Here is a 57671-nt window from a genome sequence, read left to right as displayed (position 1 = left end):
CCGAACTTATTGGAAACTTCTTTAAGATAAACTTCCCTTTTCAAAGCATTCTGAACAAATGATACCGATTTTACGATATCGCGAATCGCTTCAGCTTTTTTGATAGGATCATTTCCGACTTCTTTCAGGAGAATTTCTGCCTTAAAGTCGATAAAATCCATTGCCTGATTTTCAATGAATTTTTCTACATATTCCTGCGGATGCTTTTTGGCAAATGAATCGGGGTCATCACCATCCGGAAACAGCAATACCCGGATGTTCATTCCTTCGGTCAGTAACATATCAATACTCCTGAAGCTTGCTTTGATTCCGGCATTATCGCCATCGAAAAGAATAGTAACGTTTTCCGTAAGTCTTTTGATCAGCTTGATCTGCTCGGTAGTAAGTGAAGTTCCGGAACTTGCGACAACATTCTCGATTCCCGACATGTGAAGCGAGATCACGTCCATATACCCTTCCACCAAAAGACAGACATTTTTTCTTGAAATCGCCTGCTTACCTTGGTTTAATCCATAAAGGACATTGGATTTATGATAAATTTCAGTTTCGGGAGAATTGAGGTACTTAGCCGTTTTTACATTATTCTTAAGAATTCTGGCTCCAAAACCTAACACTCTTCCGGAAAAGCTGTGAATCGGGAAAATCACCCTTTCACGAAAACGGTCAACCCCGGAAGGTGTATTTTCCGGGAAAATGGAAAGTCCTGACTTTTCGAGAATTTCCTTTGCATAACCTTTTTCCAATGCATATTCTGTGAATGCATTTTTCTTTTCAGGAGAATATCCGAGCTGAAATTTTTTAATGATATCATCCCTCAGTTCCCGTTCTTTAAAATAGGAAAGACCGATGGATCTGCCTTCATCCGAATCCCAGAGTATTTCCTGGAAATAATTATTGGCCACTTCATGGATCTTGTAAAGGATATCTCTTTCGGTGTTTGCCTGTTTGGCTTCTTCTGAAAACTCGCGCTGATCTTCCTCAATCTCGATTCCGTATTTTTTTGCGGCATGGCGAAGCGCTTCGGGATACGTGAAATTTTCAATTTCCATGAGAAAGGAAATCGCAGTCCCTCCTTTTCCTGTCGAAAAATCTTTCCAGATCTGCTTACTTGCAGACACCACAAAACTCGGTGTTTTCTCGTCATGAAACGGACTGAGTCCTTTATAATTAGACCCTGCCCTTTTCAGCTGCACATATTCTCCCACGATCTCTTCTACCCTGATCGTGGAAAATATCTTGTCTATGGTCTGTTTGGAAATCATGATGTAAAAATAGGTATTTTAAGAAGAATTTCGACACCTATCATGAAACGTATTAGAAAGAATATTGCTAAAATTTTGATTACTAAATCACTTACATTATCTATTTTTGCATTAAAATAAAGGTATGCAGTTTACAATAAAAGATATCGACGACTGGCAGGAGATTGTTGACAAGATCGCTCCCGAACTCAAATATAATATTCTACTTTTAAAAGGTAATCTCGGGGCAGGAAAAACGACTTTCACTCAGTTTCTTATGAAAAAGCTGGGAAGCGGAGACGAAGTCAACTCGCCTACCTATTCTATTGTTAACGAATACAGTACCCCCAACGGAAAAGTGTATCATTTTGATCTTTACCGTTTAAAAAACATCGATGAAGTGTATGATATAGGCATTGAAGAATACCTTGATAACGCTTTTTTATGTATTATCGAATGGCCGGAAGTGTACGAAGATGAACTTTATGGACTTAAATTCCACGAAATGAGCATCATAAATACCGGTGAAGATAGAGAAATCTCATTCGACTAAATATTATGTATCTTTGTTTCTGAAATTGAATGTAAATAACAGTCTGTAAGAATTTAATTATTTAAGGATGAGTACTACAAATATTTTTACTCCTTTTACCGAAGAGGAACTGATGCCGAAAGAAGAAAAGCTTGAAGTCATCAAAAAAGGAAAACAGTTCAGCATAGGAATCCCCAAGGAAACTTCTCTGAACGAAAGAAGAGCTTGTATTACACCGGATGCTGTACAGGTTCTGGTAGAAAGTGGTCATGAAATCATTATAGAATCCGGAGCTGGTGAAGGCTCTTTTTTTTACAGATCTGCAATACTCTGAGTCGGGAGCAAAGATTACCAATGATCCGAAAGAAGCATTTTCACAAGATCTTATTCTGAAAGTTAATCCGCCTACGGACGAGGAAATCGACTATATGCGTCCCAATACGTATCTTGTATCCGCGCTTCAGATCAATCTGAGAGATAAAGATTACTTCCTTAAACTGGCCGAGAAAAAAGTAAATGCCATTGCTTTTGAATTTATCGTCGATGAATATAAGCAGTTGGCTTTAGTAAGGCTGGTGGGCGAAATTGCGGGAACAGTTTCCATTCTTTATGCTTCGGAACTCTTAGCTTTATCAAACGGACTGATGCTTGGGGGAATCACTGGAGTAAGACCTGCCGAGGTCGTTATTCTGGGAGCGGGAATCGTAGGAGAATTTGCTACTAAAGCAGCCATTGGCCTTGGTGCAAGTGTAAGGGTTTTCGACAATTCATTATCCAAGCTGAGGAGGCTTCACACTTTAGTAGACAGCCGAGTCCCTACTTCCATTATTGATCCTAAAGAGCTTAAGAAAGCATTAAGAAGAGCCGATGTAGTAATCGGAGCTTTGCCGAGACTCAATATGACACCGATCGTGACCGAAGATATGGTCATGAAAATGAAAAAAGGCAGTGTAATCATCGATATCACCATCGATAACGGAAAAGTGATCGAAACTTCTGAGCTTACCACGATGGAAGATCCTTACATTATTAAACATGGCGTGATCCATTGCGGACTTCCGAACTTAACCTCAAGAATGCCGAGAACAACTACAAAAGCCATTTCAAACTTCTTTCTTTCCTATATTTTGCACTATGACGAAGAAGGCGGTTTTGAAAACATGCTGGTCCGCAAAAATGAAATGAAACAAAGTCTTTACATGTACAAAGGCCGACACACAAAGAAAATCATCTGCGATCGTTTCGGGCTAACGTATCACGATATCAATCTTTTAATCTTCTAATGAAAAAACTGAAATTCTATATGATAGGTCTTATTCCGGGACTTATTATCGTATTTTTTATCTTAAACAAAAAAAGGCGCTAGCTGCAGCGGATATCTTCCCAACAGCCGTGTCATCGCAGAAACATTATCTAAAGACTTTACCTATTCTGACCAGTTTAAAGCTGAAATGTCCGCATTGAATGTTAATGAAAAATTTCTGAAAGACAGCATTATCACCAAAGGAACCATCGATTTCGACAGAAGTCACGCTCAGAAAAAGCCTTGTCCTGATTATCTTCTAACCTATCCGGAAAAAAATCCCGCTTATGAAATTACATTTGAGAAATGTGAAGAAAAGGCAACAATGATATCCTTGAAGAAGATGAAATAATACTTCTAACGCCCAGCATGACTTTTTGCTGATACTAAACGATTGAAAGAAAATACGTTCTGAAACTATGGAAGGCAATTACTACATGATTCATGATTATCTGATATTCATCGGGGTTTTTGCCATTTTCTTTTTTCTGACGGTAAGTATCTATTTGTTTAGTCAGAACCAAAATTTTAAACTCAGAAATGCCAGACTTTCGGAAGCTAATAAAATGATCGAGCAACGGCTGAATGAAGTTCAGCTGGAGCATATCGGCACAAAGCTTAATCCGCATCTTTTTAAAAATATTTTAAATTCTGTTCAGTCGCATGCCTATCAGACGTATATGTCACTCGATAAGCTGGCGAATGTTTTAGACTATATTTTATACGAAAGCAACAACAAATTTGTAAGTCCAAAAGAAGAACTGAATTTTGCCTTAAGTCTTATAGAAATCAACAAAATAAAGGTCAATCCACTTTTTGATTTCAGAATTAAATCTAAAATTGATAAGTCTGATATTCTTTTTGAAGAGAAAGTTTTCGCACCGCTCATTTCTGTTGATCTGATTGAGAATGCTTTTAAACACACAGACTTTCTCGCTGAAGATTCGTTTATTTCCATTCAGCTGGAACTGCAGCAGGGTATTTTTTCAATGAAAGTAAGTAATAAAGCTTCGCTTAAAAATGTTCTTGAGAAAGAAAAAAGCGGATTCGGAAGTCAGTCTCTGGATCAACGGCTGAAAATGATCTATAATAATTACTATTCCCTTCACAAAAGTTCAAAAAACGGTATTTTTACAGCAGAACTAACCATTAATCTCGGAGATTTTTATGATAAAATGCGTTATTCTTGACGATGAATTACTGGCCATCAGTTATCTGAAACTTCTTTGTGAACAAATAGAAGGTGTAGAAGTAATAAAGGCATTCAATGATCCTAAGGTCTTCTTAAAAGAAATCGGAAATATCGACTGTAATGTCTGCATTCTTGATATTGAAATGCCGGGAATGAATGGTCTTCAGGTTGCCGAACTGATTTCAGATACTAAGAAAATCATCTTTACAACGGCTTACAAAGAATATGCTGCCGAAGCATTCGACCTCAATGTAGCAGATTATGTGAGAAAGCCAATTAAAAAGGAAAGACTGATTCAGGCATTTGAAAAAGCTAAAGAACTCGTTCAGCATACACCCAAAAAAGATTTTATCGAATGGAATACTAACATTGGTAAAACAGTAATATTTACAGACCAGATCGCTTATATCAAAACTTCCGAAATAGATAGCCGTGATAAAGATATTATCCTGAAAGACGGCAGCAATCTTGTTTTAAAAAATCTCAATTTTAAAAGCTTATTGGAGATGCTCCCTGCAAAGAATTTTGCGCAGATAAATAAAAAAGAGATTATTGCATTATCTGCTGTTAAAGTATTTTCGGTTAACGAAATTATCACAACAATTTCCATAGAACACGACGGCTTTCTGAAGCTTCAGATCGGAGAAACTTATAGAAAAGTACTTTCGGATCTATTAAGCAGATAGGTTTCGCTGCATAATTTATTGCTTTCATTACATTTGAGGAAGAATAGTATTTATCATAACTATATTCTTATCAATTTTGCATAAAATACCGGAATTTATGAACTTGGGCAAATACAGAAATATTATTTTCTACATCGCTACCATTGCTGCGTTTTCTTTTTTGATATACATTTTCATCATCGAAGGGCAAACGCTGGAAGCCGGAGAGAATATTATCATCAAAACAAATAACAGCTCTACGTGGGATAATTTTTTAGAATCTTTCAAAACAAATTTACATCATCCCCTAGCATTGCTGCTGGCTCAGATTGTGACGATTATTCTTGTCGCAAGACTCTTTGGATGGATCTGTATAAAAATAAAACAACCTTCGGTAATCGGTGAAATGATTGCGGGGATTGTATTGGGTCCTTCTTTATTAGGAATGTATTTTCCGGAATTCTCAGCTTTTCTTTTTCCGAAAGAATCATTAGGAAATTTACAGTTTCTGAGCCAGATCGGTCTTATTCTTTTCATGTATATCGTAGGAATGGAGCTGGATTTAAGCGTATTGAGAAAAAAGGCACATGACGCTGTGGTCATCAGCCACGCCAGTATTATCATTCCTTTTGCGTTGGGAATAGGTTTATCGTACTTCATTTACAAGGAATTTGCTCCGGACGGAATTCAGTTTACCTCGTTTGCCTTATTCATTGCGATTGCGATGAGTATTACTGCATTTCCTGTACTGGCAAGAATCGTTCAGGAAAGGAATCTTCAGAAAACGAAACTCGGCACTGTCGTTATCACCTGTGCTGCAGCCGATGATATTACAGCATGGTGTATTCTGGCAGCGGTAATCGCTATTGTAAAAGCAGGATCTTTTGCCAGTTCGATTTATGTGATTATAATGGCAATAGGCTATGTATTTTTAATGATAAAGATCGTAAGGCCTTTCTTAAAAAGAATCGGAGATCTTCAGGCGGGAAAAAACACGATCAACAAACCGATGGTCGCTATCTTTTTTTTAACATTAATACTTTCAGCGTACACTACAGAGGTTATCGGTATTCATGCGCTTTTCGGAGCTTTTATGGCCGGAGCTATCATGCCGGAAAATGCAAAATTCCGGACTATGTTTATTGATAAAGTAGAAGACGTTGCGTTGGTGCTTTTACTTCCTTTATTCTTCGTATTTACCGGGCTTCGTACACAGATAGGGCTGTTGAATGACGAACACCTCTGGATCACGGCAGGATTTATTATCCTTACCGCTGTAGTGGGAAAGTTTGCAGGAAGTGCATTAACCGCTAAATTTTTAGGCATCAACTGGAAAGAAAGCCTTACCATCGGAGCATTGATGAATACAAGAGGTTTAATGGAATTAATCGTTTTAAATATTGGCTATGATCTGGGAGTTTTAAGCCCGGAAATCTTTGCAATGATGGTTATTATGGCGCTATTTACAACGTTTATGACAGGGCCGGCACTCGATTTCATCAACTTTATTTTTAAATCTAAAAAAGCGGAGGAAGAGAATAAAGACCACAACGACGCTAAATACAGGGTTTTACTTTCTTTTGATAATCCCGAATCCGGAAGTACACTGCTGAAGCTTGCTCATGACTTCACCAAAAAAATGAATGCCAATAAAAGCATCACCGCAATGAATATTGCCCCGGTAAACGAAATGCATGCGTATGATATCAATGAATATGAAAACGAACAGTTCAGAAATGTAATCGATACTTCTCAGGAACTGCAATTGAAAATCACGACTCTTTTTAAAGCATCAACAGATATCGAAAGTGATCTTACGAATATTTCAAACAAAGGAAACTATGATCTTCTGCTCATCATGCTCGGAAAATCAATGTACGAAGGAAGTTTACTCGGAAGACTTTTAGGTTTCACCACCAAAATAATCAATCCTGAAAAACTTCTGAATACCGTAAAAGGAAAAGGAAATATATTTAACAACTCTCCTTTTGACGATTTTACCCTGCAGATTTTAGATAAAACTAATATTCCGGTCGGTATTATGGTGGATAAGAGCTTTACTTCCGCCGACAAAGTATTCGTTCCGATTTTTAATCTGAGTGATTTTTATCTTCTTGAATATGCCAAAAGGCTGATCAACAACAACAATTCTCAAATCATTATTCTTGATGTGGCCGGACAGATCAGGAGCAATATTGAAGTGAAAGAACTCATCAGAAGCATCGAACAGGTAGCACCCAATCACATCACTTTATACAACGAGAAGAAAATTGAGAAAGATTTTTTGACTTCTCAGGACCTTATGCTCATCAGCAGTAAAAGCTGGAAAAATCTGATCGACACCAAAAGTCTTTGGCTTTCGGATATTCCTTCAACGCTGATCATCAGTAATCCGTAATAATGTGAGTGGTGAATTTTGCTTCGCAAGTCAATGGTCAATCCTTACATTCACATGAAATTATTGACAGCAAAGCTAATTGACAACGAAGTTAATTGACTTTTAAATTCACCATTCACTTTTTAAACCAATTAAAAAAAATTCTCTATCTTCGCTCTGTGATTACAAACATCGGAACATATTATTACGGAATTTTTAGCTCAGACATGGGATAAGGATTTCGTTGTACAGATACACATAACCTCGTCCTTGGGCGGGGTTTTTTATTTTAAAATTTAAAAGATGAAAATAAGTATTATAGGCGTAGGCTTAATCGGCGGATCAATTGCGTTAAAACTGAAGCAGAAAGGAATTGCCGATTTTATTTACGGAATAGACAACAGCACGGAACATCTGAACGAAGCTTTAGAGCTCAAGATCATTGATGCTAAAGCAGACCTTGAATATGGGATCAGCAATTCCGACTTAATTATTCTTGCGATTCCGGTGGATGCAGCTAGAAAAATCTTGCCCAAAGTGTTGGATCTCATCTCGGAAAACCAGACCGTAATGGATACCGGATCTACCAAAGCAGGAATCGTAAACACCGTAAAAGATCATCCTAAAAGATCACGGTTTGTAGCGTTTCACCCCATGTGGGGAACGGAAAACAGCGGTCCGAAGTCTGCCGTTTCAGAGAGTTTTTCAGGAAAAGCGGGCGTGATCTGTAACCGCGAAGAATCTTCTGAGGATGCCCTGAAATCAGTTGAGAAAATTGCAGAAAGCCTGGATATGCACCTCATCTACATGAATGCGGAAGATCATGATGTACACACCGCATATATTTCCCATATTTCACACATTACCTCGTATGCACTGGCGAATACCGTTTTAGAAAAAGAACGTGAGGAAGAAACGATTTTCCAGCTGGCAAGTTCGGGGTTTTCAAGTACGGTGCGTCTCGCGAAATCGCATCCCGAAATGTGGGTGCCTATTTTTAAACAAAACAAAGAAAATGTTCTCGATGTTTTGAATGAGCATATTTCACAGTTAAGAAAGTTCAAATCAGCCTTAGAAAAAGAAAATTATGATTATCTGGAAGAGCTGATCTCCAATGCCAATAAGATCAGAGGAATCCTGGATAAATAAATATAAACAACCAAAGTACAACAAAACCCGAAAGCAGTAGAGCAATACCCGAGGGAAGTAAGACTTTACCCAAGGTAAGTACGATTATACTCAAGATAAGTAGACTTTTACCCGAGCGCAGTAAGACTTTACCCTAGGTAAGTACGATTATACCCAAGGTAAGTAGGCTTATACCCTAGAGTAGTAAGACTTTACCCGAGGTAAGTACGATTATACTCAAGGTAAGTAGGCTTTTACCCGAGCGCAGTAAGACTTTACCCGAGGTAAGTACGATTATACCCAAGGTAAGTGGACTTATACCCTAGAGTAGTAAGACTTTACCCGAGGTAAGTACGATTATACTCAAGGTAAGTAGGCTTTTACCCGAGCGCAGTAAGCTTCTACTCAAGGTTAGTGAAGCAAACCCCAAGGGAAGTAAAGCAATACCCGGCCGAAGTAGAATAAACGTAAGCAAATGAATCTGTAATACAGGGAAACACTACAGAACATAGCATAAGTACTAAAAAAAAATTATCTTTACTTCAAATTTTAGGAGCATATACTACTCTATTCCCCCATTTTAAATTTATATACTAACTATGAAAACTAAATTTTTACTCTTTTTAAGCTTCCTTATAGCTATTTCACAGTCTCTTTTTTTCTCAGAATATTGCCGGATCATGGAAAGGAGATCTTGATATTCAGGGGAGCAAGCTTCCTCTTATTTTTAACATCAATCGGGAGAAAGACGTTTACACAGTCACAATGGATAGTCCGCTACAAGGCGCTGAAGGCATTCCTGTAGATAAAGTAGTTTTTACCAATAACGATTTGTCTTTGGATATATCCAGCATAGGTGCCACCTATAAAGGCAAGTTTGAAAACGGAAAATTCTCAGGAAATTTTGTTCAGATGGGAAAAACGTATTCATTGATTCTTGAAGCGTATGATAAAAAAAACAGCAAGGATTTACTGCCTGAAGGCCTGAAACTATCCGAAAATATAAACGAAAGCTTACAAAAGATCGACAGCTTTCTTTCTTATCTTGAAAATAATAATGCAGAAGCAGGCGAAATCTCAATTTTTAAAGACGGAAAAGAAATTTACAAAAGAAATTTCGGCGAAACCAAGCTTCCTCAATCTCAGAAAGGAAAAGAAACTTTCCAGATCGGCTCTATTACTAAATCAATGACGGCCATGATGATCTTTAAACTGATCGAAAAAAACAAACTTGACCTTAATGATAAGCTGTCAAAATTTTATCCTAAAATCCCGAACGCAGAAAAAATAACCATCTCCCAAATGCTGAGCCATACCTCAGGACTTGACGATTACATTACCGGCAAAGATACGATGAAATGGCTTACGGAGAAGGTTTCAGAAGAACAGATCATGAATCATATTATTGAGCAGGGCTCTTTATTTGAACCCGGAACGAAAACACAATATTCCAATTCCGGCTATTATCTTCTGGCTAAAATTTTAGAAAAAATAAGCAAAAAGTCGTATGCGGAAAACCTGAAGGAAAACATTGTTGCGCCATTACAACTTAAAAATTTTTATACGGTCAGCCAGAAACCTACCAATGTTTTTCTTCCATACAACTATGCCAACCGATGGGAAGCGGTAAAAGATTTTGACTTTAATAATGTTGTTGGTGTGGGTGATATCGCAACAACACCGACCAATCTGAATATCATCATCAATGCATTATTCGAAGGCAAACTTGTTTCCAAAGAAAGCCTTTCTGCAATGATGCCAAGAGATGATAAATTCGGAAGAGGACTTGCTATTGTACCGTTTAACACCAAAATTTTTGTGGGTCACAGCGGCGGAACGTACGGAACCAATTCGCTGATGATCTACAACGGTGAAGATGATTTGTCAATTTCCTATTCATTGAATGCAGATCGTGTAGGAGCCAATACTTTCGTTGTTGATATTCTGAGTATTTTATATAATCAACCATTTGAAATGCCAACTTTCGGTCCGGAAATCAGCGCCGCAGATTTGCAGAAATATGTTGGTGAATACACCTCGAAAGCACATCCTCTGGGACTTAAAATTTTTATAAAAAACGACGGATTATTTGCTCAGGCAACCGGCCAACCCGAATTCCCCCTCGAATATGCAGGAGATCATCAGTTTAAATTCGATAACTACGGCGTGAAAATCAGGTTTTATCCCGAAAAGCAGCAGATGGAACTGCAACAAAATGGCGAGAAGTTTTTTGTTTGATAAAAAGAAATAACATAATAAATCCTTAGAGTAATAATTCTAAGGATTTATTATTATGATAGTTATAGATTAATCTTAACATTCCGCGACGTTCACCGCTATGGCGAGCCCTCCTTCAGATGTCTCCTTGAACCGGTCATTCATGGAAAGAGCGGTTTCCCACATGGTCTGAATGACCTGATCCAAGCTTACTTTTGCTTTGGCGGGATCACTTTCCAAGGCGATATTTGCGGCGGTAATTGCTTTTATAGCGCCCATCGTATTTCTTTCAATACATGGAATTTGCACCAATCCTTTGATTGGATCGCACGTCATTCCTAAATGATGCTCCATTGCAATTTCTGCTGCCATAAGCACCTGCCCCACGCTTCCCCCAAGAATTTCCGTAAGTCCAGCCGCTGCCATTGCCGATGAAACCCCAACTTCTGCCTGACAGCCGCCCATCGCTGCAGAAATGGTAGCATTTTTTTTGAATAAAGTTCCGATCTCTCCGGCGACCAGCAAGAAACGGATTATATCATCATCGCTAGTGAAAGGGGTAAATGCCTGCGCATACATCAGCACTGCCGGAATGACACCACTCGCCCCATTAGTTGGCGCTGTAATGATTCTCCCAAAGCTTGCATTCTCCTCATTCACAGCCAATGCAAAACAGGAAATCCATTTATTGATATTGGTAAAGTTTTCTTCTGCATCAACAACCTGCTGAAACCATTCATTTTTATTTTTATAAATCTTATCACCGAGCAGTTTTCTGTTGATTCCGGCCGCACGGCGGGAAACATTGAGCCCCCCAGGAAGCACCCCTTCTTTATTGACGCCTTTATAGATACATTCTTTGATCTGTTGCCAGATGTAAAGCGCTTCCTGCTTCGTTTCTTCCTGAGATCTCCAGCTTTCTTCATTCATTAAAATAAGATCTGAAATTTTTTCAAGTCCCAGCTTTTCGCAGTATTTTACAATGTCAGAAGATTTATGACAAGGATATAATGTACGGATGCAGTGTTTTTCAATAGATTTTTTCTCTTGGCTCATGATGAAACCACCTCCCACAGAATAAAAATCCTGTACAAGTTCGGTTCCGTCTTCAAAAATTGCCTTGAAAATCATTCCGTTGGGATGATACTCAAGAGATTTCTGCATATTTAAAACCAGATGATGTCCGTAGATAAAAGGAATTTCTTTTTCGCCCCCGAGATTGATCGTCTGAGAGCTTTTTATGTTCTCGATTTTCTCGTCAATCTTTGTTGTATCAATGGTTTTAAAATCTTCACCATTTAATCCAAGCATTCCTGCAATATCGGTTCCATGTCCGATTCCTGTTTTGGCAAGAGAACCAAAAAATTCAAGGAAGACTTCTTTCACCTCAGCAATTGACCTTTCCCTTTTTTATAATCCTGATAAATGCTGAAGCCGCATTCCAAGGGCCCATTGTATGCGAACTGGACGGGCCAATTCCTACTTTTATAATTTCAAAAACCGATATTGATTCCATATAGAAATTCTTCCTTTTTTTCCTTAACACAAAGATACACGATAAATCCAAACACAAAAGCCGGAGTTGAAAAATCAGCTCCGGCTTTCTAATTAAAACTATATGAACACTTGTAGATTTTTTATATCAATGGTGAATGGTCAGTTCGCTTTGCTTGTCAATTTAAATTATGGCTTAATAAAAATTCACTATTGACCATTGACGATTCACTTGGCATTTTGGCTTGATAAAATTGACAATTCACTCAGTATTTATATCAATGGCGAATGGTCAATTTACTTCGTTGTCAATTTTAAATTTGGGTTAAAAAAACTCACTATTTACGATTAACCTTACTTCAATATTGTTTAATGTTGAACTGTCCATTCGTTCTACTGTCAATTTAAATTATGGCTTAATAAAAATTCACTATTGACCATTGACAATTCACCATTCCCTTCTCAGCACAGTCTTTCTTCGTGTTGGGAAATGTCTAACCCAAGCTCTTCTGATTCTTCAGAAACTCTTAAGGTGATGATCTTATCTGTGATTTTATATAACAATAACGATCCGAAAAAAGTAAAAACAGATACAAGAAGCAATGCAGCCATGTGATGCGCAAAAACTTCCAGTCCGCCATGAAGAAGGCTTGCATTTTCACCGTGTGCAAAAATAGCCGTGAGAATCATTCCCATAATTCCACCAACACCGTGACAGGCAAAAACATCCAGGGTGTCGTCAATCTTCTTCAATGCTTTCCAGTTGACCATCAGATTTGATACAATAGCGGAAATAAATCCGATGAACAGGCTTTCCGAAATGGAAACAAAGCCGCAAGCGGGAGTAATCGCCACCAAACCCACAACAGCACCGATGCATGCTCCCATAGCAGATACTTTTCTTCTGTTGATTCTGTCAAAGAATATCCAGGTCATCATCGCTGAAGCAGAGGCGATGGTCGTCGTTCCAAAAGCTGTAGCAGCTGTAGCATTGGCACTGAGTGCCGAGCCGGCATTAAAACCGAACCATCCGAACCACAGCATTCCGGTTCCCAATAGCACGTAAGAAATATTGGACGGATCATGATGAGGCTTTTTTCTGTTTCCCACTACCATAGCACCTGCCAATGCAGCAAAACCTGCACTCATGTGGACAACTGTTCCACCCGCAAAGTCTTTTACCCCGAAATATTTATTTAAAAGACCATCCGGATGCCACACCATATGACAAAGCGGTGTATAGATAAAGATGCTGAAAAGTACCATAAATAAGAGGTACGAAATAAAACGTACACGTTCTGCAAATGATCCGGTGATCAAGGCAGGTGTGATCACGGCAAATTTCATCTGAAATAAAGCAAAAAGGACAAACGGAATGGTAGATGCCATGTATTTATGTGGTAATACTCCTACCCGATTAAAGAACGGATAGCTCAGGGGATTTCCGATAATCCCGTAATGTACGCCATTCATGGTAAAGCCAATGGAGTCGCCAAATGATAAGGAAAAACCAACCACCACCCATAACATAGAAATAACTCCTAGAGCAATAAAACTCTGAAGCATGGTGGAAATTACATTTTTCTTTCCTACCATTCCTCCGTAGAAAAAAGAAAGCCCGGGAGTCATCAACAATACCAGACCTGCAGCAGCGAGGATCCAGGCAACATCTGCACCTACAATTTTATCTTCGCTCAAAAATTCTCCTGTATTTGGAAAATCTGCCATAGGACTCCAGAATAATCCGCCAACGGCAACAAGCGTAATGATACTGAAGGAAACGATCCATTTTAAACCGACTGTCATAAAAATTTATATATTACCCCCACAAAAGTAAGTATAAATTTTATAAAAATCAATAAATTTAATTTTAACCCTATTAAATTTAATACTAAAATAAAATTTAATATAAATTTTATTCAAACACCCCCTTTAAAATACCGGATACTTCTTTAAATTTTGTTGCCGGAAATAAATGAGTCCCTCCTTTTATAATATAATCCGGTCGGGAATTTTTGATAGGAAAAACGATATCTTTATCTCCAAGGATCTGTACGACCTCCGGATTTTCATCAAATTTCCAATCTGATATTTTTTCGATCGCCCATTTCAGGTAATAAGGATCTTTCACCTGAAAATATTGCAGAACTCTGGGGTTTTTAGGATCAAAAAACTTCCTAAACATGGAGTAAATATTGGTTGTCTTTTCATTGAAGAACCTCACCGGCAAAACTTTGGGAATTCTTGTGATCTGCCCCGTTTTTATTAATCTTGATTTTTCTCTGTCTGATTTTATGCTGCCCATGATTACGACTTTCTTTGCAGGTTTGAGTTTATGTATTTCCTGAACGATTATTCCCCCGAAAGAATATCCCAGCAGATAAAAAGGCTCTGTATCATCAATTTTTTCAGCCATTCTCTGTACGTAATGCAGAAAGTCTTCGTTTTGCTCAGGGATCAGCCAGTCAATAAAAACAACTTCATGATGCTCCGGAAATTTAATCTTTTCCAGCACTTTAAAATCTGCGCCAAGTCCGCTTACAACATATATTTTCATACTACTAAAATAAAAAAATCAGACAAAAAAATGAGCGGCTTCAAAAGAAATCGCTCATTTGTTTATTGAAAGACCCAGGTCTTATTTTTTCTTTTTAACAGGTGTTCTGTTTTCGTTATCCAATTTCTCAGTAGAAAGCTTAAACTGGATATCCATTTCGTTTTTGATGAAATAATCTTTTAGAGAAGACTGGTAGAACACTTTGAAATCTCTTCTGTTCAGTGAGAATTTAGCAGATTCTATGACTACCGTAAATTGAGTGATATAAACGTTTGCAGGGAAAGTGATTGTTTTTCTCACCCCTTTGATCGTAATATCTCCATAAACTGTAGAGTTGTAATCGCTGTTTGCCAGAGGAATAATCTTCGTTAAATGGAATTTTGCCAACGGAAACTTTTTTAACTTCAAAGAAATTTGTACTTTTCAGATCGTTGGTCAATTTTACCATATCTTCATCCTGGCTTGACACATCACCTGCCATGATGGACTTCATATCAACCACGAATTCTCCGTCTACTAAAACCGTTTTATCAAAAGTAAACTTTCCGCTTTTCAGTTTTACTGTTCCGGAGTGTGTTGTAGGAACTGTTTTCACTACTTTATATCCCCACCATCTGATCTCAGACGATGTTACTTTTACCACTTTATCTCCTTTCTTCTGACCGAAAACAAATGACATGCTTACACACATCATAGCAAACAATAGTAATCTTTTCATTCTTTTTTATTTACAATTCAACAAAAATAAAAAAAAGTGTAGAACTTCTACACTTTTAACAATCTTTTTTTGATTAAATTATTTTGCTGTTACTTTTACCTGCAAATCCATGTCATCTTTCACAAGAACATCCTGCATCGTAGATTTGTAAGCAACATCAAATTTTTGTCTGTCGATAGAGAATTTGTTTGACATTAAGCTTACTGTTCCGTTAGCATACGTAATTTTTGCAGGGAAAGAAATTGCGTTGGTTTTTCCTTTTACCGTTAAGTTACCTGTCACTAAAGAATTGTACACTTTGTCGTTGTTTTTCTTCACCCCTGTAATTTTGAAAGTTGCCGTAGGATATTTTTCAACCTCGAAGAAATCTCCGTTTTTAAGGTGTCCGTTAAGCTTTTGCTGATACTCCCCGGAAAGGTCTGTAGCGTTGATAGAAGTCATATCCAAAACGAAACTACCACCAACCAACTGGTTTCCTTTCATAATCATATCACCTGATTTCACCTTTACCGTTCCGTTGTGAGAACTTGCTTCAGATTTTGCGATCTTATACCCCCACCACTGAACATCTGAGCTTACTACTTTTTTTGCCTGTCCGAATGCTAAACCACTAGCTAAAACTGCTAATAAGAATATTTTTTTCATTTGAATAAAAATTATTTTCTTGTTTATTATTTACTGATGCAAATGTAGTCAAGAGAAATGATAGATTCCATTGATGTATATCAATTAATGCAATAATTTTTATAAATAAAAAAACTCCGGATTTCCGGAGCTTCAGTTAGTCTTGATAATAAGCAGTATAAAGGGCTGCGCCATTCAGAGCTGTGTTTTCATTTTTATTCAGATAAATAGGAATGTTTCTGAGCATTTCCTCCATTTTATCACTGATCTTAAATTTCTCGTAGAATTTATCTTTATCAATATATTCTCTGATCACCTGAGGAATATCTCCTGAAATCAGTAAGCCTCCGGTTGCCTTTAACTTTAAAGTAAGGTTATTGGCTTCTCTCGCCAGGAATTCAAGGAAAGTGTCTAAAGCTATTTTGCAGATTAAGACATCGTCTTCCACAGCTGCTTTAAATAATTCCTGAACAAAATTTTCTTCTGTCAGTCTTTCTGCAAGCCCTTCAGGTTCCGGATGCCTTTTTACGTCTCTTAAGAAACGGTAGATATTGAAAAGGCCTCCTTTAGATAAAACATTTTCCCAGCTTACAATTCCGTAGATATTATTTAAGAACTGATAAAATTCTACTTCTACGTTCGTTCGTGGAGAAAATTCTGAGTGACCACCTTCTGTTGCAAAAGGTCTTAAATATTTCCCGTCAAAAAAATATCCGGCTTCCCCAAGACCATTTCCCGGTGCCAGAATAGCTACATTTCCTTTTTCAAGATGTCCGCTGGTGTAGATTGCGTCAAGATCACTGTCTTCCAGAATGGCCATTCCGTAGGCTGATGCCTCCTGATCATTCAGCATATCTACTCTTTCAAAATCAAAATCTCTTTTAAAATCTTCAACATCAAGATTCCATCCAAGTCTTGCAGGATTACTTTTCCCGTTGATGACAGGTCCCGGAACAGCTATCCCGAGTCTTTTCACGTTCTCCAACTGATTATCCTGAATAAACTTTCTTAAAATATCTGCAAAAGAAGCATAATCTTTGGTTGGATAATTATGTTGGATTTTAACTTCTACGCCTTCGTTTTCAGAAACGAAATAGCCTAAAGTTGTCATATCTTCACGAAGGTTGGCGCCAATGATAGAAACATTATCATTACCCGCGTTTTTTACTCCTGGTAAATAAAGTGGAAATTTCGGATTCAAAATCATAACCTCAAATTTTATCAAATATAATAATAGTTTTCGTAAATTTTCGTTAGAAATAAAAAACCTTCTCAAAAATTCGAAAAGGTTTGGCTAATAATTGCTTATATTTAAATCTAACTACTTTCCTAATGGAATATTGTAAGAAAATCCTACTCCAATGTTACCCACATTGTAGTCCTGATTTGGCAAATCTCCTTTGCTTCCTACAAATACTTTCTGATACTGCACAAAGAAATTCCAGTCCTGGTTGTGATAACCGATCTCCGGCTTGATATAAAAACCGCCATCCGGTCTGTCAAGAGAAGCATTAGATGCTACTTTGTTATCACCCACTAAGAAACCGTATCCTAAGTCAGTCCCGAAATAAAAACCTGTTTGTTTCGGGTAAATTCTGATCAATGCACCTACAGGTACAACGCCTACATCATTATTATTATATCCGTTATTATCTTTTCCAAAATAATGTGTATATCCCGTTGCAATACCTAATCCGAACCCCGGAGTGATCAAATTCTGATAAGCTACATCCACACCAACTGCCATAGAAGTATTATCAGAAGGAACTGCTAAACCTACATTTGCTCCCACTTTGATCATATTATTCATTTGTGCATTTTGTGCACTCAAAGCTCCAGCAGTAAAAATTCCGGCAAATAAAATTGCATGTTTTAACATTTTCATAACTCTGATTTTAAATTTACTAAGCAGAAAACTGTAAAAACCGTGCCAACTAAGGACATTTTATTATAATTAATCTCTTCTACAATTATAAAACAATGATTTTCAATACATTAATTTAAGCTAAAATTAAATGAGCGTTTAAGATTTCAACATGATTGGTAGATTTCGGTGTAATATTAACAATTCTTAACCGTTATCAAGTTTAACCTTATCATGACAACCCTATCCAAACTACAAAATACGCCTATGACAACGCCGTCATTACTTAATAACAAACATCTTCTCTGGCGAGCCGGCTTCGGCGCGGGAATCAACCAGCTTGATGACCTTAAAAATATAAATAGTAAAACTTTATTAAATGATTTGCTTAAAGAAGAGGTTTTCACCTACATCGATTATCAGACGCCTGATACAGATTCGATCGACTATATGAACGACAAATCTCCGGCCGAGAAGAAAAAGGAAATACAGAAGATCAACCGTCAGCAAAATGAAGAACTTAATCTTAATTTCCTGCACAAAATGGTGACCAGCAATAAGCAGCTGAGAGAAAAAATGGCATTTTTCTGGCACGGACATTTTGCTTCTAGAGTGCAGAACCCGAAATTCAACAGACAAATCCTGAATGTGATTAGAAAAAATGCTCTGGGAAACTTCCGGGAATTGCTGTTTGAAGTCAGTAAAGCGCCGGCTATGCTGGGTTTTCTAAACAATCAGCAGAATAAAAAAGACCATCCTAACGAAAATTTTGCACGGGAAGTGATGGAACTTTTTACGATGGGCAGAGGAAATTATACCGAAAAAGATATCAGGGAAGGCGCGAGAGCTTTTACAGGATGGGGATACGATAAAGAAGGAAATTTTCTGGAAAGAAAAAAACTTCATGATGAAGGAAGTAAAACCTTTCTTGGTAAAACAGGAAATTTTACTGGTAATGATGTTTTAGAGATAATTCTCGAACAAAAAGCAACCTCCAAATTTATTACCACAAAAATTTATAAGTTTTTTGTAAATGAAAATATAAATGAAGCTATTATCGATCAGCTTTCTGATAATTTCTACCAATCCGGGTATGATATCAAAAAACTGATGAAAGATATCTTCTCCAGCTCATGGTTTTATGATAAAAAAAATATCGGGAATAGGATAAAATCACCGATCGAACTGATGGCCGGAATAATGCGTACACTGCCTATGAACATTCAAAATCCGGAAAATCTTATTGTTTATCAGAAATTGCTTGGACAAATGCTTCTTTACCCACCGAATGTTGCCGGCTGGCCCAACGGAAAATCCTGGATTGACAGTTCGACGTTGATGCTACGACTTCAGATTCCACAGATCTGGTCGGGATTGCGGCCGCTTGATTATCGCCCAAAAGCCGATGATGATCTTGATATGGGATTGAAAAACAGCACTAACACTTTGACAAAAAGTTTCAAGAATCCCAACATTATAATTGACTGGGCAAAGGTAGAAAAGATCTTTAACGGAAAAAACATTGAAGAATACCTGATACAAAACACAGAATCGCTAGATATGAACTCTGTGAAAAGCTTTTCGGATAATAGTGTAAAAATGAACGTCATTAATTTAATGTCTACCCCCGAATATCAGTTAATGTAGTTTTTAAAATCCATCATCTGCAATCTTTAACCCAATACCTAATCATATGTTAATCAAAAGAAGAGAATTCCTCAAAATAAGTTCACTGGCAACCGCTTCATTATTGATGCCTAACTTTCTCAAGGCCATGACATTTGACGAAGCGCTGAATCCCGATCAGAAGATTTTAATTGTTCTGCAGTTTACAGGCGGAAATGATGGACTGAATACAATAATTCCTATACGAAATGATATTTATTATAAAGAAAGAAACAATATCGCAATTAAAGATTCTTTGCAACTGAATGATGAAGCCGGCATCAATCCCGCTTTATCCTACTTTAAGGAGCTTTATGACAGTGGCGAACTTTCCGTAATGAACAATGTAGGATATCCCAATCCCGATAAGTCCCATTTCCGAAGTATGGATATCTGGCATTCCGCGAGCAAAAGCGATGAATATCTGGAAACAGGCTGGCTGGGGAGATTTCTGGATGAAGAATGTTACCGTTGCGAACACCCGACACAGGCACTGGAAGTTGACGATATGCTGAGTTTAGCCTTAAAAGGTGAGAAAAATAAAGCTTTTGCTTTCAAAGATCCGAAAAGACTGTATCAGACGAGCCAGGAGAAATATTTCAAATCTTTATATGACCATCATCACGATGATGAAACGGTTTCGTATTTATATCAGACATTAGGTTCCACGATCAACAATGCCGATTATATCTTTGAAAAAAGTAAAGCAAAAAAAAGTACGGAATCCTACCCTAATTCTCAATTGGGAAAGGATTTTAAAACGGTTGCTTCTTTAATTAAGTCTGATATCAACACAAGGGTTTATTACCTTTCCATCGGAAGTTTTGATACCCATGTCAATCAAAATGAAAGACAGCAAAAGCTTTTCAATGACATTAATGAAGCGGTAAAGTCATTTGTAGCAGACATGAAAAGCAATGATCTTTTCGACAATATTCTTCTGATGACATTTTCTGAATTTGGGCGTCGTGTAGCCCAAAATGCCAGCAACGGAACCGATCATGGAACCGCCAATCAAATGTTTTTTATCAGTGGAGGACTGAAGAAAAAAGGAATCTTAAACACGCTTCCCGATCTTACAAAATTGGACGACGGAGATCTTATTTATACCGAAGATTTCAGAAAAATCTATGCAACAGTTTTAAAAAACTGGCTGAAAGCGGATTCATCCAAAGTATTGGGATGGAAAAATGGAATTTATGATTTTGTATAAATAAAAAGAGGAATTTTGCTTAACAATTCCTCTTTTTTTCATAAAATTAAATCTAACTGCTTCTAGTTTTGTACAGGAAGCTGTTTTTTATCTTCCGCCGGTTTTTCATCAAACTTTTCAGCGATTTTTTTAATAATAAATTCTATCACCAACGGTGCTACCACTGCTACCACAGCTTTTAGTATTCTTGATTTCATAATAGTATTTTTGTATTTCGGGTAATACAATTTCCAAGCCATAAAGACACTCATACTTCTAAACTTCGCCTTCTATATTCAGATTCTGATAGTTTTTGAAACCCAATCTGAATTTCTCTTCCAGCCTCAGTCTCAGTTTTCTAGGCTGATAAACAATCAAACAATCGCCAAACCCTAGTAACAAACGCTCAAGCTCATAGTTGATCTGCACACAGATTTTAAATACAGTTCCTTCTTCCGTTTCGCTGATAATTTCCTGACTTTTGTGAAATGGTTTTGTTTTTACATAAGGTGCATTGGAAGAATCTACAAAGAAAACAACATTTCTGGGCTTCGTTTCCGAAACCGTTACACCGACAATATCTTTAAAATATTCATCTCCGTCCAGATGCTTATCGATATATTGTATTTTGTCCTCATGTTCTATCCGTTCCATACGATCCAACGCCAGATTATACATTTTACCTTTATAAAGGCAGATCAAAAACCAGCGGTTGTTGTATTCTTTTAGAAGTTGAGGATGAACTGCAAAGCTGCTTGATTCACGTGCTGTAAAACTTTTGTAAAGAATACGGATTACTTTTTTTACTGATAATACTTTCATAAAGGAAATCAATATGCTCAAGACCTTTCAATTGCTCATTCTTATCAAGATGGATGATTGATTTCTGATGCGTAGCCTGTATGGAATCTTCCAGCTTCTGAATCACACCATTCATCTCTTTAAACATCGAAAAATCCTTGAACTGCTTTAAAATCTGAATGGCATTATTCATCGCTTTCAGATCACTTTCATTCACGGAAATATTATGGATGCTGTAATCGGGATCGCTGTAACGGTAATATTTCCGCTCATACACTTCAATCGGCGCTTCATATCCGAATTTTTCGCTCCGCATGTTCTGCAGATCGAGCTGAACGGTTCGTTTGCTTACGAATGATTCTTTGCCTTCAAATTCAAACAATGCTTCCGAACATTCATTGATCAGATCTTCCAGTGTATATTTCCGGTATTTGTTTTTAAGGCATTTATCCAGGGTTTTATAGCGGATCAGGGCGTTTTTGTTGGATGACATGATTTATATTTTTATTTAGGCGTGTCCCTCTGCCTTCGCTAATTCTTTTCATCGGGCCGGGCTGCTGCAGGCTTCACTTCGTTTCGGTTTCGGCTCGGGGCTTCGCCCCGAGCCGAAACTCCTCCTTTCAGTCGGACCCTCCGTATCCCTCACGCGAAAGAAGGAAACACTTACATTTACTTTCGACAGCAAAAAAGAGATTCTTCATTGCACTTCGCTTCATTCAGAATGACAATTTCAGACATCATTGACAGTCTCGAGATTCCTTCATCACTATGTTTCTCACAATGGCTTAAACATTACTTTCGACTCAAAGCCTTCCCTTCAAAAGAAATTCCTTCCCCACCAAACTCCATAAAGTTTCTGATATTCTGATGATCCGTTCCTTCAGGGTTTTTCAGCACATCTCTGTAAAATTCCCCAAAAAGATGGAGCGTTTCCTGTTTCGATAGACCATTCAATGAAGCAAAACTGAAAACTTTACACGATCCGTTATTCTGGTTCGCTTCATTAACTGTATTTCCATTGGTAAATTTTGTCGGGGTAAAATCATAATGTTCATCGATGAATGCAATGACATCTTTAAACTGAATTTCCTCCGACGATTTCTCTAACTGCTCAAATAACATAGTGTCTAAATTTTTTCAAAAATAATCAAAATAATTTCATCTGCGCAAAAACATTGCACACTTGCATTCTTACTTTGCATCAACAAAAAGAATAAAGACATGGAATTTAACGGAAACAATTTAATCGAATTAGGATACCGTCCAGCAAAATGGTTTAAGGAAGCCATCGAATTCATTAATGAAAATAACTTAGACGAAAATCAAATCAAAATATATCTGGAGCAATTTAAGCAACCGGAGATCATTTCGCTTCATGAAACGGCAAAAGATTTTATAATCAATATCAGAGCAGAACATGAAAGCGAAAATGACAATGTGGAAAAAGTAATCAACACCATGAAAGTTTTGATGAAAACGCCTACGCTAATTGACGGAGCGATCATGCCAGATGCCTGTCCTACAGGTCCTGCAGGCCATATTCCTGTTGGCGGGGTGGTAGTAGCAAAGAATGCCATTCATCCCGGATTTCATTCTGCAGATATCTGCTGTTCGGTAATGCTGACAGATTTTGGAAAAGTTGATCCTAAAGAAGTGTTGGACACAGCTCATTCTATCACGCATTTCGGATACGGAGGAAGACCCAGAGGTGAGCAGATGCCGATGTCACAGGAACTGATGGATGCTTTCAGGGAAAATGATTTCCTGAATGATGAAAAACTTATCAGCATTGCCCGTTCGCATATGGGAACACAGGGAGACGGAAATCACTTCCTGTTCGTAGGAATTTCCAAAAACACAGGAAATACGATGCTCGTAACGCATCACGGATCAAGGGCTCCGGGAGCTGCTCTTTACGATAAAGGAATGAAGGTTGCCAACAGGTTCAGAATGGAAATCTCACCGGAAACATTAAAAGAAAATGCGTGGATTCCCTACGATACCGAAGAAGGAAAATCCTACTGGGAAGCTCTTCAGCTTATCAGAAAATGGACAAAAGAAAATCATGTTTCCATTCACGATGCTATTTTAAATAAACTGGAAATTGAGATGGAAGACAGATATTGGAATGAACATAATTTTGTTTTCAGAGACGGAGATCTGTTCTACCATGCAAAAGGAGCAACGCCACTGGATGATAAATTCTTACCCGATATTACAGGACCAAGACTAATTCCGCTGAATATGGCAGAACCTGTTTTGATCGTAAAAGGAACAACCAATGAAAGAAACCTTGGTTTTGCACCTCACGGAGCGGGAAGAAACTTCAGCAGGACACAGCATAAAAAGTCACTGGCTCATAAAACGATTGAAGAAGTATTTGCGGAGGAAACCAAAGGACTTGATATTCGTTTCTTCACCAATGAAATTGATATTTCTGAACTTCCAACCGCTTATAAAAGTGCTAAAAATGTCCGTGCACAGATTGAAGAATACGGATTATGTGAAGTGATGGATGAAGTGATGCCTTACGGTTGCATTATGGCCGGTGATGTTCAGAAGAATGCGCCTTGGAAGAAAAAGAAGAAGTTTAGAAAATTGTAGTATTTTACTTAATCAGCATTATTAAGGAAGAATTACAACATTAAAATCAGATTTCATTTTTTTTATTGTACTGTAAACAATTTTATTCTAGTGAAATTGATTTTATTCATGAAAAATAGGTTTTATCCTATTGAAGTAAGCCTTTATCCTAGTGTAAAACACTTTTACACTAGTGAAAATCGATTTTATTCTTGAAAAATCGATTTCATTCTGGTGAAGTAAGCTTTTAACCTAGCATAAAACCATTTTATCGACATTATTCAATTTCATATTCCTCTTATTAAAAAATCCCCCAAGGCATTTACCATTGGGGGGATTTTATTTGAATTAAATTTATTGTATTACTGATTGAGGCTATTCTCTGTTTTTAAGCATAATCCAACCAGACTGGCTCATATTTGTTTTTGACTTCGGATACTGGAAGTTAAACTTATACCAATAGGTAGCCGTTGGTAATCTCTTACCTCCTACTGTTCCGTCCCAGATCAGGTTTTGTTTTGAGAACCTGAACATTTCAGAACCGTATCGGTCATAGATTGATCCTGTAAAGTTGTTGAATCCGCCAAGAGCAGTAAGATCCAAAGTATCATTAATACCATCCTGATTCGGAGTGATAATATTGGCCACATGGAATGTAAAGAATTCTAAAGCGCCCACACAATGTGTACCCACTGTTCTTACCTGAATCTGATAAGCTGCATTATTCTGAAGTCCGGTAAATACATTAGACTGCTGCCATGTAATCCCTCCATCTACAGAATATTCAGCCGTTTGCGGAATATTATTAATCATTGGAACCTCTGCCGTAATAGTTAACGTATTATTACTGTAATCAATACTTGAAACAAATGGAGAAGCAGCTCCCAATACCTGTGCAGTAAAGGTTTTTTTACAATATCCGTTATCGATCGTCACAGTATAAATTCCCCACTGATCTACATTAATAGTCTGGCTTACTGCACCTGTACTCCAAAGATAAGTATAGTTGGGCCCGGCACCTGCATCAAGAGTTATTCTGTCACCCTGACACATTTCCACATCTGCAAGAGGAGATGTAATTTCCGGTACTACTTCTACGGTAACTTTAGCAGGCAATAATGATTTACAGCCTTTTGCTCCTAAAGCATATACCTGGAAGGTTGTCGTATTGTAAACCGTTGCTGTTTGTGTACCCCCTGTTCCGGAGAAATTTGCCCATTCATAAGTAACTCCTCCTGTTGCCGTAAGATCAACCGTTGTTCCAGGACAAACTTTAAGCTTGGATGCAACCAAAGTTGCCGTAGGAGTTGCTTCTTTTGATAAGGTTAATTTAACCATCTTACTACAGAAACCTCCATTCGAAACGACAACATACAAAATCTGTCCGTCGTTACCATTAAAATGCAGAACATCCTGAATATAGTTGTTATTCTGAGCTATAGCATCCGCTTGATTTACATAAAAATGGAATACTGCACCAGTCGTTGTACTGATTGACGGCATTGCATTGGTAAGATCAAACCACGTAACATCAGGGGTTGTACAAAGCAATAATGACGCATCAACCGCGGAAGGTGTTGTTCCGCCGTTAATTTTAATATTGGCTTTTCCCGGACAAGGATTACCAGGGAATGTTACCTGAATTTCATAATTACCCGGCTGAGTAGCCGTAATGGTAGGTGTTGTAGCTCCCTGAACAGCTACTCCGTTGTAGAACCACTGATAAGTCATATTCGGATCACTTACCGAAGCTGTGATTACCTGGGGAACGTTATCACAAACATTGATCTCTTCAGGCAAAGTACCACCGGAAGGGTCTAATAATTCAACCCCGATATTGAAGGATCCACCTTCCAGGAATACCGCAGAGTCAAAACTTGTATCCAGCGCATCTCCCAATACCATTTTAAAATGATAGGACTGTCCCGGAGTTACTGTTGCCGTAGCTTGTAAAGGCACTGTTCTACCGTTGAAGTTTGTTTCAATATTAGATGTATTATACCCTCCGAAAAAAGCAACATTTGGTGCTCCGCATCCCATATCAGTTCCTGCAAAACTGTTCTGAGGATGAATATTGGTAACACTTACAGGGCCGGAACCCGGTGCCGGCAAAACAGCCATATTCACGTAAGGTCCCCCGGCTGTCGGTTTCAACAATAATGCAAAAGCATCAGAGTATCCACAAGGGAAAGTACCTGTATATTCTTCAGAGGCAAAAAGATAATTAAATTTAACCTGACTTGAAGTAGGCACGAAGTCAAATTCTAAAATAACAGCATCATTAATACTTCCTGATGGGTTAGTCGCCGCCACAAGATCAGGATCACTTCCTGACTGCAATGCATCACCCAGCGTACTGCTGATATAAGTATTCCCCGCTTTATTTACATAGCCTGTAGAAAGCACGATCCCATCTTTAAAAGGGAAATTGGTCGTTCCTTTATGAAAATACCCCCAAGATCTGTTGGCACTGGTTGCCGGTAAATTCGGATTTACCTGAACATTGGATACATTCGGGGTAACACATGAATTGGTACCGGATGAAATTAAAACATCTTTTACCAACTGCAAAGGAGAATAATCGGTTGGTGCATATCCAACTGCGTTTACATCAATAAAAGCACCTGCTTTCATTGTAAGATTGGACGCCTTTTCCTGTTGAGGCTTTCTTGGAGTAATGTTTTGTGAATAAAAGAGACTCGACGACGAGACCATAAATAAAGAAAACAATAGTAGATATCTCTTCATAAGAATTTTGTTTCAACAAATTTAATTTTTTTTTACAAATACTGCATATACATTTAACTTTTTTTATATTAAAAAAGCAAATTAACCTCCCAAATTGAGAGGTTAATATAATTTATAATTGTTAATTTCTATTTTTCAATAAAATCCATCCACTCCGCTGCTCCAGTTTCTTGCTGGCAGGATTTTCCCATTGTACACGATACCAGTACGTGGCAGTAGGAAGCACAAGGCTGCCTCGTAGCATACCGTTCCAGCTGGTTTCATTTTTACTTGCTTTAAATACTTCCTGTCCGTATCTGTCGAATATGGAAGCTGCAAAATTGTTATACATACTGATTCCTGTAAAATCTACTTTGTCATTTTTACCATCCAGATTAGGAGTGATTGCATTGATAACTACAAAAGTAAAGTAGGCTAATGTTGTTCCGCACTTGGCATCTTTTACCCGCACCATCAGATTGTAGTTTGTATTATCAAGAATATTGTAAAAAATATTCGAACCCTGCCATGTAACTCCTCCGTTTACCGAATATTCTAAAGTTCCGCCTGTAGGATTTGTTGCCGACAATGTTAAAACATGATTATCATAGGTAACATTAGTAAATTGGGGAAGTGTAGGATTTATCAGCTGTGCACTGAATACTTTTGAGCAGGTTCCGTTGCTGATGGTCACCGAATATATTCCCGGAGTATTTACAGATATCGTCTGCGTAGTGGCGCCATTACTCCATAAATAAGTATAGTTTGGCCCTGAACCCGCATCCAGAATTCCCGAATCGCCGACACATGCATAAACATCCTTCAATGTGGATTCAATAGCCGGAACTACCTCAATAGTAATTGACGTAGGGGTCTCAACCTTACAGCCGTTTCCACCTAAAGCATAGACAGAATATATCGTAGTAGCCGTTGGAGACACTACCTGAGTATTTCCATTACCCGGTAAACCGACCCATTCGTAAGTAACCCCACCCGAAGCAGTTAATGTAACCGATTCACCAACACATATTTTGGATTTTGATGCAGCCAGTATCGCCACAGGCGGACCAACCACAATCGTGATCGTTGCAGTATTTGATGATACACAGCCATTCGATCCTACCGCAGTAACTGTATATATCGTAGTACTTGACGGAGAAACCACCTGAGTATTTCCATTCCCCGGAAGAGTTCCCCAGTTATAGGTAGCTCCGCCGGAAGCCGTTAATGTAACAGATTCTCCCGGACAAATTTGCAGTACAGGTGCTGTTACAGTGACTACCGGAGGTGTCGTGTTTTGAGTGACAGTAACACTTGCAGTATATGAACAATTTAAATTACCCGGCTGATTAACATTGGTTACCGTTAAAGTATAAACACCACCCGAGTTCACAACAGGAGTCAATGTATTTGCCCCCGAAACAATGTTTCCCCCACCTGATGTCGTCCATGCAATCGTAGAACCTGCCGGGATTACGGAAGATGAAGCATTTAAAGTTGTTTGTGATGTTGTACAGGTAATCTGTTGAGGAGTTGCAATAGTCAATGTTGTTTGAGGAGTGGCCAATAGCTGTAAATTCACCACATATTTGCAGCCTCCGTTTACTACCAATACATAGATTGTCTGGTTTCCTGCACTGTTGAATAACGCAGGATTGTTGATCGTATTGCCATTTCCTGCATTGGCATCAGCAGCATTTAAATAATATGAGAAAGTAACACCATTTGCAGAAGTAATCTGAGATTGAGCCTCTGTTAAATTATAATTATTTCCTCCGTTCTGATAGCATTTTAATAAAGTAGCATTCTGCACCGTAATCGGTTGTGAAACTTCGATGGTAATTGTTGCAGGAGTCTGGGACACGCAACCATTAGCACCAACCGCCGTTACGGTATATGTAGTTGTTGCTGTAGGTGAAACGGTCTGTGTATTTCCGTTTCCTGTAAGCCCTACCCAATTGTAGGTCGCACCTCCCGAGGCTGTTAAAGTAACCGATTCTCCGGAACATATTAATATTTTGGAAGCCGTTAAACCCGTTGTTGGCGGAGCACTATCCCCTGTTACGGTAACGTTTGCGGTTCCGGTACATGTTAAATTTCCAGGCTGATAGATATTAGAAATAGTTAATGTATAAGTTCCGGCCGTATTGACCACAGGATTCAGTGTATTTGCTCCTGAAACGATATTTCCGTTCGTGGTTGTCCAGGCGAAGGTGGAACCTGCAGGATAAGTTGACCCGGAGGCATTCAGCGTGATCTGCGAGTTGGTGCATGTTAATGTTGTCGGTGCGGCAATTGCAGCGGTTATCTGTGGTGCTTTTACGAGCTGTAACTGGGCAACTTTTGAGCAGAATCCGCTTTTTACCAGCACATAAACCGTTTGTCCGGAACTCTGGAATGACGTAGGAGCCGGGATTGTATTTGCATTTCCCGCTAAAGCGTCCGCCTGATTAAGATAATAGGCAAAAGTAGCTCCGGGTGTTGTACTTATTGATGTTTGTGCTGAATTAAGATTAAATGTTGCATTTCCCGGAACATAACAGGCAGTCAGCGTTGCATTCTGTACAGTCGGCGAAGTTCCGCCAACGATCGTTACGGATGCTGTTCCCGGGCATGTATTTCCCGGTAAAAATACCTGAACAGTATAGACTCCCGGTTGCGTTGCAGTATAAGAGGCACTGGTAGCCCCAGGGATAGGATTAGTTCCCAATAACCACTGATAGGTAGCTCCGCCACCCTGAACTGATGCAGTAAGTGTCTGAGGTGCATTATCACAAACATTAATGGATGCAGGAAGCGCAACACCGGCAGGGTTTAAAAGCTGAACACCAATATCGAAAGATCCTGCTTCAAGGAAAACCCCGGAATCGAAATTTGAATCCTGATAATCAGCCAAAACCATTTTAAAATGATAAGTCTGTCCGGGAATTACCGTTGCCGTTGCTGTTAAAGGAACCGTACGTCCGTCAAAATTAGTTTCAATCTGAGGGTTATTGATTCCTGCAAAATACTGAACGTTTTTAGGGCCACAAGGTAAGCTGGCCGGAATAATATTGGTAACACTTACCGGGCCGGCTCCTCCGGGAAGAACAGCAAGGTTCGTGTAAGTAGGATCTCCCACTTTTTTCAATAATAATGCAAAACCATCTGAAATAGTACACGTAAAATTACTCTGATATTCTTTGGATGCAAATAGATATCTGAACGAAACGGTGGTAGATGCAGGTACAAAATCAAATTCTATGTATGTTGCATCTCTCAAATTGGTATTATTGACATTTAAGGCTGCTGCCAAATCTGGATCTCCGGAAGAAGGAAGCGGATCACTTAAAGTTCCCTGAAAATTATTTCCTGCTTTTCTTGCATATCCTGTTGTGAGAACAATACCCTTGGCAAAAGGAAAATTGGTTGTTGCTTTATTAAAGTAGCCCCAGCTTCTGTTCTGGTCACTGACTGCTAAATTCGGAGAGACCACCACATTACTTACATTGGCCGCGGAACATGTAGAACCACCACTGATAAGCACATCTTTTACTAATTGGGTAACACTGTAGTTTGATTCCGGATATCCGGCAGCATTTATATCGATAAAAGCACCTGCCTTCATACTTTGAGCTGTGGGCTTTTTAACAATGCCTTTACTCTGTCTGTCCTGAGCAAAAACAAAGCTTCCCGCAAAAACTAAAAATAAAGCCAAAAGTAAATTTCCTGTCCTCCTATTTAACATTTTTATATTATTTAAAACAAAAATACTATTTTTTTTGATTGAATATCAATTCAGCACAAATTACGTTATCATTAATATAATCCAGCGGATTTTAGAATATCAATTTAATTATATAGAAACGAAAAAAAAGACCAACAAATTGTCAGTCTTTTTTTAAATATGATATATTTTTATTCTATGTTTTTGAGTAGTATCCATCCTGTTTTAAGGGCAGGCTTTTTACTTGCGGGATCTTCAAAACTTACCTGATACCAGTACGATGAAGTAGGAAGACGTTTCCCCTGGAAGTATCCGTCCCAGTAAGGCTGTAAGCCACTCGCTTTATACACTTCTTTTCCATAACGGTCGAAAATAGATGCTTTGAAATCTTTATTTTGATTCACTCCTCTGAAATCGATGATATCATTGATATTGTCGCCATTCGGTGTAATTACATTCTGCATTACAAATGTGAAATACTCAAGGGTACCTACACAGCTTGTCTTTTTCACACGCACTCTGATCGAGATCACTGAATTTCTCGGAACATTTGAGAATACATTAGAATTCTGCCATGTAAGGCCATTGTCGATAGAATACTCCAAAGGTCCGTTGCTCGGATTGCTTGCCGTAAGGATCATTGTTCCGTTGTCATTATAATTTACATTAATGATCTCAGGAATAATTGCCTGAATAACCTGCGTAGTAAATATTTTAGAACAAACACCATTGTTAATCGTTACAGAATAAGTACCCGGCGTTCCTACTGAAATAGTCTGAGATGTATCTCCTGTACTCCATAGATAGTTATAGTTCGGTCCTGCTCCTGCGTCCAGTGTAATCACATCTCCCTGACAGATCATTCCTCCGGAAAGATTTGATGTAATTGCAGGAACAATTTCTATCGTAATAGATGCCGGCTGTAAAGATTTACATCCCTGCGCACCTATGGCGTACACAGAATATGTTGTTGTCTGAGTCGGAGAAACAGTATGTGTAGTCCCTGTTCCGGACACTCCTGTCCACTCGTAAGTTGCTCCGTTAGCAGCTGTAAGGGTTGTAGACTCTCCTAAACATAGTCTTACTTTTGTAGCAGTAAGCTGAGCAACAGGTGTAGCCTCCTTTTTTTAATGTTAAAGTGACCATCTTGCTACAGAAAGCACCGTTTGAAACGACAACGTAAAGAACCTGCCCGTCGGTACCGCTATAACTGCTTGCCGCTGCAGTACTGAGATAATTACTGTTTTGTGCAACAGCATCAGCCTGATTAACATAGTAATGCACAACAGCCGTTGTAGAGGTCGTAATCATCGGTGTCGCATCATTTAAATTAAATGTAGAAACCGATGGTGTTGTACAAAGCTTTAAGGTCGCATTCTGAGCCGGCGGGGTTGTTCCTCCCACAATAGTAATCACTGCAGAAGCAGGACACTGATTCCCGGGAACCGCAACTTTTACTTCATAAGCTCCCGGTGAAGTTGCTGTATAAGAAATATTGGTAGCACCATTAATAGCAACTCCATCTTTATACCATTGAAATGTCATTCCCGGCACTGCAGTAAGTAATGCTGTCAGTACTTGTGGTGTATTGTCACACATATTTACCGTATCCGGTAAAATAACTCCGTTTTGATCTACAATTTTAATCCCGATATCAAAAGAACCTCCTTCAAGAAAAACGGCAGAATCAAGAGTCTGGTCGTTGTAATCTGCCAATACCATTTTAAAATGATAAGCTACTCCGGGAGTTACATCGGCAATTGCTGTTAAAGGAATTACTCTTCCGTTAAAATTGGTTTCAATACTTGAGGTATTGTAACCTGCAAAATAGGTAGGATTTAATGCTCCACATGATAACGTGGATCCGTCGAACTCCGTAGCAGGGCGAATATTAGTAACACTTACCGGACCAGCGGTACCGGGAAGAATAGCCACATTGGTGTAAGGGCCACCCGCTACCGGCTTGATAAGTAAAGCAAAGGCATCTGAGTAATTACAAGGAAAATTTCCGGTATATTCTTCGGAAGCAAAGATATAATTAAATTTTACCTGATTGGAGTTCGGCACAAAATCAAACTCTAAAGCGACAGCATCGCGCTGATTATTAATATTAGTATTAGTTGCTGCAGCGAGATCTGAATCTCCATTAATAGAAATTGACCCGTGAAGGTTTTCAGAAATTGCAGCATTACCAGCCTCTCTGGCATACCCTGTTGTTAAAACAATTCCGTCTTCAAATGGGAAATTAGTTGTCCCTTTATGAAAATATCCCCAAAATCTGTCAGTATTGGTGACCGGATGATTGGGAGACACTGTCACATTACTTACATTCGGTGTTGCACAGCTGGATGCCCCGTTGATAAGAACCTGCTGAACAAGCTGCTGAGGCGTATAAGATGAGGGCGTATAAGATGCCACATTAACATCAATAAAAGCACCCGCTTTCATACTTTCAGAAGTCAGTTTCACTTTACCGTTCTTTCTGGATGCATGTTGAGCAACAGCAGACCCCGAAACCAAAAGCAACATTAAAAATAAGAAGTAGTTTTTTAATCTATAAATTAACATTATATTGTTGTTTGTTCAAAAATAATAATTTTATGATTAAAATTTATTAAAAAACAGAAAGATTTATGTTAAAAATTCAATCTATTCAACAAATTGATACTTACCAGATAATATATCTGCAATACATCAAAAAAAGACTAATATTAATCAGTCTTTTGTAGAGTTATTTAATATTGATATTAAAAAATATTAATTATTCATTCTTCAGTTCATCAATTTTATCCTGAAGTTCCTGGATTTTATCTTTTAACGCTTTGATTTCATTTTTATTTGAGCTTACATTACTTTTCAGCATGACATTTTTTGCTCTTTCGCTGTGGTCTTCATCATCTTCGTCCTCATTGATTTCCTCGATATCTTCCTGAATATCTTCAATATCTTCATTAATCTCCTCAATATCCTCACTGATCTCCTCGATATCTTCGCTGATCTCTTCAATATCTTCCTGAATATCCTCAATATCTTCCTGGATATCTTCAATCTTTTCATGACTTTTATTTACCGACATCTGAATAAAAATGGCAAGATAAATCGCTTCTAAGGAAACAACTGTAGTAAGAATCAGCAACATTTTATCAAATTCGACGAGACCTAACAGTGGCAGTAAAAAAGAGATGGCAAAAAATAATGTATGTGCGATAAGCGACGGTATAGAACCTATCCACCACGTAATTCCGTTGGCGATTTTTTCTAAAACCTCAGTTCTTTCTTCGTACTTTTTCATTGTGCTGCTTTTTATAATAGTTCTTTTGTTACGCCTAATCCGAACAGTGCAAAATCATATTTTGCAGGATCTTTATTATCGAATTTCCTGATCACAAGATCCAGCTCTTCTACTGCTTTCCAGTCGTTCTGCATTCTTGAAATCAATCCTAATTTTCGTGAAATATTTCCCGTATGCACATCCAGCGGAATAGAAAGATGCTTCTGGTCAATATTTTCCCAGACACCGAAATCTACGCCGCGCTTATCTTTGCGAACCATCCAGCGCAGGAACATAATTATTCGCTTCGTAGATGAATTTTTGTAGGGCGAACTTACATGCTTATGGCTTCTGTGCTTTTCCGTTCCCAGAAAACGATTTCTGAATCTTTCAATAGCATGCAGAAAACTCGTTTCCGAATCATTGATTTTAAATAGACTCTCAAGGCTTTCATTTTCCTGATAAATTCTGTTGAACTGTTCTATAAAATAAGTAAAATCTTCTCCGTTGAAAGTCCGGTGCATGCTTCTATCCTTAATCTGCCGAAGATCATTTTCCGAATGATTCATGACAAAATCATAAGGAGAATTCCCCATAATATCAAGCATTTTTTCTGCTGACTGTATGATCGCCTTCCTGTTTCCCCAGGAAATCGTTGCCGCCAGAAAGCCGGCAATTTCTATATCCTGCTTCAGGCTGAAACGGTGCGGAATCTGGATCGGATCATTTTCAATAAAGCCCGGATTATTGTACTGATCTGCCTTTTCATCTAAGAAGATTTTTAATTCTTCAAACTTCAACATATCTTTTTAAATTTTCACAGGCTCAAGCGCCTTTGGTAAAAAAGTATTGGGAAAAACAGCTCTTGCTTCGTCAGTAAAAACTGTCAAATCACCATATCTATTCGAAAAATGTCCTAATATCAATTTCCCGACTTCTGCTTTTCTGGCAATAGTCGCCGCTTCAAGCGCCGTTGTATGTCCTGTATAATCTGCCATTTCCTTTAAATCATGTAAAAATGTAGACTCGTGATAAAGAACTGTTGCATTTTTAATGATAGGAATAACGTTTTCCAAATATCTTGTATCACTACAGAAAGCATAAGAAACGGGAGGAACCGGATCTGTGGTGAGAATTTCATTTTTAAGGACATATCCGTCGCTCAGAACAAAATCTTTTCCGGCTTTGATATTATGATAATCACAGGTTTCTATCTCTTTGTACTTGGATATTTCCTGCATATTCAAATGTCTTTCTTTCGGCTTTTCCTTAAAAAGATACCCATTGCAGTAAATCCTGTGATCCAAAGGAATCGTATAGACCTCTACCCTGTTGTCTTCATAAATTTTCTCGGAATAATCTTTATCCAGCTCATGATAAACCACTTCAAAACCACGATGGGTTTCGGTGATCGTAAAGATGGTTTCCAGCATTTTTTTAATTCCTTTCGGACCATAAACATGAAGCGGCGTTTCCCTTCCCAATAATCTGAATGACGCGATAAGTCCCGGTAAACCAAAACAGTGATCTCCATGAAGATGGGAAATGAAAATATGATTGATCCTTGAAAATTTTGCTTTTGCTTTCCTCAGCTGAACCTGCGTTCCTTCTCCGCAATCGATCAGGAAAGATCTTTCTTCCATTTCCAGAAGCTGTGCGGTAGGAGAAGAATTAATCGTCGGAATTGCTGAATTAAAGCCTAATATCGTTAAATAAGTACTCAAATCTATCGTTTATTATGTAAACAAATGTACGGAATTTAGGTTAAGATTAGGATAAGGTTGAGCTAAGGATAAGATTTATGCAGAACCTGCTTAATCTGAATCTCAGCCTCAACCTCAGCCTTTATTGTTGTTTCAGAAAATCCAAAAACAGATCCAACGCCTGTTTTCTGTGACTTATTTTATTTTTATCCTGCGGTTCCATTTCGGCAAAAGTTTTATCATATCCTTCGGGAACGAAAATCGGATCATACCCAAAGCCTTTGAAACCTTTGTTTTCATTCAGAAGATTTCCGTGTACCCTGCCATCGAAATACTTTGGTCCGTTTTCATCATAGTAGCATAAAACGGTAATGAAATATGCTTTTCTATTTTCGATGCCTTTCATTTCATTCAATACTTTTTCAATATTTTTGGCAAAATCGTGATCTCCGGCGTAGCGTGCAGAAAATATGCCCGGCCTTCCGTTTAAAGATTCAACGACCAGACCGCTGTCGTCCCCGAGGCTTGGAATTCCTGTTTTTTCGTAGCAATATTTCGCTTTAATTAAAGCATTAGCGTTAAAAGAATCGCCGTCTTCCACAATTTCTTCATGAATATCATAATCGGTAAGACTTTTTACGACAAATCTGTCGCCCAAAATCTGCTGAATTTCTTCTTTTTTATGTACGTTGTGGGTAGCAACCAGTAATTCCATTTCTTTTTTTATTTTAAATTTTATTTAATGCCCTATTTAAGAATACAAGTTTTTATATTCATACTTCTTTACGATTATTGTACCAGAATAAGTATTTGTTAGATTTCAGAATAATGCACCTTATATTTTCTTGTGAAAAGATAATAGAATAATGAAAAAAGTACAATTCCTATCGCAAGTATCATCCATTCCGAAATTTTGAAAGCGTCTGAGAAACTTTCATTTTTAGTATATATAATAAGTATGGTGGAACACAAATTATTAAAACCATGCAGGAACATCGGCAGCAACAGGGATTTTGTTTTATAGTAGACAAGCCCGAGTACACAGCCCAGCAAAACAGCTCCTACTAACTGCCATGGATTTCCATGTACCAATCCGAAAATAACAGAGGCAAAGATAATGGCTTTCCATGGCTCTACACCTTTATTCATAAGTCCTTTCTGGATAATTCCTCTGAAGATAATTTCCTCAAATATCGGGGCACAGATGACTGCGGTAATGATCATCACGACAGGATTTAAGGTAAGCTGATCCATCAATCTATTGAAAAATTCATAATATTTTCCGAAAAACGGTCCGGTAGTCGGGATCTGCGAGGTGATGAATTCTGAGATAAACATCATCCCGATCATCATGGGAAATATAAGCAGATAGGTATAAAAATTAGTGGGTGAAAAATTGAAGTTGAGTTTTTTTCCGGTGGTTCTTCTTACGATTAAAAAATCAAAAAAAGCGATTGCTGTAAGAAACCCCGCTGCGTTGGTAAGCATGAAGAACCAATCTTTGTACTGGAGATTTTCTTTAAAGACAAACATCCAGAAAACATTAAAAAATGAAACCGCCATCGTGCCTGCTACAAGTCCTGCCAAAAGGACAAGCCCCCCTATCCATGTAAATGTAAACTGTGGATATCTGCTGTTTTCCATGCTTTATATTAAGATTATTTTAACAAAGATAAACGTTTTTGATAAGTTTATTTATGTTTCAGATAATATGGCATGAAAAGGGAGCGCTCATCATGGAGATAAGGACTCATGATTATCATAATTGATAAGAATAACTTAGTGAAATATTTTATTTTTTACATTAATGTTATGGATAATTGATTCTGATTATTTTTAGCGCAAATTAAAACAAAGATATTTTTTAGTTTATTATGCCGTACATTTTAAAGATCAACAAAGGCGTAAGTTCGGACCATGTCTTATACATTCTGGACAATGCTTTATATACTTTAGACGATGCCTTTTACATTTTGGCGGATGTCTTATATACTTTAGAACATGCATTATATACTTTGGAGGATGCCTTATATATTTTTTAACATTATATGATATAATTCGCGAGGTGGTTATAAGAAGATTGTTTTAAAACTTATAAGCAGGCCGTTGTATGAAATTGATTTTCACATTCCATTAAAAATTACGATTTTTGCAACTTCAAAATACGATATGTCAGACTTAATCAAAGAAATAGAGAAAAGAAAAACTTTCGGGATTATTTCTCACCCCGATGCCGGAAAGACGACTCTTACGGAGAAGCTGCTGCTTTTCGGAGGGGCGATTCAGGAAGCGGGTGCGGTAAAATCCAACAAGATAAAAAAAGGGGCTACCTCCGACTTCATGGAAATTGAAAGACAGAGGGGAATCTCGGTGGCGACATCCGTGCTGGCTTTTGAGTACAGGGATCACAAAATCAATATTCTGGATACTCCGGGACACAAGGATTTTGCGGAAGACACCTACAGAACTTTAACGGCGGTAGATTCTGTGATCGTGGTGATTGACGTAGCAAAAGGGGTTGAGGAACAGACCGAAAAACTGGTACAGGTTTGCAGAATGAGAAACATCCCGATGCTGGTTTTTATTAATAAGCTTGACCGTGAGGGTAAGGATGCTTTTGATCTGTTGGATGAGGTAGAGCAGAAATTGGGATTAACGGTTTGTCCGCTTTCTTTGCCGATCGGTATGGGAGCCGATTTTCAGGGCATCTATAATATCTGGGAAAACAACATCCAGTTGTTTTTGGAGGAAAAGAAACAAAAGGTTGGAGACTCTATTAGGTTTGATGACATTAATGATGCTTCTATTGATGAGGTGATCGGTGAAAAAGCAGCGGCTACTTTAAGGGAAGAACTGGATTTAGTTCAGTCTGTTTATCCTGAATTTAACCGTGAGGATTATATGAAAGGTGATCTTCAGCCTATTTTCTTCGGATCGGCTTTAAATAATTTCGGGGTTCGTGAATTGCTGGATGCTTTCATTGATATTGCGCCGATGCCGCAGCCGAAAGAAAGTGATATTCGTCTGGTAAAGCCTGAAGAAAATACTTTTACAGGGTTTGTTTTCAAAATTCACGCGAATATGGATCCTAAGCACAGAGACCGTCTTGCTTTCGTAAAAATTGTTTCTGGAACTTTTAAAAGAAACGAGAATTATTTGCTGGTAAGAGAAGGTAAAAAAAATGAAGTTCTCCTCTCCTAACGCTTTCTTTGCTGATAAAAAAGAGGTGGTGGACGAGAGTTTTCCGGGAGACATTGTAGGACTTCATGATACGGGAAGCTTCCGAATCGGGGGATACTTTGACCGGTGGTGAAAAGCTGAATTTCAAAGGGGTTCCTAGTTTCTCGCCTGAGCATTTCAGATATATCAACAATACAGATCCTTTAAAGGCCAAACAACTGGCGAAAGGAATTGACCAGCTGATGGATGAAGGGGTAGCGCAATTATTTACCCTCGAAATGAACGGAAGGAAGATCATCGGAACGGTGGGAGCTCTTCAGTATGAGGTGATCCAGTACCGTCTGGAACATGAATACGGCGCAAAATGTTCTTATGAGACGTTGTCTATGCATAAAGCGTGTTGGGTGGAAGCGGATGAGAAGTCGGAAGAGTTTAAAGAATTTGCAAGACTGAAGCAGAGGTTTCTTGCCAGGGATAAATACAATCAACTGGTATTCCTTGCCGATTCATCTTTTACGATTCATATGACCCAAGAGAAGTTTCCGAATGTGAAGCTGCATTTTATCAGTGAGTTTAAAAATGTATAAAAAATTTTACATTATTTTAAATACAAAAACCGTTCAGCTTTCTGAACGGTTTTTTAATATATATGTTGAAAATATTTCTTATTCTTTAATCCATTTTACAGTTTTACTAATATTTTTAGATTTAATAGTAATCAAATAATCTCCTTTGATTAATTGACTTACATTGAAAGTTCCAACTTTATCATGACCTAATGTGTTATTAATTTTATTAAATACTAATTTTCCGCTTACATCATATATAGTCACATCATATTTATCGTTCTGATTAGTGAATCTGATATTTAAAATATCTTTACCAGGATTAGGATATACTACAAATACGTCTTTATTTGGATCTGTTTCATTTACAGCAAGTACTTGCGTTATTGTAAAATTAATAGGATTAATATTAAAAAATACATTTCCTACGCCTGCAACCATAATTCTTGCCTGGGTCGTACTCACATTTGGAATGGTAATAACTTCGGAGCCATCGTTTGGTGTAGAAGCGACAATTGTCGTTGGATACGTAAGCCCTCCATCTGTTGAAAGTAAAATACTTACATTCGCGCAGCTTACAGGGGCAGCAGTTGTATTAGCGACATTCCACGTAATGGTTTGGGTAGAATTCCCCATCCAGTTTACTGCAGTGGTAGGTGCAGTTACAGTAAATGGTCCTGAATTTCCATCAACAGTAATTTTTGCGTCATCATTGGCAACACCGGCGCAACCTGCATTGTTGTCTCTCACCGTCAGTCTGAATTCCATTGATCTTCCATATGAAGGAAGTATTTCTCCAATGGTTGTTGTGTTACTGATGATATTTGCAATTTTTGGAAAATATCTGTACGGTACTGTTACAGGTAAAAACGACCTAAACAGGGCTGCATTTCCGGTAGGAGCATTCCAGTTTCCTGCGGGTCCTGTGTCATTTTGTTCCCAGCAGTAAGTTAACGCATTTCCCTGAGCATCTGTAGCAGAACCAGTCAGTTTAAAAGGTGTGCTTTTTGGTATTGTATAATCATTTCCTGCGTTTACAACAGGAGCCGTATTAGAAACAGCATTGGTAACCTGACATGTTGTAGACTGAATGGTTTCGGTAATAGACTGAAAAGAATCTGTATGAAAAATAGCAATACTATTAGAAGCCAAATTATTTACGGAATTACAAATACCCGCATAAGCCATAATAGTTACCCCACTTCCCGGTTCTACAGCATGTGATCCGTCCCGGTTGCCATTACAAGAGCCTGTTGTTGCATTAAAAGTATGAGGACCTCCGAACTGATGCCCTACTTCATGCGCAACATAATCAATATCATAAGGATCGCCAACAGGATTTGGCGAACCGGTAATACCACTTCCCTTACTTGAATCGTCACAAATAACTCCAAGACCAGCCAATCCTCCACCACCGGTACTAAATGTATGTCCTATATCATAATTAGTTGTTCCTATTATTGCATCGATCTGGGTTTGACTCTCATCAATCAATGTATATGCATTATTATTTCCGTCAAAAGGATCTGTAGCAGGATCTGTAAAGATCACTGAAGTCTCGTTGGCAACTAATACAAGTCTTACAGCCACTTCCTGCTCATACACACCGTTTACTCTGTTTACAGATGTTACAATAGCCGACAGGGTCTGCGCTACTGTAGGCGAAGGCAAGCCTGTTGCTGCTATCGCATATTCTCCGGTACAAGCCACTACAAATCGAAAAATTCTAATCTGATTGCCGACACTTGGTGTCACTGTTTTTTGTGCATTTTTTTTAATTAATTCCGAAGCATCCTCTTTCACTTCGCATATTCTGGGATTTTTATTAATTAAATCAGCTTTTTTATAAACAATATAATGATTGATATCGTTCTTTGCATACGGATCAATATAAAAATCACCCGCTATAACAGATTTTACCTGAGCATGAAATCCCAGTTCTGTAAAATCTAATTTTATAGTCGCATATTGATCATCAATTCCCTGCCCGGTAAGGGTAATGAGTTGGGGAAATTTTTGAGCCAACTCCGGAGCCATTACAGAAGACTTCCAGATTCTAAATCTTGCTTTCGTTCCATCTGCCATTGGTAGGATAATGATGGGAGCATTGTATTTAAAATCTGCATCACTCAATTCCGGAACTGAGCTGAAATAGTTTTTTATAGCGCTTACATCCAGTGTGTAGGTAAGAAATTTTTCCGGCTGTACTGTTCTGCTGTGGGGATTTGCTTTAATAGATCTTTCGCTGATGGTTGAAAAAAAGTCCTGTGCTTTACCTAAGTAAAAACATAGAATAAATGTTCCTAAAAAAAAGTATTTTTTTAATAATCATAATATGTAAGTTTACCTTTATTACTTGTTTGCTAATGAACAGAGTACATTCTTTTACTTAGTCAATCGATTTATTTCCAATTTTCAAAGTAGTTTAATTTATTTCTTAAATAAATTTAAAATTAAACTAAGAGAATTCATTTATAAAAAACAAATATATAAAAAATACATATTCAAAAAACTGAATTCCAACTAATTACGAAATACTAAATAGTATAGTATTTTATAAATTAATATTTTCATTTCAAAGAAAAATTATTTCTTTAAACGCTTAAACAAGGAAAATTATTAAGCTAAAGATTATTTAAAATCTAGAAAGCATATTTATTTTAATTGTAAAAACAGTTTTCTAAAACAATTTGTCCTGTAAAACTTTTGTAAAACAACTCTAATGAATTCATTTTAAATTCATTGAAATTTTACGATCCTAATACATCTTATTTACAATCTTTACAAAAGCTTCATTCCTAATTTTACCTCAACGAAAAAAATTAATGTTATGAAAAAATTCATCTTACTTGTTGCCGTATCGGGAACGTTCATTATGTGTAAAAAAGGAGAATCTGTATCATCACAACTTGAGAACACTGTAAATTCGGCCGACAGTACAGTAACTGAAGTGTCCGAGAAAATCAGTAATATGAATAATCAGACCAATGCTGCGATTGATTCTGCAAATGTTAAAATCAAAGATTTTCAGGATACAGGAAATGAAGTGAAAGAAAATATCAAAAACACATCAAAAATTATTGATTCTTTATCTGAAAAAATTTCATCCGTAAAACTGGAATCAAAAAGCGAAAAGAAAGATTCTGCTAACAAAGAAGGAAAGATCATTGTACAGGTAGCCGCTCCGAAAGTGATCCGGGAAACAAAAATTGTTTATAAAAATCAACCGAAAAAGGAAAATGATGAACTGAATATTCAGAGAAACAAACTTATCAAGAAAGGAGTAATTGACCTTACCGTTGATGATGCGGAAACGGCAAAAGAAATTGTAAAAGAGGAAGTTGCCAAATATGACGGATTTGTAAGAAGCGAGAATATTTCGGTACAAAATGATGATAAGAAAACCGCTTATCTGAAAGTAAAGGTTCCGGTTCAGAAATTTGATTATCTGATGTCTGATCTTAGCTATAACCTCGGAAAAGTGGAAAATAAAAGCATTGAAGTTTCAGGGACTAATGCTCTTGAAAACAGTCTTTGTGAAATTGACATCACGTTGTATGGACAAGAAAGTGAAATGATGGCTGATAAAAAAAATGAGAGTTTTGGAGATCAGTCTTTTGCCGCCATTTCATCAGGATGGAATGTGATTACCTCTATTTTCCTGTTTGTTCTGCCGTTGTGGCCATTGTTTTTACTTGCGGGTATCGGGTATTATTTTTACAAAAAAAGAAAAGAAACGGATAAACATTCTGAATAATTTCAAATGAAATTTTATTTTTAATAATATTTTAATCAATATTCCGTTTTTTCAACAGTTAGTATTCCTAATTTTGTTGTGTTAATTTACATTAAGAATTTAACTTCAATTAAAAAATTGAATCAAAATAAAAGTTAAAACAAATATATTATTAATATTTTGTGGTTCGTGTGAAAGTAAAAAGGCTCCCAAATCTGAGAGCCTTTTACTATTTCATTTATCGTAAGCAATTACTTTGCAATACTTCTTGAGATAACGATCTTCTGAATTTCAGAAGTTCCTTCATAGATCTGAGTGATTTTTGCATCGCGCATCATTCTTTCCACATGATATTCTTTCACATATCCGTATCCACCGTGGATCTGCACTGCTTCAATGGTGGTATCCATTGCTACCTGAGATGCGTAAAGTTTTGCCATCGCACCACTTTCTGAAATATCTTTTCCGGCATCTTTTTCTACTGCAGCTTTAAAGCAAAGCATTCTTGCTGCTGTAATCTGAGTCGCCATATCAGCCAGTTTGAAAGCGATTGCCTGGTGATTGATGATTTCGGTTTTAAAAGCTTTTCTTGTTTTGGCATATTTCAGAGCCAGTTCATAAGCTCCCGCAGCAATTCCTAATGCCTGAGAAGCAATTCCGATTCTTCCTCCGTTGAGAACGGCCATCGCAAAATTGAATCCGAAACCGTCTTCTCCGATTCTGTTTTCTTTAGGAACTTTTACGTTATTGAAGATCAAAGAATGTGTATCGCTTCCTCTGATTCCCAATTTATCTTCTTTGGGTCCGATTTCAAATCCTTCCCAGCCTCTTTCAACGATGAAAGCATTGATTCCTTTATGTTTTTTCTCAGGATCGGTTTGTGCAATGACGATATAGTAAGTCGCCGTACCACCATTGGTGATCCAGTTTTTGATTCCGTTTAACAAATAATAATCTCCTTTATCTTCTGCCGTAGTTTTCTGTGAAGTGGCATCAGAACCGGCTTCAGGTTCAGACAAAGCAAATGCTCCGAGTACCTGGCCGCTGGCAAGAGGGGTAAGATATTTCACTTTCTGCTCTTCGGAAGCGAATTTTTCAAGTCCGGCACATACAAGAGAATTGTTTACGGACATTACCACAGCTGCAGAAGCATCTATTTTTGCAATCTCCTCCATCGCCAGAACATAAGAAACGCTGTCCATCCCGGCACCGCCGTATTGAGGATCTACCATCATTCCCAAAAGTCCCATTTCACCCATTTTCTTTACCTGCTCCGTAGGGAATTTCTGGTCACGGTCCCTTTCGATTACTTCAGGGAATAATTCGTTCTGTGCAAAATCCCTTGCTGCCTGCTGAATCATCAGCTGTTCTTCCGATAAATTAAAGTCCATAAAAATTGAATAATTAGATGGTCGCTAATTTACACTTTTTGAGCAAATCTGAAAACAGAATTAAAATTTAGCCACTACATTCTGATAATCAACAATTAAACAAATTTCAACAAATCAATAAATCAGTTAAATTATTATTAAAATTCTTTTACAACATTAAAGATCATTTAATTTATAATGCCATACATTTCATTTATTGCTAATTTAAAATTCAAAATTTCGCCAATTAAAAAAAATGCTTATATTTAAAATCCTTTAACTATTTACTTTAAAATCATGACCATCAAAAGATTATTCGATATACCACATTATGCTTTAGAGACATACCCGAAAACGGATATGTTTGTGACAAAATATCAGGGAGAATGGAAAAAGACCTCTACTGTAGAATTTATCAATGAAGCGAATAAAATATCACGCGGGCTTCTGAAGCTGGGTATAAAACCCGGAGATAAAATCGCTCTGATCACAACAAATTCACGCACAGAATGGGCAATTATGGATCTTGGGCTTTCACAAATCGGTGTGGTTTCCGTACCTGTATATCCAAGTATTTCTCCGGAAGATTATGAATTTATCTTTACAAATGCCGAAATCAAATATTGCTTTTTATCTGATAAGGACCTTTTGAATAAAGTAACCAAAGTAAAGCATAATATCCCGTCGCTACAGGGAATTTTCACATTCGACAATGTAAGCGGTGCTGCCAACTGGAAAGAAGTACTGGATCTCGGTGAAGATGATTCTACCCAGATAGAAGTTGAGGATCTTTCCAACACGATTAATTCGGAGGATCTGGCGACTATCATTTACACTTCCGGGACTACAGGAAGGCCAAAAGGTGTAATGCTGACACATCAAAACATTGTTTCTAACGTGCTGGGTTCGATTCCCAGAATTCCGAAAAAGAAAGGCCTTGATTATAAAGATACACGGGTACTCAGTTTTTTGCCGATCTGTCATATTTTTGAAAGAATGCTTTTTTTATCTTTTCCAATACAATGGTTTTTCTATATATTTCGCAGAGAGCATCGAAAAAATGGGAGAAAATGTAAAAGAAGTAAAGCCTCACTATATGAGCGTTGTTCCAAGGCTTGTGGAAAAGGTTTATGATAAAATATATACAACAGGCTCATCTGCAGGCGGTCTGAAGCAGAAAATATTCTTCTGGGCTCTGAATCTTATTTCCAAAAAGAAAACCGTTTCCAAACCATCCGGACTACAGGAAATTATTGCTGATAAACTTGTTTTCAAAAAATGGCGTGAAGGTCTTGGTGGCGAAATCATTACTTTAGTTTCCGGTTCAGCAGCTTTATCAACAAGATTAAATTTAATGTTCCAAAACGCAGGGATTCCTATTCTTGAAGGCTATGGCTTAACAGAAACTTCACCTGTGATTTCCGTAAATGCTTTCGGAAAGATGAAAATAGGAACTGTAGGTCTTCCCTTAGACAATCTTCAGGTGAAAATTCAGGAAGACGGAGAAATTACCGTAAAAGGACCTTCTATCTTTAAAGGTTATTTTAAAAATGAGGAAATGACGAAAGAAGTGTTTACAGAAGATGGGTACTTTAAAACCGGAGATATCGGCCATATCGACAGTGACGGTTTTCTTCAGATTACCGACCGTAAGAAAGAAATGTTTAAAACTTCCGGCGGAAAATATATTGCTCCTCAAACTATTGAAAATCTGGCCAAAGCATCCAAATTCATCGAGCAGATCATGGTTGTTGGTGACGGCGAAAAAATGCCAACTGCTCTTGTACAACCTGATTTTGAATTTGCCAAAAGCTGGGCCATGCGAAACAACCTGAATATAGGCTCAACACCTCAGGAAATTGCGAAAAGTAAAGAATTGAAGGAAAGAATCGAAAAAGAAATAGAAAATACTAACGAACATCTGGGAAATTGGGAAAAGATCAAGAAAATTGAACTGACACCTGAAATCTGGAGTATTGAAACCGGGCTTTTAACACCCACCTTAAAACTTAAAAGAAAAGCCATTAAAGAAAAATTTATCGATCTGTACAATAATATGTATGATCGCCATGAATAAATGAAAACCGCTTCTGTTGAGGCGGTTTTTTTATTTAACAATGCCTTTTAGAGTTATAGGAAATATAGTATCAAATTTTGATATGTTTTTATTTGTAATTAGAAAAATTTGTTTAGCTGTCATTCCAGAATCTTTATATTTATTAGGATCATATTTAGTTTTTATAGAAATAATATCATTTTTTGAGTAAAATCCTTTTTTCACCTTACTTTCGGTACAATCGCATCCGTCTTTTACTCCATATATTTTTAAACTGTCATATTTTAAATTGACATTTAAAAGTGTATTTATAAACATTCGTTTTCTTTTTATCCAAAATTCCGAAATCATGAATCATTGTCTCTTTATTACCATTGAAAATCACTTTTTCAGAAGTTTTATAGGTGAGCAAACACAAAATTATTAATATCAAAAAGACAATAATTATGTATGAGTATTTTTTATTCACGGCTGTCTTTCTTTTTTTTGATGTAAACCTCTAATCCCATCATCAAATTTGTATATATTCCAGGCTTTCTTGAAAGACTAAATGCTCCCCAACCAATTTTCTCATCATATCGTGTGTAGGTTAATATTTCTTTATAAGTTGTCAATCTAACAGAGGGTCCAATATCTTTATCTTTAATTCCATCATGCAACCATCTTACAGCAACTAAAACCCCTTCTTCAGGAAAAGGAATATGATAATTTTCAACATTAATCTTTACATTAGTTCTCTTTTTATTTTTTGGGGTATATATAATTTGTTGTGTATTCAACTTCTCTCTAGGCTTTCCAGTTAGGGCATCAATTTTGTAAAAGTTAATTTCTAAATCTACAAGTTTATAATCCGAATCTGTCTTATGTAAAAATAAAACAACATTACTTATTCTACCTTTTTGCCTTAAATTATTTTTAAATTCAAGCCCCATTTCATATGTGGATGGAGAATTGCCTATTTTTAACCGATTATTAATTTCTTGTTTTAGTCCGTATGAATAATCTACTTTTTCATAATCTTTATCATTAATTACAACAGTTTCTATATTAGTATATTTTTCTGCTATGGTATCTGTTTTCATTCCTTGCTGAATCTGAGCATGAGCCGCGAAACTTGCAGCAATTAAAAAGAATTGTATTATATTTTTCATTATATTAATCTTAAAAGAAGCTGTCTCAAAAGTACTCCTAAAGACTTTTTCAATCTAATAGTTTTCTTTAATTTACTTTTTAAGACAGCTATAAAAATGAGTTACCTACGCAAATCCTGGACCACAGCCAATAAGTCTTGGTTCATCTTCCCACTCTATTAACCCCCATAACATACTATGAGTTACAACCTCATAATAACATCCAGCAGAATCTTTCCAAATGTATCCTCCTTTTTTTGCTTGTACTTGTGTATTTGTTAAAGATGCACTTGCTATAAGTGCAAAAGCTGACATAATCATTAGCTTTTTCATGTTAAATAAATTTATTTTTCACCTACTTATTTTGCTAAAATTTCAACAGAGAAACTTTGACTTTCCTTTCGGAGGCAGGTTTTCGGTTTTATTCCTGCCTTTCTGTTGCAACATATCTTTTAATATGAATCAATACATGAATTATTGATTCAACTTATTAATTTAAATAGTAAAAACAGCTTCTGGAAAGTGAGCTCTTGTGTTTTTCGGGAGTAAATATATATAGAAATAAGATGCTAAAAACAACAATTCTTCATATTGAGAATTACATTCTGGACTTTATAATTTTTTAACTCTATTTAATAACCTAAAATTGATTATGAATTTAAAATATTAATTTAGAACATAAAAAAAGCTGCCTCATCTGAGACAGCTTTCGTATTTTAAAAATTGGAATTAAGATTAAAACTTAATTACAGATTTCATTTTTTCGTTTTCCTCCATTACCAACTCATCGTCAACAAGGATTTTCCCAGAATGCTCATCAATGATGATTTTCTTTCTCTGAGCGATTTCCATTTGTTTTTGAGGTGGGATTGTAAAGAATGATCCTTTCGGAGCTCCTCTTTCTAATCCTACTACCGCAAGACCGTTCGGTGAATTCGTTCTGATTCTGTTATAAGAAGCCAATAATCTTTCGTCGATTTTTGCAGCGAATTCTTTAGATTGCTCAATTAGATAGTCTTCTTCTTTCTGAGTTTCAGAAACCAGACCTTCTAATTCTTCTTTTTTAAATTTCAGGTGATTTTTAAGATCATCAATCTTCGCATTCAGCTCATCCAGCGTTTCGTTTTTATGACCGATCTTAGCTCCGAATTCTTTAATTCTTTTTTCAGCAAGTTGAATTTCAAGTTCCTGATATTCAATTTCTTTACCTAATGCTTCAAACTCTTTATTGTTTCTTACATTATCCTGCTGAGATCTGTATTTTTCAATTAAAGTTTTTGCATGGTTTATTACTTCATGCTTTGTTTTGATCTGATCGTCCTGATCCTTAATATCCGCATGAAATTTTTCAGCTCTCTTTTCAAGACCTTCGATTTCAATCTCAAGATCCTCTACTTCGATTGGCAATTCTCCTCTTGTATTTCGGATTTCGTCCAATCTAGAATCAATGATCTGCAAATCGTATAAAGCTCTTAACTTCTCTTCAACTGAAATATCGTTGGTTTTTGCCATATTTTAAATGAAATAATTTACCGGGTTCGTTTTCTCAATAGATTTTGAGATTGCAAATGTACTAAATTTTTGTGATAAAATTTCAAATAATTGTTGAGTCACAAATTGTTCTGATTCAAAATGTCCTATATCACAAATCATCATTTTAGATTCTGCCAGAAAAAAATCGTGATACTTCACATCTCCTGTGAGATAAGCATCACATTTTTTGGAAATTGCAGATTTTATTCCGCTTGCACCAGAGCCGCCTAGAACACCTACTCTTTTTATTTTTTCACCATTATAATCAGAATGTCTGATGATTTCAAGATTGAATTTTTCTTTTACAAATTTCAAAAAATCCTTTTCATCCATAGGCTCTTCGAAATCTCCATACATTCCCAATCCTGTGTAATGATTAGCATTATCAAGATTGTAAATCTGATGAGCAACTTCCTCGTAAGGATGTGCAGACTTCATTGCTGCAATAATCTGCCCCTGCTTATATCCTTCAAAAATAACGGAAACCATATCTTCATCTGCATTTTCCCTGATATCCTGTTGACCTGAAAAAGGATCTGAACCTTCTTTAGGACGAAAAGTTCCGTATCCGTTTACTGTAAAACTACATTCGTCGTAGAATCCTATACTGCCTGCTCCTGCTGCAAAAAGCACTTCTTTTAATCTTCCGGAATAGTCTTTAGGCACGAAAACCGTCAGTTGCTTCAGATCATTTTTTTTAGGCTGAAGAATTTTAAGATTTTTAAGTCCAAGCCTTTGACATATTCCGGCATTTACCCCAAAAAAATCATTATCAAAAGCAGTATGGATCGCATAAATGGCAACTTTATTCTCAATAGCCTTTATAACAGCTTTTTCTACGTAGTTCTTGCCTGTTAAAGATTTTAACCCTGAAAAAATAATCGGGTGAAAACATACAATGAGATTACAATTTTTTAGGATCGCTTCCTCAACTACATTTTCAAGAGCATCATGACATATCAATATTCCACTGACATCGCGATCCCAGGATCCGCACAGCAGTCCTACATTATCAAAATCTTCCGCCTGCTGTAGTGGAATTCGTTTTTCAATCTTAGAAATAACATCTCTGATTTTCATTTTATTCTGTATGTTTGTCACGAAAATAAGGATAATTTATTATATTTAAAAAAACATTAAAATGGAAAGAGAACATAATCTTGTTCCGGAAGATGCATGGTGGAAGCGATATCTTTACAGAATCATTTACCGCTCCGACACAAAACTTGGAAAACTGTTTGACATCATTTTACTGTCGCTGATTCTGATAAGCACGGCCATTATTATGATGGAAAGCATTCCCAGACTCGACAAGAGATTTCATTACACTTTTATTATTCTGGAATGGATTATTTCTATCTTTTTTTCAGCAGAATACTTTTCCCGTATTGCTGTGGTAAAAAATAAGCGTCATTATATTTTCAGCTTTTTCGGAATTATTGATTTTCTGGCGCTTGTTCCTTTTTATCTGAGTTTTTTCTTTCCGGTAACCAAATATTTCCTGATTTTCAGAATGCTGAGAATGCTTAGAGTTTTCAGGGTTTTTAATCTTATGGACTTCATGAATGATGGTTCTGTGATTGTAAGAGCCTTAAAAAACAGCTCGAGAAAAATTTATATTTTCCTTTTATTCCTGATTATTTTTTCAGTAATTGTCGGTTCGTTGATGTTTATGGTCGAGGGCGGAAGACCTGGTTTTGAAACTATTCCGCAATCAATTTACTGGGCTGTGGTTACGGTAACGACTGTTGGCTACGGTGATGTTTCTCCAATTACGCCTATGGGGAAATTTTTTGCGGTGATTCTGATGCTGGCCGGTTATTCAATTATCGCTGTTCCCACCGGAATTGTAACCGCCGAAATGCGCAACAAAAGACAAAATCTGGGAAAAATTTGCGACCGTTGCGGAAATGAAGACATTGATGATGATGCAAGATATTGTAAGCAGTGTGGCAAGAAATTGGCTTAGTATAGAATATTCTAATTATATCTATTAACCAAATACCACACATCATGGAACCAAAAAAGAAAAATAAGCCCAACTCTTTAGTAATTATACTATTTTCGTTAATCGTATTAATGGTCATTATTTATTTCATTCTTGTTACTTTCTTTCCGGCTGTTTTCGAAAGTCTTAATACCGGGAATTTACAACCTGTTGACAATAAATGATATGGTTAAAAATTTACCCCCAATGAAAAAGGCGATCTTAAAAAGACCGCCTTTCATTTTACTATAATTCTTACAGTTATTTTTTAATAGTTTTAACTGTTTGTTTTGAACCATCTTTCATGGTAAGTGTCAAGAAATACATGCCTTGTTTCAATTCTCCTAAATTAACTGAAGATCCAGGATTATCAATTACTTTTAACAGTCTTCCTGAAACATCAGAAACAGAAACTGATTTTACATTGGCTGCATCTGAAATATTCACTACGTCTGTGAAAGGATTCGGATATACTTTAATATTTTTCTTTTCAGATTTCACGTCAGAAGTTCCTAATGTACCTTTTGTAATATCGATAGTAAAGGCTCCTTCCGGCATATCATCCCAGCCATCATAATGGCCAACATTTACATAATAAGTATTTCCGGCAAGCGTTGAGATAGAAAGTGTTTCCGTACCACCTGATCCCTCACTGTCAACTGTATCTTCACATGATAAAGCTGAGCAGGTTCCGCTGTAAACGCCAATCTGTGGATCAAAATTGCTTCCTGCCGGCATTGTAACTGTAATATTGAATGTATCACCGTCTCCAACGAAAGTGAACCATGTTCCATCATTCATCTCATTGTCGCAAACATCTATTATCCCTGCGTTATTTGTAACTCCGTCACTATCGTTTTGAACATAGGTATATGGGAAAACACTTGCTACAAGAGCCCCAGCACAATCATCGTTAGCAGGTGGCGGCGGGAATGTACCCACACAGATATCAAAGCTTTGATTGCTGCCAGTACCATAATAGCTGTAAACTCTTACAAGATAAGTTTCTCCAGGCGTAAGATTAGAAACAGTACTTGATTCACCATCTGAACAATGAATACTTGATAAAGCTCCACATCCTCCGCTGAATACCTGGAAGTAAGTATCTGTATCGTCTGGTTCACTTCCTACAGACTGAATATTCAAAAGTGATATTTTATGCCTTGTATCTGTTGCAACAAATTTGAACCAAACATCGTCATCCGCCTCTCCATAGCAAGGGTCAGGCGCAGTACCGGAATCTGTAGCTCCAATAGTATAACCTGCCGTTACAGTACCGCAGCTCAGATCCGGATTTACCGTTAATGTAGTTGCCGTAAGGCATTCATCATTTACCGGTGCCGGCGGCGCTGTTGTAAACATGACTTCAGAACATCCTGCAGATTCTCCTGCCGCGCTTACTGCAATAACTTTCAGATATAGAACAGTGTTGGGCGCAAAAGGAGTTGCCGGAGTAAAGCTATTGGTGCTAACAGAAACCTGATCGGCAATATCTGTTCCGCCTGAAGTTGTACCGATTGAAACCTTATAGCTTGTAGCACCAAATGAATCATTCCAAGTTATAACCGGAGATAATGGAACAAAAGAAGAATTATTTACAGGATAGGTAACAATAGGACATGCAGCTGTAGAGCTCATCGTTAACCCATCAAAAGTAATAACAGATTTATAATCTCTGCGAATTCCATCTGAAGGAGGAGAAGCAGGATCCGGATTTACACTATCATCCCTGTAAGTGATCGTGGAGTTCGCAACTCCCGGATACACATACATCGCTTCATCAAAATCATTATTATCATAGCCTGCCGAATTCTCTTCCGCAGCTACCACCAAATTATCCACATTGTTGTAAGGATATGGTGTTGCAAATGTAATTTCAATCACTCCATTTGCATTGGTTACCGTTCCGGAAAAGACCTGCGTAAGTTGCGCAAGAGGAACCCAGTCTGAATCTGATGTAAATGAGGTTTTGGTAGTTTGCCCTAAATATACAACCCATTCCGATGAACTTGCGATTGACATTGAAGGATCCAGGTAAAATTTTAATCCTGTAATGTTTCCCGCCGCATTTGCATTGATTTCCTGTTTCGTGAAAATCTGCTGCACATATGAATATCCGAAATAGGTGCTTATCGGAGCAACTCCGACATCTGTGCTTCCCGCGCCCAAATTTATCTGCGCATTAAGCATCATACTTAAAAACAATAAGCATGAAAGTAGAAATTTTGTCATAATTTATTTTTGCTAATTAATATAACGAAATTAATAATTATTTATTAACCCATCACACTTAGCAACATTTTTTTTAAAAAAATTTAAAAATAAATCACTACACCAGTAAATCCAATAACATATTATACAAAATATTACATATTTCATTTTTATCATCTATTGGAGAAATAAATATATACTTCAACATCTATTCATTTTATTGATTATATTTTAATCCAAACTATTATATCAAATTTTATCCAGCTTAAATTCTATAAATGTGCATAAAAAAAAGCGGCTGAAACCAGCCGCTAAATTTTAAATAAAGCAATAATTACTTTTTAATAGCTTTAATTGATTGTCTAGAACCATCTTTCATTTCTAAAGTCACTAAGTACATTCCCTGTTTCAATTCTCCAAGCTGAAGCTGAGATCCAGGATTTGCAATAGTTTTCACTAGTCTACCCGCAATATCCGTAATCAAAACATTCTTAACATTAGAAGCATCAGAAATATTCAATACATCATTGAATGGGTTTGGATATACTTTGATATTATTTTTAGCGTCTTTTACTTCATTTGTCGCTAAAGCAAGTGACGAATCATATGCAGAGATCTGGAATGCGCCATCAGTCGCTGTTGAGAACTTCCAAACACTCACAAACAATATTGTACCCGGAGTCTGTCCTGTTAACACAATTTTAGAGAAGTTACCATTACCGGTATCATCATCACACGCCACAGAAGTCGTAGTACCACAATCAGTAAATACCGACAATACAGTATCTGCCAGAGGAGAACCTGCTACTGCATCTGTTTCAATTGTTAAATTACCTGAAGCAGGAACTGTAACTTTATACCATACATTACCACCAACATTTGTAGGTGTAAATAAGCAACTGGCAGTTAAAGCAGGAGTATTAGTAGACCCAGCAATAGTACCTGAAACCGCATTTTGAGCAAATGTACCTCCTGTTGTTAAATCAATCGCGCCTAAACAGCTGTCATTTGCCGGCGGAGGCGTAAAGCTTATCGGCCCTACCCAAGAACTTTGCGTACCACCACAATTAGATCTTACCCACACGTAGTAAGTAGACGTGGAAGACAATGTTAATGACGTGGAAGTTGCCGTTACACCAGTTATCGTTGGTGTTGTGGAAGCGGTAGGCGCAGTGTTTGTGTTATTGTAGTACACATCATATCCATTTGATGGAGCTGCTGTAGGAGCGGTCCAGGAAATCGTTGCTTCTGTCATCGTAACTGATGAAGAAACTAACGCTGTTGGAGTATCACAAGCTGGAATAGTCTCAACAATGAAATTATCTACAAAGAAATCATAATCCTGCGAATCGTCCACTGTACCATCACTACCATACATTGCAAAAATCACATTAGTACCTGTATAAGCACTCAGATTAAGTATATAAGTATTGGTAGTATTATTAGGAGTATTAGCCGTATCCCAAGTTTGAAGAACAGTCCAAGTCGTTCCGCCATCGATCGAAGCTAAAAGCTGCACGACATCATCAGATCCCATAGCACTCGGTGTAGTTAGAGCAAAACTTGTCAATCCATAATCAAATTTAAGTCTGTATCCTCCTGCTGATAAATTAAATGCCGGAGAAATCAGCCACCCGTTTCTTCCTGTTGAAAAAAGATTGATTTTTGCTGCACCGGTGGAACCTGAATTTAAGAACCCGTCTTCTATCCAGTAATTAGTAGTGCCTGTTCCAGGGCCTGTAGCAGGTGATCCTCCATTTAGACGAGACCAACACACTCCCGGGAATGTCGCAAAGTTATTTGTGTAGTTCGGTGTATAAGTACCGCAAACAGTCGTAAAGTTTCTTACTGTACAAGATGAAGAAGTTGCACTTCCACTGTAAGCATTAACCGTATAATAATATGTAGTAGAAACATTCAATGCCATACCTAATGTATATGTCGTCACATTTCCTACATCTACGTTATTTAAAATATCTGTTCCTCCAGATGTAGTTCCCATAGAAATTTTATAACCCGTCGCACCCGTAGAAGCAGTCCAAGTGATGGTAGGAGTTGTAGATACACCTGTAGCAGCAGAAGTAGGAGCGCTTACAGAAGGACAGCTTATATTTGCCGTCGTGAAAGATCTCTCTGTACATCCTGTGGCACTTCCTATTGCATTCTTAGGAATTACAGTAAGATAATACTGTTGGTTGAAGTTAAGAGGAGTACCGGTAGGTATTGTGTAAGAAGTAATATTACCTACATCAACTCCGTTCATGACATCTGTACCTCCGGGAGTTGTTCCTAAATTAATCACATAGCTTGTAGCTCCGTTTTGCCCAAGAACACTAGCCCATGTAAAAGTAGGTGTTACGGAAACACTGGTAGCATTAGCCGTTGGTGCTGAAATCGTTGTGCAAGGAGGAGCAGCAACAGCAGCAGGATAAGTTACATCAAAACCGATTACAGGTCTTCTGTAATTTGAACTGGTAAGTGTTGCCGTAAAAGCACCTGTTGTATTAAGGTACTTAGTAGTATTACTATTTGTGGTAGAAATACAGGTCGTACCATACTCGTAATCCCAGGTAATACTTGAAGAAGGAGCAGTTGTTTGAGTATACTCTAAATATACTGCTAAGTTACTCCCTGCCGTGTACGCAAAATTGGAAGAGTGAGAAAACTGTTTGAATCCGGAAGTAGACCCAACAGCCGTAGCTGGATCTGAATCATACACCAATGTAGCTGTTGAAATTTCAGTAGCCCAATCAGGCGAACCTGAACCAAAATCTGTAATTGTTGTATTTTTCAGATAAATTTTAAAGGTTGTACCTGAAGGAAGTGATCCTGAAGTAGCAAGTCTTCTGAAATAGGTTCCGGTAAGCGTTCCCCCACTCAGTGCCGAAAGCTGTGAAGCAGGAAGAATAAATGCGGTTCTGTTTTTACTGTCAGCGGTTGAGCTACTGTTCATTGGTCCATATGTATTAGACGAGACCCCCGTTAAACAGGTTGTGACGGTAAAATTTTGTCCATCATATTTTTGATATCCAAATAAGCACATCAAAAATAGAAACAGGAAATTAAGTTTTTTCATTCGTTAGTAAATTAAAATTAGGGGATAAAAATATTAATAAATTACATTATATCAAACACAATGTTAATTTTTATATAAAAAAATTAATAAAAGTTTAAAGTTATTATATAAAATTAAACATTCATTTGATTTAAATATAAATATCACAATTTAATGAATTGAAACAAGATATTGATTTTAAGACACTTAAGTAATGTAATTATTATTAAAAATCAAATTAATAATTTCCATTTAACATAAATAAAATTTAAAATTAAAAAGCCGTCCCAAGTTTGAGACGGCTTCTTCAGATTATGATAAGTCTGTATTAATTTAAATAAAATTCATACTTATTAAGCAACTGAATTTCTTTGATTAGTTCACCACTGAGATTCACCGAATGCTTCATCGACTGCACTTCAAGATGCTCTGTCCCGGAATCATCATTGGTATTTTTAATATAAAACTTAAGCTTCTGATTCCCTTGATTTCTTTCAAGAACTGTTCTGAAAAATATGAGATCTTCCGGCCTGAAATCCATCACATCCATTACAAGAGAGATACTTTTCGCAAATTTTTCAAATGCCTCCTGAAGCTCAATAACCTCATTCACATTTACAAAAACCCTTCCGTCTTTTACCTGCGCAAACTTAATCTTAAAAATCACAAAACGCTGCACTTCGAGCTTTTCTTTAAGACGCATATAATCACGATCGCCAAGTCTGAAAGAATAAGATCCGGAATAATCTTCGAGCGTCACAAAAGCGACTTTTTTCACCGCTTCTGAAACCATCCTGCACGCGATATTCCGTAATAAGACCCGCAACGGTATATTCTTTTCCACCGCCACCATTTTCTCTTTCTTTCTGCAACGTTTTCCAGTCTTTTTTCTTCTCTTCAAACAATTCTTCCTGTTTATTGGCAAAAGCCTGCTCTTTGTATGCATCTACTTCATCAAGATTAAGAAAGTGAAAAACTCCCTTAGGTTCTGCTTTTTTAGTAACCTCTTCAATAATCTCTTCTTCACCAGCCACCAATTCATCGGAAACGATTTCTACAAGATCAGCAACATCCGGCACATCCTGTTCGAGAATAGGGGGCTCGTCAATAACTATTTTTACTTCGTCTTCTTTTTCCAACACTGCCTTTTTAGACAACTGACCCTGCATAAACTGGTACTGATATTTAAATTCATCCAGCGGATGCGCAGAAAGATAGAACCCTATGGTTTCCTTTTCTTTATTCAGCTTATGCATATTCGGCCATTCGGGACACGGCGGGAGTTTC

Annotated in this window: 38 protein-coding genes and 8 pseudogenes (2 of these 46 only partly in view); 16 read left to right on the top strand and 30 right to left on the bottom strand. The window is 37.3% G+C overall.

All coding sequences use genetic code 11. The features are described from left to right. Positions 1 to 1262: pseudogene (dnaG, locus tag AAHI02_RS20100) on the bottom strand (DNA primase); it reaches 719 nt to the left of the window's first position. A gap of 124 nt (positions 1263 to 1386) precedes the next feature. Here dnaG and tsaE point away from each other — a divergent pair. From tsaE to AAHI02_RS20060, 8 genes and pseudogenes are all read left to right on the top strand, one after another. After that, entirely contained in the window at positions 1387 to 1794 is a 408-nt protein-coding gene (gene tsaE / locus AAHI02_RS20095; RefSeq protein WP_346984675.1) for a tRNA (adenosine(37)-N6)-threonylcarbamoyltransferase complex ATPase subunit type 1 TsaE, read from the top strand. 67 nt (positions 1795 to 1861) lie between these two features. Further along, positions 1862 to 3056, top strand: a pseudogene (locus AAHI02_RS20090) (alanine dehydrogenase). Then, positions 3056 to 3428, top strand: a pseudogene (locus AAHI02_RS20085) (hypothetical protein). The pseudogenes AAHI02_RS20090 and AAHI02_RS20085 overlap by 1 nt, the downstream one beginning before the upstream one ends. A gap of 67 nt (positions 3429 to 3495) precedes the next feature. Beyond that, on the top strand, positions 3496 to 4266 hold the full coding sequence (locus AAHI02_RS20080) for a histidine kinase (RefSeq protein ID WP_346984674.1): 771 nt from the start codon (positions 3496 to 3498) through the stop codon (positions 4264 to 4266). Then, positions 4244 to 4954 (top strand): response regulator transcription factor, encoded by a 711-nt coding sequence (locus AAHI02_RS20075; protein ID WP_346984673.1) that lies wholly within the window; start codon positions 4244 to 4246, stop codon positions 4952 to 4954. The genes AAHI02_RS20080 and AAHI02_RS20075 overlap by 23 nt, the downstream gene beginning before the upstream one ends. Before the next feature lie 103 nt (positions 4955 to 5057). Next, on the top strand, positions 5058 to 7331 hold the full coding sequence (locus AAHI02_RS20070; RefSeq protein WP_346986642.1) for a cation:proton antiporter: 2274 nt from the start codon (positions 5058 to 5060) through the stop codon (positions 7329 to 7331). Between the two features lie 282 nt (positions 7332 to 7613). Further along, positions 7614 to 8459, top strand: coding sequence for a prephenate dehydrogenase (locus AAHI02_RS20065; RefSeq protein WP_346984672.1), 846 nt, complete (start codon positions 7614 to 7616; stop codon positions 8457 to 8459). A 744-nt stretch (positions 8460 to 9203) separates the two neighbouring features. Then, a complete protein-coding gene (locus tag AAHI02_RS20060) occupies positions 9204 to 10676 on the top strand; it encodes a serine hydrolase domain-containing protein (protein ID WP_346984671.1) in 1473 nt (490 codons plus the stop codon). 75 nt (positions 10677 to 10751) lie between these two features. On the opposite strand, the pseudogene AAHI02_RS20055 reads toward AAHI02_RS20060, so the two are convergent. From AAHI02_RS20055 to AAHI02_RS20040, 4 genes and pseudogenes are all read right to left on the bottom strand, one after another. Continuing rightward, positions 10752 to 12171 (bottom strand): annotated as a pseudogene (locus tag AAHI02_RS20055) (L-serine ammonia-lyase). A 440-nt stretch (positions 12172 to 12611) separates the two neighbouring features. Beyond that, positions 12612 to 13955: an ammonium transporter gene (locus AAHI02_RS20050; RefSeq protein WP_346984670.1), complete on the bottom strand. Its 1344-nt coding sequence runs from the start codon at positions 13953 to 13955 to the stop codon at positions 12612 to 12614. A 109-nt stretch (positions 13956 to 14064) separates the two neighbouring features. Then, on the bottom strand, positions 14065 to 14706 hold the full coding sequence (locus AAHI02_RS20045) for an alpha/beta hydrolase (protein WP_346984669.1): 642 nt from the start codon (positions 14704 to 14706) through the stop codon (positions 14065 to 14067). An 81-nt stretch (positions 14707 to 14787) separates the two neighbouring features. Next, a complete protein-coding gene (locus AAHI02_RS20040) occupies positions 14788 to 15093 on the bottom strand; it encodes a YceI family protein (RefSeq protein WP_346984668.1) in 306 nt (101 codons plus the stop codon). Here AAHI02_RS20040 and AAHI02_RS20035 point away from each other — a divergent pair. Then, complete coding sequence (locus AAHI02_RS20035; RefSeq protein ID WP_346984667.1) at positions 15087 to 15368, top strand: hypothetical protein; 282 nt, start codon at positions 15087 to 15089, stop codon at positions 15366 to 15368. The genes AAHI02_RS20040 and AAHI02_RS20035 overlap by 7 nt on opposite strands. A 134-nt stretch (positions 15369 to 15502) precedes the next feature. Here the strand turns inward: AAHI02_RS20035 and AAHI02_RS20030 are convergent, their stop codons facing one another. From AAHI02_RS20030 to AAHI02_RS20020, 3 genes are all read right to left on the bottom strand, one after another. Continuing rightward, complete coding sequence (locus tag AAHI02_RS20030) at positions 15503 to 16069, bottom strand: YceI family protein (RefSeq protein WP_346984666.1); 567 nt, start codon at positions 16067 to 16069, stop codon at positions 15503 to 15505. Positions 16070 to 16205: 136 nt separating this feature from the next. After that, the gene (locus AAHI02_RS20025) at positions 16206 to 17255 is read right to left on the bottom strand and encodes a glucokinase (protein WP_346984665.1); all 1050 of its coding nucleotides are present in this window, start codon (positions 17253 to 17255) and stop codon (positions 16206 to 16208) included. Between the two features lie 114 nt (positions 17256 to 17369). Further along, on the bottom strand, positions 17370 to 17933 hold the full coding sequence (locus AAHI02_RS20020; RefSeq protein WP_346984664.1) for a hypothetical protein: 564 nt from the start codon (positions 17931 to 17933) through the stop codon (positions 17370 to 17372). Between the two features lie 213 nt (positions 17934 to 18146). Between AAHI02_RS20020 and AAHI02_RS20015 the strand changes: the two genes are divergently transcribed. Both AAHI02_RS20015 and AAHI02_RS20010 read left to right on the top strand, forming a co-directional pair. Further along, positions 18147 to 19559, top strand: coding sequence for a DUF1800 domain-containing protein (locus tag AAHI02_RS20015; RefSeq protein WP_346984663.1), 1413 nt, complete (start codon positions 18147 to 18149; stop codon positions 19557 to 19559). 46 nt (positions 19560 to 19605) lie between these two features. Continuing rightward, positions 19606 to 20790, top strand: a complete 1185-nt coding sequence (locus AAHI02_RS20010; RefSeq protein ID WP_346984662.1) for a DUF1501 domain-containing protein — start codon at positions 19606 to 19608, stop codon at positions 20788 to 20790. 62 nt (positions 20791 to 20852) lie between these two features. Here the strand turns inward: AAHI02_RS20010 and AAHI02_RS20005 are convergent, their stop codons facing one another. The 3 genes and pseudogenes from AAHI02_RS20005 to AAHI02_RS19995 form a co-directional block, all read right to left on the bottom strand. Further along, positions 20853 to 20987: a hypothetical protein gene (locus tag AAHI02_RS20005; RefSeq protein WP_262486333.1), complete on the bottom strand. Its 135-nt coding sequence runs from the start codon at positions 20985 to 20987 to the stop codon at positions 20853 to 20855. Positions 20988 to 21045: 58 nt separating this feature from the next. After that, a pseudogene (locus tag AAHI02_RS20000) lies at positions 21046 to 22063 on the bottom strand (WYL domain-containing protein). A gap of 299 nt (positions 22064 to 22362) precedes the next feature. Continuing rightward, the gene (locus tag AAHI02_RS19995) at positions 22363 to 22692 is read right to left on the bottom strand and encodes a HopJ type III effector protein (RefSeq protein ID WP_346984661.1); all 330 of its coding nucleotides are present in this window, start codon (positions 22690 to 22692) and stop codon (positions 22363 to 22365) included. A 99-nt stretch (positions 22693 to 22791) separates the two neighbouring features. On the opposite strand from AAHI02_RS19995, the gene AAHI02_RS19990 reads away from it, so the two are divergent. Beyond that, on the top strand, positions 22792 to 24174 hold the full coding sequence (locus AAHI02_RS19990; RefSeq protein WP_346984660.1) for an RtcB family protein: 1383 nt from the start codon (positions 22792 to 22794) through the stop codon (positions 24172 to 24174). Positions 24175 to 24528: 354 nt separating this feature from the next. Here AAHI02_RS19990 and AAHI02_RS19985 read toward each other — a convergent pair whose 3' ends face one another. From AAHI02_RS19985 to AAHI02_RS19945, 9 genes are all read right to left on the bottom strand, one after another. Then, positions 24529 to 26901, bottom strand: coding sequence for a choice-of-anchor L domain-containing protein (locus AAHI02_RS19985; RefSeq protein WP_346984659.1), 2373 nt, complete (start codon positions 26899 to 26901; stop codon positions 24529 to 24531). A gap of 121 nt (positions 26902 to 27022) precedes the next feature. Beyond that, complete coding sequence (locus tag AAHI02_RS19980; RefSeq protein WP_346984658.1) at positions 27023 to 30607, bottom strand: choice-of-anchor L domain-containing protein; 3585 nt, start codon at positions 30605 to 30607, stop codon at positions 27023 to 27025. A 170-nt stretch (positions 30608 to 30777) separates the two neighbouring features. Then, positions 30778 to 31602, bottom strand: a complete 825-nt coding sequence (locus AAHI02_RS19975; RefSeq protein ID WP_346984657.1) for a T9SS type B sorting domain-containing protein — start codon at positions 31600 to 31602, stop codon at positions 30778 to 30780. Positions 31603 to 31627: 25 nt separating this feature from the next. Further along, on the bottom strand, positions 31628 to 33154 hold the full coding sequence (locus tag AAHI02_RS19970) for a choice-of-anchor L domain-containing protein (protein WP_346984656.1): 1527 nt from the start codon (positions 33152 to 33154) through the stop codon (positions 31628 to 31630). 193 nt (positions 33155 to 33347) lie between these two features. Beyond that, positions 33348 to 33878, bottom strand: coding sequence for a DUF1003 domain-containing protein (locus AAHI02_RS19965; RefSeq protein WP_346984655.1), 531 nt, complete (start codon positions 33876 to 33878; stop codon positions 33348 to 33350). Between the two features lie 11 nt (positions 33879 to 33889). Then, on the bottom strand, positions 33890 to 34657 hold the full coding sequence (locus tag AAHI02_RS19960; protein WP_346986641.1) for a TIGR02757 family protein: 768 nt from the start codon (positions 34655 to 34657) through the stop codon (positions 33890 to 33892). Positions 34658 to 34666: 9 nt separating this feature from the next. Beyond that, positions 34667 to 35581, bottom strand: a complete 915-nt coding sequence (locus AAHI02_RS19955) for a ribonuclease Z (protein WP_346984654.1) — start codon at positions 35579 to 35581, stop codon at positions 34667 to 34669. A gap of 121 nt (positions 35582 to 35702) precedes the next feature. Then, positions 35703 to 36275 (bottom strand): RdgB/HAM1 family non-canonical purine NTP pyrophosphatase, encoded by a 573-nt coding sequence (gene rdgB, locus AAHI02_RS19950; RefSeq protein ID WP_346984653.1) that lies wholly within the window; start codon positions 36273 to 36275, stop codon positions 35703 to 35705. A 98-nt stretch (positions 36276 to 36373) separates the two neighbouring features. Beyond that, a complete protein-coding gene (locus tag AAHI02_RS19945) occupies positions 36374 to 37204 on the bottom strand; it encodes a type II CAAX endopeptidase family protein (protein ID WP_346984652.1) in 831 nt (276 codons plus the stop codon). 525 nt (positions 37205 to 37729) lie between these two features. On the opposite strand from AAHI02_RS19945, the pseudogene AAHI02_RS19940 reads away from it, so the two are divergent. Further along, positions 37730 to 39327 (top strand): annotated as a pseudogene (locus tag AAHI02_RS19940) (peptide chain release factor 3). A gap of 78 nt (positions 39328 to 39405) precedes the next feature. Here the strand turns inward: AAHI02_RS19940 and AAHI02_RS19935 are convergent. Next, complete coding sequence (locus AAHI02_RS19935; RefSeq protein WP_346984651.1) at positions 39406 to 41439, bottom strand: reprolysin-like metallopeptidase; 2034 nt, start codon at positions 41437 to 41439, stop codon at positions 39406 to 39408. 697 nt (positions 41440 to 42136) lie between these two features. Here AAHI02_RS19935 and AAHI02_RS19930 point away from each other — a divergent pair. Continuing rightward, positions 42137 to 43063: a DUF4349 domain-containing protein gene (locus AAHI02_RS19930; RefSeq protein ID WP_346984650.1), complete on the top strand. Its 927-nt coding sequence runs from the start codon at positions 42137 to 42139 to the stop codon at positions 43061 to 43063. Positions 43064 to 43293: 230 nt separating this feature from the next. Here the strand turns inward: AAHI02_RS19930 and AAHI02_RS19925 are convergent, their stop codons facing one another. Continuing rightward, positions 43294 to 44433 carry an acyl-CoA dehydrogenase gene (locus AAHI02_RS19925; protein WP_346984649.1) on the bottom strand — a complete coding sequence of 380 codons (1140 nt, stop codon included), beginning with the start codon at positions 44431 to 44433 and terminating at the stop codon, positions 43294 to 43296. Between the two features lie 276 nt (positions 44434 to 44709). Here AAHI02_RS19925 and AAHI02_RS19920 point away from each other — a divergent pair. Next, positions 44710 to 46489, top strand: a pseudogene (locus AAHI02_RS19920) (long-chain fatty acid--CoA ligase). Between the two features lie 30 nt (positions 46490 to 46519). On the opposite strand, the gene AAHI02_RS19915 reads toward AAHI02_RS19920, so the two are convergent. The 5 genes from AAHI02_RS19915 to AAHI02_RS19895 form a co-directional block, all read right to left on the bottom strand. Next, entirely contained in the window at positions 46520 to 46786 is a 267-nt protein-coding gene (locus tag AAHI02_RS19915) for a DUF1573 domain-containing protein (RefSeq protein ID WP_346984648.1), read from the bottom strand. Between the two features lie 143 nt (positions 46787 to 46929). Next, positions 46930 to 47619 carry a hypothetical protein gene (locus tag AAHI02_RS19910; protein WP_346984647.1) on the bottom strand — a complete coding sequence of 230 codons (690 nt, stop codon included), beginning with the start codon at positions 47617 to 47619 and terminating at the stop codon, positions 46930 to 46932. Between the two features lie 105 nt (positions 47620 to 47724). Further along, complete coding sequence (locus AAHI02_RS19905; RefSeq protein ID WP_346984646.1) at positions 47725 to 47931, bottom strand: hypothetical protein; 207 nt, start codon at positions 47929 to 47931, stop codon at positions 47725 to 47727. 402 nt (positions 47932 to 48333) lie between these two features. Further along, positions 48334 to 49110 (bottom strand): zinc ribbon domain protein, encoded by a 777-nt coding sequence (locus tag AAHI02_RS19900; RefSeq protein ID WP_042719937.1) that lies wholly within the window; start codon positions 49108 to 49110, stop codon positions 48334 to 48336. A gap of 3 nt (positions 49111 to 49113) precedes the next feature. Then, positions 49114 to 50211: a Nif3-like dinuclear metal center hexameric protein gene (locus AAHI02_RS19895; RefSeq protein WP_346984645.1), complete on the bottom strand. Its 1098-nt coding sequence runs from the start codon at positions 50209 to 50211 to the stop codon at positions 49114 to 49116. A gap of 61 nt (positions 50212 to 50272) precedes the next feature. On the opposite strand from AAHI02_RS19895, the gene AAHI02_RS19890 reads away from it, so the two are divergent. Continuing rightward, positions 50273 to 51100, top strand: coding sequence for an ion transporter (locus tag AAHI02_RS19890; RefSeq protein ID WP_346984644.1), 828 nt, complete (start codon positions 50273 to 50275; stop codon positions 51098 to 51100). A gap of 279 nt (positions 51101 to 51379) precedes the next feature. On the opposite strand, the gene AAHI02_RS19885 is transcribed toward AAHI02_RS19890, so the two are convergent. From AAHI02_RS19885 to dnaE, 3 genes and pseudogenes are all read right to left on the bottom strand, one after another. Then, on the bottom strand, positions 51380 to 53350 hold the full coding sequence (locus AAHI02_RS19885) for a T9SS type A sorting domain-containing protein (protein WP_346984643.1): 1971 nt from the start codon (positions 53348 to 53350) through the stop codon (positions 51380 to 51382). 313 nt (positions 53351 to 53663) lie between these two features. Further along, positions 53664 to 56282 (bottom strand): T9SS type A sorting domain-containing protein, encoded by a 2619-nt coding sequence (locus AAHI02_RS19880; RefSeq protein WP_346984642.1) that lies wholly within the window; start codon positions 56280 to 56282, stop codon positions 53664 to 53666. Between the two features lie 430 nt (positions 56283 to 56712). Further along, positions 56713 to 57671 (bottom strand): annotated as a pseudogene (gene dnaE, locus AAHI02_RS19875) (DNA polymerase III subunit alpha) (it continues 3717 nt past the right edge of the window).

The sequence above is a fragment of the Chryseobacterium sp. POE27 genome (assembly GCF_039727685.1).
Lineage (GTDB): Bacteria > Bacteroidota > Bacteroidia > Flavobacteriales > Weeksellaceae > Chryseobacterium.
This window is presented reverse-complemented; position numbering and strand designations above follow the sequence as displayed.

Excerpts from the sequence above, each read along its gene's own strand:
- tsaE (WP_346984675.1), top strand. The coding sequence starts at position 1,387 with ATGCAGTTTACAATAAAAGATATCGACGACTGGCAGGAGATTGTTGAC.
- AAHI02_RS20080 (WP_346984674.1), top strand. The coding sequence starts at position 3,496 with ATGGAAGGCAATTACTACATGATTCATGATTATCTGATATTCATCGGG.
- AAHI02_RS20075 (WP_346984673.1), top strand. The coding sequence starts at position 4,244 with ATGATAAAATGCGTTATTCTTGACGATGAATTACTGGCCATCAGTTAT.
- AAHI02_RS20065 (WP_346984672.1), top strand. The coding sequence starts at position 7,614 with ATGAAAATAAGTATTATAGGCGTAGGCTTAATCGGCGGATCAATTGCG.
- AAHI02_RS20060 (WP_346984671.1), top strand. The coding sequence starts at position 9,204 with ATGGATAGTCCGCTACAAGGCGCTGAAGGCATTCCTGTAGATAAAGTA.
- AAHI02_RS20050 (WP_346984670.1), bottom strand. The coding sequence starts at position 13,955 with ATGACAGTCGGTTTAAAATGGATCGTTTCCTTCAGTATCATTACGCTT.
- AAHI02_RS20045 (WP_346984669.1), bottom strand. The coding sequence starts at position 14,706 with ATGAAAATATATGTTGTAAGCGGACTTGGCGCAGATTTTAAAGTGCTG.
- AAHI02_RS20030 (WP_346984666.1), bottom strand. The coding sequence starts at position 16,069 with ATGAAAAAAATATTCTTATTAGCAGTTTTAGCTAGTGGTTTAGCATTC.
- AAHI02_RS20025 (WP_346984665.1), bottom strand. The coding sequence starts at position 17,255 with ATGATTTTGAATCCGAAATTTCCACTTTATTTACCAGGAGTAAAAAAC.
- AAHI02_RS20020 (WP_346984664.1), bottom strand. The coding sequence starts at position 17,933 with ATGAAAATGTTAAAACATGCAATTTTATTTGCCGGAATTTTTACTGCT.
- AAHI02_RS20015 (WP_346984663.1), top strand. The coding sequence starts at position 18,147 with ATGACAACCCTATCCAAACTACAAAATACGCCTATGACAACGCCGTCA.
- AAHI02_RS20010 (WP_346984662.1), top strand. The coding sequence starts at position 19,606 with ATGTTAATCAAAAGAAGAGAATTCCTCAAAATAAGTTCACTGGCAACC.
- AAHI02_RS20005 (WP_262486333.1), bottom strand. The coding sequence starts at position 20,987 with ATGAAATCAAGAATACTAAAAGCTGTGGTAGCAGTGGTAGCACCGTTG.
- AAHI02_RS19995 (WP_346984661.1), bottom strand. The coding sequence starts at position 22,692 with ATGTTATTTGAGCAGTTAGAGAAATCGTCGGAGGAAATTCAGTTTAAA.
- AAHI02_RS19990 (WP_346984660.1), top strand. The coding sequence starts at position 22,792 with ATGGAATTTAACGGAAACAATTTAATCGAATTAGGATACCGTCCAGCA.
- AAHI02_RS19985 (WP_346984659.1), bottom strand. The coding sequence starts at position 26,901 with ATGAAGAGATATCTACTATTGTTTTCTTTATTTATGGTCTCGTCGTCG.
- AAHI02_RS19980 (WP_346984658.1), bottom strand. The coding sequence starts at position 30,607 with ATGTTAAATAGGAGGACAGGAAATTTACTTTTGGCTTTATTTTTAGTT.
- AAHI02_RS19970 (WP_346984656.1), bottom strand. The coding sequence starts at position 33,154 with ATGTTAATTTATAGATTAAAAAACTACTTCTTATTTTTAATGTTGCTT.
- AAHI02_RS19965 (WP_346984655.1), bottom strand. The coding sequence starts at position 33,878 with ATGAAAAAGTACGAAGAAAGAACTGAGGTTTTAGAAAAAATCGCCAAC.
- rdgB (WP_346984653.1), bottom strand. The coding sequence starts at position 36,275 with ATGGAATTACTGGTTGCTACCCACAACGTACATAAAAAAGAAGAAATT.
- AAHI02_RS19945 (WP_346984652.1), bottom strand. The coding sequence starts at position 37,204 with ATGGAAAACAGCAGATATCCACAGTTTACATTTACATGGATAGGGGGG.
- AAHI02_RS19930 (WP_346984650.1), top strand. The coding sequence starts at position 42,137 with ATGAAAAAATTCATCTTACTTGTTGCCGTATCGGGAACGTTCATTATG.
- AAHI02_RS19925 (WP_346984649.1), bottom strand. The coding sequence starts at position 44,433 with ATGGACTTTAATTTATCGGAAGAACAGCTGATGATTCAGCAGGCAGCA.
- AAHI02_RS19915 (WP_346984648.1), bottom strand. The coding sequence starts at position 46,786 with ATGTTTATAAATACACTTTTAAATGTCAATTTAAAATATGACAGTTTA.
- AAHI02_RS19910 (WP_346984647.1), bottom strand. The coding sequence starts at position 47,619 with ATGAAAAATATAATACAATTCTTTTTAATTGCTGCAAGTTTCGCGGCT.
- AAHI02_RS19905 (WP_346984646.1), bottom strand. The coding sequence starts at position 47,931 with ATGAAAAAGCTAATGATTATGTCAGCTTTTGCACTTATAGCAAGTGCA.
- AAHI02_RS19900 (WP_042719937.1), bottom strand. The coding sequence starts at position 49,110 with ATGGCAAAAACCAACGATATTTCAGTTGAAGAGAAGTTAAGAGCTTTA.
- AAHI02_RS19895 (WP_346984645.1), bottom strand. The coding sequence starts at position 50,211 with ATGAAAATCAGAGATGTTATTTCTAAGATTGAAAAACGAATTCCACTA.
- AAHI02_RS19890 (WP_346984644.1), top strand. The coding sequence starts at position 50,273 with ATGGAAAGAGAACATAATCTTGTTCCGGAAGATGCATGGTGGAAGCGA.
- AAHI02_RS19885 (WP_346984643.1), bottom strand. The coding sequence starts at position 53,350 with ATGACAAAATTTCTACTTTCATGCTTATTGTTTTTAAGTATGATGCTT.
- AAHI02_RS19880 (WP_346984642.1), bottom strand. The coding sequence starts at position 56,282 with ATGAACAGTAGCTCAACCGCTGACAGTAAAAACAGAACCGCATTTATT.